Below are 52,720 nucleotides of genomic sequence, written 5' to 3' on the forward strand. Positions count from 1 at the left end.
GGAAATCTCCTCCAGCGGCACCAGGATCGCAGCTCCGATCAACGGCCCGAACAGCAGGCCGGCGCCGCCCAATGCCGCCATGATCAGCATCTTCACCGAGATCAAAATGCCGAGCCCGGACTCCGGATCGACGAATCCGAACATCATCGCATAGAGCGCGCCGGCGACGCTGGTAAGGCCGGCGCTCAGCATGAAGGCGTAGAGCTTGGTGCGGCTCGCCGGCGCGCCGAGCGAACGCGCCGCGCGCTCGGAGTCCTTGATGGCGCGGAGATAAAAACCCATCCGGCTGTTGGCCATCCGCCAGGTGATCGCCAGCGTGATCATCAGCACGACGAGGAACAGATAATAATATGGCAGCGCCGAGGTGAAGGAGAGATCGAGCGCGCTGCGCGGCACCGTCGGGCCGCTGAGGCCAACGGCGGCGCCGAGATAATTGGTGTTGGTGACGATCAGGCGCACGAGTTCGGCGACGGCGATGGTCGCCATGCTGAAATAGTGGCCGGACAGACGCAGCGTCGGCACGCCGATCACAGCGGCGATCAGCACGCTGGCGACGATGCCGGCGGGAACACCAACCAGCGGCGGCAGCGCGAAATGCGAATACGCCGCCATCGATGCATAGGCGCCGCATCCGAAGAACACCACGTGCCCTACCGATACCTGGCCGGCATAGCCGCCGACGATATTCCACGCCGACGCCGCGATCGCATACAGCAGAATCAGCGCGCCGAGCCGCTGCTGAAACGGCGTCGAGAACAGCAGCGGATACGCGATCACCAGCGCAAGCGCCACCGAGGGCCACAGAAAACGCCGCATCACGTCATGTCCATCAGGTCTTGCCCATCAGGTCTTGCCCATCAGGTCTTGCCCATCAGGTCTTGCCCATCAAACCTTGCGGCCGGAACCAGAGAAAACACAGGAACAGCGCGTACACCACGATGTCCTTGTAGACGGCGCCGATCCAATAGGCCGACACCGACTCGATGACGCCGATCAGCAAGCCTGCGACCAGCGCGCCGGGCACGCTGCCGAATCCGCCCAGCGATACCGTGACGAAGGCGACGATGCCGAGCGTCTCCCCGACCGTCGGCGCGACGTAGAAGAAGGTCGCGATCAGCGCCCCTGCGATTCCGGTCGCAGCGGCGGCGATGGCCCAGGCGATCGCCTGCATGGTGTCGGGACGAATGCCCATCAGTTGCGCCGCGGTGGAATCCTCCGCCACCGCCAGCATCTTCGATCCCAGCGAGGTGCGGGTCAGCAGCACATGCAGCCCGAGCGTCACCAGCAACGCCACCACGCCGGCCAGCAGCCGCGACGCCTGGATGCGGATGCCCATCACGTCGAAGGTGCCGCCGACGATATTTTCCGGCAGCGACATGAAGTTGGCGCCGAACCCCCAGAACACCGAGTAGCGCAGCAACAGCGCGAGCCCGAAGGTGCCGAGGATCTGCGCCAGCATCGGACCTTTCATCACGCTGCGGATCAGTCCGAAATAGACGACGATGCCCAGCGTCGCCAGCACCAGCGCTGCGGCCGGCGCGCCGATGATGGGACCCGCGCCGAACAGCGTCCATACCACGAACGCCACATACATGCCGAGCATGACGAAATCGCCATGGGCGAAGTTGACGATGTTCATCATGCCCCAGATCAGGGTGAGGCCTGAGGAAAACAGCGCATAGACCGCGCCGAGCAACAGGCCGCCGACGATCACCTGAACGAGGATGGAAGACATGCCGGCCGCAGGTGAGAGTTAGGTCCGCTTGTTGAATTTTTCGGGCATGACGAGATCACGGGATGGACCTGACGTCCGCCCCCGGTCTGTCACCAGCCCTTGTAGGGCAGCGCGGGGGCGGTCTTGGCCTGGTTCCTCGGCCACACCGCGACGTAATTCTCGCCGTCCTGCAACTGGATCACCAGGCCGGCGGCAAGCACGTTCTGGCCCTTGTCGTCGAACTTGACGCCCTTGTAACCCATGATCAACTGGTCCGGCTTCAGATCGGTGGCCTTCAGCGCCGCCTGAATCCTGTCCGGCTCGGTCGACTTGGCGCGGTCGATCGCATCGCAGAGAACCAGGAATCCCTGCATCTGGCGCGCCGAGGTGTCGTCGAGATCGTCGCCGCTGCGTTTCTTGTACATCTCGTTGATCAGGAACGACGGCGATCCCGGAGGTCCGATCGCGAAAGACGACCGGTTGAACACGCCTTGCGCGATCTTGCCCACCGCCTTGATGAAGGACGGATCGGAAAAACCGGAATTGTCCGCGATCAACATCGGCGGCTTGTAGTCGAGCGCCTGCATGGTCTTGGCATACAGGATCGCGTCGGACGTATAGCTGACCATGATGACGACGTCCGGCTTCTTGTCCTTGAGCTGAAGCACCTGGCTTTGCACGTCGGTGGTGTTGGCGGAATACGGAATATCCAGCGTGATGCCGAGGCCGTTGTCCTTGAAGACGCTGGTGATGACGCTCGCCACCGAGGTGCCGTATTCGGTGTTTTCGTGGACGATCGCGACGCTATCGGTCTTGACGCCGCTGGCCTTCATGTCCTTGAGAAAGTCGAGGTAGATCCTGGCGAAATCGGCCGCGACGGGCGTGACCCGGAAAAACCATTTGAAGCCGCGCTCGGTCAGGTTGGCGGCGACCGACTCGCCGTTGACATAGGGGATGCCGTATTTTTCGGAGATGGCGCTGGTCGTCAGCGTGATGCCGGACTGGTAGGCGCCGCTGAGCGCGACCACCTTTTCCTCGGTGATCAGCCGAAGCGCCTGGTTCTGGCCGACCGCGGGACTGCCCTGGTTATCGGCGAACACCACCTCGACCTTGGCGCCGCCGAGGCCGGTCAGGCCGGCATTCTTCGCCAGCGGCAGATCGCCGAGTTCGGGATGGGCATTGTTGATGATGTCCACCGCGGTTTCGATTGCGGCCTTGCCGTGCACGCCGGCGCTGGCGGCGTTGCCGCTCAGCGGATAGATGCCGCCGATCTTGACGGTGTTCTGCGCCGCCGCCGGCCCCGCGAGCACGGCGGAAATCGAGGCGGCACAAAGCAGCCCGGCGACGTAGGTGAATTTCATTTTGATTTCTCCGAAACGTTCCTACCCGATGCCGGGCTCTTGGGCCCGGATGCGCCGGGCTTAAAACGCCCGCTGCTCACTTTTGTTTGGCATGATCAGCATTGCATGCCCGGTTCACAGGGGCAAGCTGGCCTTGACCGCGACGTAGACGGTGTTGCTCGCGTCGCGATCCTGCAGCGGATTGTAGAACGTCACGACCTGCGCGTCCGATGTCGCAAACACGCTTGCCAGCCTCGCCTTGAACGCGGCATCCGGAGGGTCATTCGACCACAGCGCGAACACGCCGCCGGGATGCAGATGTCGCGCCAGCTGCCGCAGCCCTTCGGGTTCATACAGCGCGGCGTGCCGAGGATGCAGCAGATGGCGCGGCGAATGGTCGATATCGACCAGCACCGCATCGAAACGGCGGCCGGGGTTTTGCGGATCGAGACCGCCGGCTGAGCGCGCGAGTGCGAAGAAGTCGCCGTGAACCAACCGGCAGCGCTGGTCGCCCGTCAGTTGCTCGCCGAGCGGAAGCAGACCGCGTTCCTGCCATTCGATCACCTCGGCCAATGCATCGACCACGACGAGCGAACATACGCGGGTATCTTCCAGGACGGCATGCGCGGTGCATCCAAGCCCGAGCCCGCCGACGGCGACGTCGAGATCCGTTCGCTGCAGCGCCGCCAATCCCATCCGCGCCAGCGCAATCTCGGCGACCGTGAACAGGCTCGACATCAAAAATTCGTCGCCGAGCTTGATTTCATAGACATCGATTCCGGTGGAGAGCCGCCGCCGCCGCAGGCTCAGCACGCCCATCGCCGTCGGACGAAAATCCAGCTCTTCGAAATACACGCTCATGCGCGGGACCGCTCCAAACGACCGGTAGAACACGCCACAAATCGGCCGTGAGTCCGCCGCAACGAAATCACAAGACGTCCAAACCCGGTCGCGATGCCGGCGATCTCGGCAAGACCAGGGTAAATAAAAAATGGCTGGGGAACTAGGATTCGAACCTAGACAAACAGAGTCAGAGTCTGTTGTGCTACCGTTACACCATTCCCCAAAAATTGCTGAACGATCTCAAAACCTTAAGACGCCGCCGGCAGTTCGCGCGCGGGAATTCGTGATCTCCCGCCGGCTGACGGTCCTTCTAGCCGCCCGGGACGGGCTTTGGCAAGCAAGACGCGAGGTTACAGAAGGTCCGATTCCGACCGATCCAGGCAACGCTGACATCATCGCCGAGAAAGGAGCAACGGCCAATCAAGGGAATGGAACGACCGGGCGACGTCCGGCAGAACGGGTCGATGGCCAGTCTCAACACTCGACCATTTCAGACGCTTTGTGCGTCCATGCAGTCTGCTTTTCAAATTCTTCGACGCCTGAACCTCGAGCGTTAATGGTTACGCTAAGTCAAGCCTGTCATCGCCCTAAGATTGTCAATACCGCGTCGAGCGTTTCCTTGGCGCTTCTGAGCAGACATCGTCGACCGGTCGTTATCGGAAGAAACCGTTGCGCGGCGTCAAAACCTAGATGCGGTAGATGAGGTTTTCCTCAGATTTGAGGAAAGATCCCCGCCGATGGTTGGCGTAAGTCCCTTCATTTTGTTTCTGGTCGCGCCAAGCGAAAGAGAAACTTTCATGATAGCCACGCACTGAACCAGAATCGCAACAACCCCAATCAATGAAAGCTCCAATCCTCCGCCCCATTCAAAACCCAGTGCGACGGCCGTGACCAGAGGCATAAGCACTGAGGTCGGAATGCTGCCGATCTCTGTGATCGATTGCTGCAACGTATAGGCCGGTATCACTACGGCGACCAATGATAAGAACGATGCCTTGAGAAGAAACTCCATGGACAGAACCTGCATGAGTTCCTGGATACTGATGACAAATGTTGCCGCGACAAGAAGCGGCAACCTCAAGCAGATCAGATCGACGGACGTCAGAGCATTCCGCTTCTGCACTTCGGCCGACAGAATTATATAGACGGCTGCAAACGCCCCGGCCACAAGACCGACCATCAGGCCGAGCATCTGACGTTCCGTCCCGTACTCGCGCATCTGCGGGTGAACGAAGACGACGACCATCGCCATGAACGCAATTCCGACGACGGACCAACGATTCAAGCTGCCGATGTAAGGCCATTCCCGCCCCGCAAACACCGTGAACAGAGGAACAACCGACATAAACACCACGAGTTCGACGGAGCCGGAAAGAAGTTTGATGCAGGCGAAAATACTCACCCAACACAGAAAGGTATACACATTCAGTTTCGCGAAGTTCAGCCTTTCGTCGATCATAACCTCGACAAGCCGGCTAAGGCGCATTCGATTGATTATAAGAAAGAATGCCCAACATAGAACAAAGGTCACGAAGGTCACGAGGAATGGCGAGATATTTTCGAAACTAACCTTCGCATAAACCGCCGCGCCGGCCGTGGATGGAATGTACAGCGCAATCGGCCAGTACTTCTTCATCGGACCGGTCCTCGGCTGCTAATGGGCTAGGATGTGCTATCGATCGAACCGGGCTTGCTGCCACTCACAAAAGGATACCCCTCGTCAGCCCAGCCGGTCATCCCGCCGATCATGAGCTTGACCGAGCGTCGCAACCTCAAAAGCGCGAGCGCCCCCTTATCGGCACCGTTGCAGTGCGGTCCGGCGCAATAGACGACGAATAGAGTATCTTCCGGCCATTGCTTTACTCGGTCTGCGGTTATCTCCGCGTGCGGAAGGTTCAGAGCCAACGGCACGTGCGCTTCCTGGTAGGAGGAATTGCCCCTGACATCCAAAAGAACGAAGTCGGCCACGTGCTTCGAAAGAGAATCATAAACATCCGCGCAATCCGTCTCAAATGCGAGACGCCCTGCGAAGTGGGCAGCCGCCAGTTCGGGCTGGGCGGCAGGGAATTGGGTAACGCGACTGGTAGCCTTCTCGACGGGCATTGTATGTTTCATGTGCAAACCTCCAACTGCGTAACAAAGTCGTAGCACTGCGCCGAAATCACTGGAAAGTGGACACGCCTACGATTAACATCAAGATCATGCCAAACGTAACAACACTCAGACCGCAACTTACGGGACCCCTCGTGGTCGCGCTTGCATATGAGGATCTCTGCATCTTCGAATTCAGCATTGCCGTCGAGGTCTTCGGTCTCGATCGTCCGGAACTGGGATCGGATTGGTATCGTTTTGCCGTATGCGCTGCTGAGCGCGGTCCATTATCAGCGATCGGAGGTGTTCGGATTTTGGTGGACGGCGGGCTGGAATTGCTCGAGACAGCCGACATCGTCGTGGTGCCTGGCTGGCGCTCCCCCGCCACCTCGGTGCCGGAGGAGACCAGCGCCGCCATCCGCAGGACGCATTCACGAGGCGCTCGTATCGTATCCATATGCTCCGGCGTATTCGTGTTAGCGGCCGCCGGTCTGCTGAAACGACGCCGCGCTACCACCCATTGGCGGCACATTCCTGCTCTGATGGAGGCGCATCCCGACATCGAAGTCGATCCAAACGTCATCTATATCGACGAAGGAGACGTTCTGACCTCCGCCGGCGCTGCCGCCGGAATCGATGTCTGTCTTCACATCGTACGCCGGGACTACGGCAGCGAGATAGCAAACAAGGTTGCTAGAAGGCTTGTGGTTCCGCCGCATCGTGAAGGAGGCCAGGCCCAATTCATCGAGCGTCCGATTCCTTCCATCCGCGAAGGCGCGCGACTGGGACCTTTGATCGAGCGGATGCGATCCAGGCTGAATAAGTCGCACACGATCGAATCGCTTGCCGACGAAGCTGGCATGAGCGTGCGCACTTTTGTACGGCGCTTCAAAGCAACCACCGGATTATCTCCGGGCGCATGGTTGCTTGCTGAACGTCTGGCCTACGCCCAGACCCTGCTTGAAAATGCGGAGCTGCCGATCGACGACATAGCCGCCGCGTGCGGCTTTGGATCGACGGCGACGCTGCGTCATCACTTCAGGGAACGACTGGGTACGACTCCCTCGGCATATCGCGCGACATTCACGCGGTTAGGTACGGGGTATCTGACTAAATTCGGCGCTCCCGGACCCCTGTGATCTCGATAATACCGACTTCCGGCTTGTACAGATGACAGGCGGCAATATCCGGATTGAACGTCTCGAATGGCTTTGTCAAAACAAGCCATCCCTGCTTTCTCATATCGCGATAGCCTTCATCGAAGTCGTCGACAGCAAGACAGATATGATAGGGGATGCTCGCCTTATTCTCGCGCGTGAGCCATTCTAGAAGACGGGCATTGGTGGGAAATGGCTCTACAAGTTCGATGGTCGACGTTTTGTTCGGCAACGCCAGGTAACTAATGTAGACACCTTGTGTTGAATGCGCCCGGCGCATTTCTATGATGGTGGGAAACAGCGGCAGGAGGGCGTTAGCGGTCTTCTCCGTGTTGCGCACGAGAAAACCGACGTGATCGAGCCTCATCGTTTCCAGCCTCATGACGCTAATCCCAACGGCGCCCTGCCGACAACGACGACATGGCAGCGACGAGCTTTTGGCCGTCGCGCAGCATTGAATAGTGATCCGCAGCAATGGCGGCCGACCGGGCGCCGGGACACCAACTGCGCAGATCCAGGGATATTGCTTCCGGCGAATGCGCCCCGATCAGGCTCGACTGCGCATAAATGAGCAACGTCTCTGCCTTGCGCAACGGTCCCGACGGGCGATAGCTGCGGAGAATGCGGAACTGCGCGCGCGCGATCGAGACAAAACGCCGTACCTGGCTCTCCGCGATGAGCCCTGTCTCCACAAGCGCGTTCAAAGGCTCCAACGAACGTCTCGATGGTGCTGTTTCGATCATTCCCAGCAGCCATTCGGCTACTGCTTCGTCCGTGTCCCTCATCGTCGTAAAACTGATGTCCACGAGATCATTGCCCGGCAAATTGTCGAGCAGAAGAAGCGTTACGCGCCTACCCATTCGTTCAAGATGGCGTGCCGTCTCGAATGCGATTCGGCCCCCATAGGAATGCCCCATGAGCAGCGCCGGACCATCGCCCGCAAGCTTGACCGCGGCCTCAGCCGCCGCGCGAGCGATTTTACCGATGTCGGTTTCAGGATCTTCGCCCGAAGCCAGTCCCTTGGGCTCGAAGACCACCACACCTTCCGCTCTCGCCTCCGCCATTGCGTTCGCGACGGAGAGAAACGCTGCCGATGTCGCGCCAATACCCGGAAAGGCAAGCCAGCTGCGAATGCCATGGGAGAGCCGGGTCAGTCGACCACTTGACGGATCGGAGCTGGTGGTCAAAGACCTGTCGACGAGTTCACCGAGCTCTCCAAGTCTCGGCTTTTCGAAGACAGCCCGGACTGTCAGCGCCGTATCGAACTCCTGGTTCATTCGCGCGGCGAGCCGTACTGCAAGAAGTGAATTGCCGCCAAGTTCGAAAAATGATTCGTTAAGACCGATCTGATTGCTAATCCCAAGCAAGTCGCTCCAAATCGCATTCATGCGTTGCTGCGTTTGCGACTGCTTTTCCGTGGCGGCCTGGCGCTCGAACGAAAACAATTTTGCCAGCGCGGCCCGATCGATCTTTCCGTTCACCGTGACGGGGACCTCGGGCATCTCTCGAAGAAACGCAGGCCTGCACTGCTCGGGCAATTCGGTATGAAGCCTGCGCTCGACCTCTTTAAGATCGAGGACCGCTCCATCCTTTCGCTTTACCCAGCCGACGAGAAATTTCGTGGATGCCGCATCCCCATGAACGGTCACCGCACCAAGGGCGACGGCGGGATGCCGCTGGAGAGCATTTTCTATTTCCGCCGGCTCAATGCGATATCCGCGGATCTTGAGCTGATTATCGAGCCGCCCATAAAACTCGATAACCCCCCCCTCTCTCCAGCACACGAGATCGCCGGTTCGATATCGCAGCAGCCCAGGGCGATCGGGATCCGGAGGAAAGCGTTCCGCATTCAGTTCCGGGCGCAGATGGTAACCTAGACCGACCGGAGGGCCGGCACATACGAGTTCTCCGGGAATGTTGATCCCGGCAGGACGTCCGGCGATGTCCCAAACCTCGACAACAGAATTCACGATAGGTCGTCCGATGGGGACGGATCTCGTGACGTCGAAATCGCGTGGAATGTCATAGCAGGTTGTGAGCACACTCGCTTCGGTCGGGCCATAGCCGTTGACAACGCGGAGGTTCGGGTTGTCGCGGTACATCGTCGCGACCGCCTTGGGAGGAACGACGTCGCCGCCGGCAACCAGCCACCGAAGGTCGGGGAACGCGCCGTCCAGGCTGCCGGCAAACACCTCGAGAGCGCCCGCACTCATCCATGCAGTATTAACGCGATGCTCACGCATCGTTTTGGACAAAACTGCGGTATCGAAAACCCCCGCGTGGATGATAAGGCGGCCGCCATTCAGAAGCGCTCCCCAGATTTCAAACGCAGAAAGGTCAAAGCCGATCGACGTGGCATGCAGCATGACCGTATGCTGGCCGAGTTCAACAAATCCCGGATCGAGTACCAACCGGAGAATGCCTTCCTGCGGAACGAACACGCCTTTCGGTTTACCGGTCGATCCTGACGTATACATGAGATAACACGGATCGCGTGGACCGGTCGGTACGGATACGACCGTAGCAGGCACCGTCCCTGCGCCGACCTTGATGCATTCGACGGACGAAGGAAATTCGTTCGCATCGGCGTTCAATCCTGTCATGACGAAGCGAAGCCCGGCATCGTCGATGATCAAAGCTACCCGCGACATCGGATAGACCGGGTCGATCGGAAGGTAGACGGCTCCGCCTCTCAAAATCGCCAGCATGGCCACAATAACGTCGGGACCGCGTGGCATAAAGATTCCGACGGGCTCGTTTCTGCGAACGCCGGCATCAACCAACCGTTGCCCGAGCGCGATGGATCTTTCTCGCAGCTGGGCATAGGTGATATCCTCGCCGTCGCAATGGATCGCGATAGCGCCACCGCGGCGGGCCGCCACCGCATCGAAGGCACCGACGATCGATGGGTATCGCAACGCCTTGGCCGTATCATTCCATTCGGCAATACTTGCGGCCTCTCGTTTACTCATCACGCAGATGTCGTCCAACGCGATCTCCATCGAGCGGCCGAATCCCTCCAAAACCTGCTCGAATTGGTCGGCGATGATCTCGACGGTGGACCGGTTATAAAGATTGGTGTCGAATTCCCATTCAAGTCTGAGCGAAGCGTCGCCAAGCACGGAGTTCAGGGTAAGATCAAATTTGGCGGCGGGATTTCCGACCGACAGCTCGGTGAGTTTGGCATCACCTAGGGTTTTGCCTCCGCGCGAACCGGGTTGCATTATGAACATCACATCGAAAAGCGGATTCTGTCCAAAACTACGATCCGGTCGCAGCGCCTCCACTAGAAGGTCAAAAGGCAATTGTTGACGTTCGAACGCGCCCTGAACACATTTTGCTGTTGCAGCGATGAAGTCCTTCACTTTGAGCGAGCCGTCGGCGTGATTGCGCAGAACCAAGCTGTTTACAAAGAACCCGATCATGTTGAGCAGTTCGGGCCGCCCTCGATTCACCATCGGCGTTCCGATTATCACGTCACGCTGTCGCGTATATCGGGAAAGCAGCAGCGACAGCGCAGCGTACAGCACTACGAAAAGCGTGGTATCGTGGGATCTTGCAAGCGTCTGAAGCCAGGCGAACCGCCCTCCTGCAAATGAGCGCACGACGGCCTCGGCAGGACCGCGTTGCTCCTGGCGCCTGGGACGGTCGGTCGGCACATCGTTTCGAGACGGGATATCGCGCAAAACCGCAAGCCAGTAATCGAGTAGTTTCTGCTTTGTCGCCCCTTGCATTTCCCTGTTTATCGCCACCGCGTAGTCCGCGTACTGCGCGACTGGACGAAGATCGCAGTGAACGGACGAGTCATACAACCGGGCAAGATCCTGGATTAAGACATTAGCGGACATTCCGTCGAAGGCGATGTGATGCGTACATAGAACCAGAATATTCCTGGTTGCCGAAATCCTGATCAATCTTGCTCGAAAGAGGGGCCCGTGCCGAAGGTCGAAAGGCGCCGACACATCGTCGGCCACTATCTGTGGCCAGATGCGATCCTGTTCCTCGATCGGATGACCGGAAAGGTCGGATGTTTGCAGGATGAATGGCGAATGCGGCTGCACGACCTGATAGGGTGCGCCATTTTCCGCCGCATACACGGTGCGGAGCACCTCGTGACGAAAAACCAGTCCGTCGATGGCAAGGCGAACGCGTTCATCATCTACGGCACCGTCGATTCGATATACAATAGGAATATTGTAGCTGGAATTAGCGCCGTAAAGCTGGTCAAGAAACCAGAGCTGCCGCTGCTGAAACGATAATGGGATCGTTTCGTTATTCGCGGGGCGGTCATCGGCTCCGATATCGATCGCCTCGCCATCCGAATCTTCGTCCTGATCGGCGTCATAAGCATCGAACGCGGTCGCGAAATCCGAAAGCCTCGGATTCTTGAAGAAGACTTTTACCGGTACTCTGCGTCCGGTTTCTTCTTCCAACGAAAGCATCACGAGGACTGCCGCGACAGAGTCGCCTCCAATCTCAAAAAAGTTCTCCAAATCATCGATTGCACGATCGAGTTCAAGAACCTGCTGCCAAACCTGAGAGACTGCGGGCTTGCTATTCCCGCCATGGAACTTATGCGATGCCCCGTTCTCCATCACGGCTTCCTGCAGAACTAACATCGTAGGGCTCCGATCCCGTCCAAGAATCCAGAAAGAGTATTTGCCACGATCGTGAGCCCCTCGGCAGCGTCGGGAACACGGCCGGAAAACAGGAGGAAATCGTGCGGCATTCCAGGCAAGCTTGTAAAACCGATCGTCTTTCCAGCGAGCCGTCCCCGGTCAACGAAGGCTACCGCTTCGTCCGCCAGGACATCGCACCGGGCCGAGACGATATGTATGGGCCCCAACTTTTCAAAATCCTCGGCGGCGAACGATAGCGGATCGACCTCCGTGCCGAACCCCCGTTGGGCGATAGCGCGAAATCCGCGCATGTAGTCCTCCGCCAGGAAGCAGCTCTCCCTATGGATTACTCGGCTGCGAAACGTTCGCCCCTGGGATAAATCCAGAACCGGATAGATCAGAAACAGCGGCGCCCCCGCAAGATCCGGCACGCATCGGGCCGCTGCCAACACCATCAGGCCGCCAATCGAATCCCCTACCAGCGCGGGGAAACCGGCGTTCTGGTTTGCTGCCGATCCAACAACAACACGAAGCGCTTCGTTCACCGTCTGGACCGCGGCGACAGGGTCGACTTCAGGCACTTTTGGATAGTCCAATGCCGTTACAATGCAGTTGCAAAGGCGCGCAATACGCATCAGGGCCGGGGTAAATATTTCCACGTCGTGAAAGACCAGCCCTCCGCCATGCACATATACCGCGCGTCGGGGGCATCCACGTGGCAGATCGGTCGGAATAACATCCACGATACGAACAGGACCTACAGCGGACCGCTCGACCACCTCGACGCCGTCTTCACATTGCGGACTGAATTTCTCGATAAACCGCTTTACCCTCGTGCGCGCCTGCGCGGCATTGAGATAAGCCTCCTCAAATGAATGATCGGGTGACAGCCGCCGAATTGCCGAAATCCCCCGGAAAGCCGGCGCAAGATCCTGATCGGTGCTGGTGACGGGCTTGATCACGCCGAAGCCCGATCTTCCGCCAGCGAGATCAGCATCTGATGCAATTCTCCGAGGGTCGCAGGCGGCGATGAATACTCCTCGATTCGATCGAGATTGAGCGCCGCGTCCTCGGCAGCGGTCATGATGATATCGAGCGTGGTAATGGAGTCGATCCCAAGATCGGCCAGGCCGTCGGAGCCCTGCAGCCGCATGTTCTCCGGCAAGCGTGTCACCGAGTTTCTCACTATCTCGACGAGTCTATCAAAAGACAATGCTTCCATTTCATACCCTCTCACTTTCCGTCTCGGTATCGGAAGTGTCCATAGGCCCGTCAACCAGGCCATTGGCTTCGATCGATCGCGACAGCATCGCTAAAAGCCGACGCTCGTCGGTCTTCCCGCTTGCATTGATCATCGACGCCGTTCTCGATCCGATAACGGCCGGCATCATGTACGTCGGTAAAAATCGTGAAAGTTTCGCTCTCAGTTGGGCGAGAGAGAGATCAAGGTTTTTCAGCACCACGACGAGGCCGATTGCCGGCCGATTGTTGACCTGAACCGTTCCTACGGCCGCCTGGTCGACTCCCGGAATGGACAACGTCAAATGACGGATCTCTCCAAGATGGATGCGCCGCCCGTTTATTTTCACCATGTCGTCTCGTCGCTCGATGAATTCCACGCGCCCTTTCTCGTCGAACCGGCAGATATCTCCCGTTCTGTAATAGCGCGTTCCGTCAATGGTCGGACAAGCCCGCTCGGTTTCCGCTTCGGCGCCGAGATAGCCGATCATGACCTGCGATCCCCCAATCAGAAGTTCACCGGGATGGTTACCTTGAACCTGGTTCCCGGTCTGGCCGTCCACGATCAGCATGGATACGCCCGGCAGCGCGGCGCCGATCGGATATGGCGTCATCCTGGCAGGTTCAGGCGTTTCAATCGTGTAGGTATGGGTGACGATGGTCGTTTCAGTCGGTCCGTACGCGTTAATTATCCGTACACCCGGCATTTTCTCGACCCATAAGTCTATCAGCCTTGGGTCGCACACCTCCGCGCCGGTCATCACCATCGTCAGGTCCGGGTATGCCTCCGGGTGAATCTGCACACCTGTCTCGGTCAGCAATGCGAGAATACTGGAAACGGCGATTACGTGCGTGATGCGCTCGCGCTGCAGAACACGCCGCATGAGTGCGCCGATCGTCAGCCCTTTAAACTGAAATACAAAGGCTCCGAGGGAAAGCGGCAGAATGGTATCTTCGATAGAAACGTCAAAGTGAAATGGTGAAAAGGAGAGCACCCTCGACCGCGCCGAAAACTGCAGGACAGTATTATGATTATGAAAATAATCGAGAAGACTGCGGTGCGAGATCATTACTCCCTTCGGCTTTCCGGTCGATCCCGAGGTGAAAATGACGTAAGCTGGACGGTTCTCATCTGCATCCGGCTGGGGCAGCCTTCGATCGATGATCGGTGCGCGATCGAATGCATCATCGATCGCATCTTCAAAGCTCAAGCAAACAGCAACCGTTTCCTCGCCTTTTCCGAACAACCGATCGAGGGTTTTTTGGCTTCCGACGATGGCCGCGGGTTTCAACTGGTCCAGAATTGCCGCCAGACGCATTGAGGGCGCTTCAGAGTCTACTGGAACGTAAGTTGCGTTTACCTTCCAGATCGCCGCCGCTATCAAAGGCATCACGGCACGCTTTTCCGACAGGACGACGACATGGCCGCGGCCATCTACGCCCGAGCAAAGCAATCGATGAGCAAAGCGAATTGCTCCGTCCTCAAGTTCAGAAAACGTGAATGCGGTTTCGCCGTCACAAACAGCCGTCCTTCCGGGATAGGCGGCCGCGGCATGCGAAAAGATCTGTGAGAGAGGATAGCGCACTCCGTTGCGCCCGAGCGATCCGACGCTCCACCGCCATTCGGGCGGATCGAGGAAGTCCGCCGATCCAAATCGCGCCGCACGCGGAACCGCGAAAGAGGCCGGCTCCTGATAAAAGCGGCTCAGCAGCAGACGCAAGTACCGGTATTGGAGGTCAGGCACGTAATGGCCGCAACCGCGGATGGCCGCCGTCTTTACCTGGGATGCGGGGCGCGTTGCAGCAATGGTGTGCGGGTTCGCTACGATCGCATCACGATCTCCGACGACGACCAAAATCGGACATGAGACCGACTTAACCGCGCTGCGAAGGTCGAACCTTTCATCGGCCGCGGTCCGCGCCGCATAGTTGGCCAGGAACTCGCCGGTTGCCATTGGCCGGCCGAGGTCGGCAGACAGTGATGCACGGGCGCGCGAAAGAAAGGTGCTCGCCCGCGCTTCCGGCTCGTTGATGGCAGTCCAATCCACAGTTTCAAACAGTTGATTCAGCATCTTCGACATCAGACCGGCGGATGCGGGTTTCTCCCGGATTCGCCTGAACGCTTTTTCAAGATTGTCTTCGTATGGACAACTTCTTGCTTCGACGCCCTGCCCTCCCCGCATTGTCGTCGCGAGAAGGGTAACTGTTCTGATCCGCTCGGGGATGCGGCGCGCAATTTCGATAGCGATCCGTCCGCCGTTGCACCATCCCAGAAGGTCAAACGATGGGATATCGAGCAGATCAACTCCGGCAATGACATCTTCGGCATGGGTTTCCAACGGCACATCGGACCGCATTCCGCCCGAATAGAAATCACCGCATCGCGTTTCGATGAAAATAGGACGGAACGGCCCGTCTCGATCCGAGATCAACGATCGCCAGGTCGAGAGCGGTACGCCGAGCGCGCTGACAACCACGAGGGGCCGTCCTGGCCGGCGAGCGGCTATCGCCCGCTGGCCCGAGGGAAGCGAAACCATATCGTAGTCGGCGGATATGATCACTTCGAGTAAGCGTTCATCTCGAGGTTCAGGTACCAGCTCGAGCAGGCCTGCCGAAGATAGCGCTATATCGATGAGGCCCTCTGCAAGAGTCCACCCCACCGGATCTCCAGCTCCCACGGTCAACGCCAGACGTTCCTGAAGATAATCTCTCCCGTCAAGAATGATCGGCATCAGCCGGCTGGGGTCGTGTCCCGCGCTCCGGATATGCCCGGCAATATCTTTCTCGGCAGGCAAGGAGATCGAAAACGCGGAGAGATAACCTCGATCACGCTCGGTAATCTCGTGCGCCAGATCATCGAGGAGGCTGCACGTGGTAGCGGTGAACGAAGTCTTTGAGGGTCGAACTTCGGCCATCAGTTGGGCTCCCGAGCATCAACCGAATCCAGACGAAATCGGCGCTTGCTGGTGTCAACGGCGCCAAGCCGGCGATAAAATCCGATCCCCAACTCATTGGAAGGCGGTGTCTGCCATTCCAAACGCGAAATACATCGCTTCGACGCAAAACTGATCAAGGCATCGATAAAGGCCCGCCCGAGACCTCTTCCGCGCGCATCAGGCCGCAGATATAGACAGTCCATATAAATAAAACGCTTCGCAGGCCAGGTCGCGAATTCCACAACAGCCGTCATGTATCCATCAAGCAAGCCTGAGGAACCTTCTGCAACCCAGCCAAACAATTCTGGCTCATTTCCGAACAGAGCAGTCTTCAGGCGTTCTGCCTGATGATTCTCGGCATATTCGGCCGCTTCGTACGCCGCGTGCAAACGGCATAGTTCGACCAACTGCTCAATATCAGCCGGTTGCACGCGACGGATCATACGAATCCCTCCGTCCGGCACGATAGGTACGCCGCAGCGCCATTTAGTTTCTGACCGGACAGCATCATAGTGGCGACCCACGCATCGCGCTCGAATCCATATACCGCCATCTCCCAGATGCATGCGTGCAGCGACAGTCTGGCGAACTTGTGCGTCTCTGCGCCCGGATCTCCCTCGGTCACGATCTCATAAGTATCGCTTGCCAAATTGTGTCCGGCGTACCATCTGCCGATCAGCAGATATACTCCGTCGCGGCCCGCATGCAGAACGGCAAAACCGAGACCGTGAAAATTGGTATCCACTGAAGGCCGCAGCGCTTGACCCAAAAGTAATGGAAACTCGCAGGCGTCGGCTTGGCGCCGTGCGGCCCCCACCGGCGCTGAAATGCGATAGGGTTTTATCGTCCAGCCGTTCACGGCAACGACGGGATCCGCGATCAGGCGCCGCGGCTCATACCGGAATACGTCGCGATCGGGCTGACTTCGAGCGGCTCCGCCGAACACGTTGGGCACAGCCGGTTCAGGGTAAAGGATTTCCGACATGACATGCTGCCTTCAGGCCGATCTACGATTCTGCGCAAGGCCGATTGAGAGATATGCTTTCTGAAACTCCTCGGGCTGAATGATGCGGCCGGTAAGCGCAATAAACAAACGTTGAAGATACGTATTTCTCGTAATTCGTCTGTAGACCGAATCGGTAGTAGCCGCTGATTTCACGATGATCGAATCTGCGGCGATTCCAGACGCGTGCGCGGGAAAAAACTTGTTGAAGCGTGCGACGTATTCCAGTAATGCCGCGTCCAGACGATCGGGCTGGGTCGCTATCGTCGGGGCCACGGATTCAACCAGCATATCGGCCATCAGCATTGCAAACGCACAGCCGACGCCGCTCATCGGATCCAGCGATAAGGCCGCATCGCCGATGTACGCGACGCCGTTATGGACGGGCTTTCGCGCCAGATTTGGATAGTCGCTGTACCCATACAATCTCGATGCAAGCCGGGCGCTTGAGAGGTCGGGCAAATCCGGGAATTGGGCGAAGATCGATTTTAACGCGTTCGTCTTGGACTCTTCGTCGCCGACAATCCGCGAAGTTTTGGGAACATAGGCCGCCAGCAGCGCACGGTCCCGTCCTAACGGATAAAGGAAGGCCATCTCCTGCGCTCCCAACAGGAAAAGCGATCTGTTTTCCACGGGGGCCTTCACATTTTCAAAATAGCCGAACAGGCAAGTGCGTTGGTTTTCCTTCTTCATGATGAGTTCGTTCCCGAGGGCCGCCGCCACCGGAGATGTTCGCCCATCGGCGGCCACCAAGAAACGGCCGCCGATCTCACGAATGCCGCCTGTCGCATTTTCCAGGACGAGCATCCAGGAACCGTCCTGCAGCCGGTTCGGCGAACGCACCGTTTGCGCTAGTTCAACTGTAACGCCGGCTGCCCTCTCCAGGCGCCGCGTCAGCAGCGGGTCAAGAATGCGCCTTTCAATGTTGTAGGCAAGCAACGAACCATCGCTTCCCGCAATCGCATAGTCGCCGTCGGGCCAGATCCAGCCGCTTGATGTCCAGAACGCCGCCTTGGTTGGCACGCCGCCGGCTCGCTCGATATCGCGTTCAATGGCCAGCTTCCTGAGTACCGGCCGAGCGGCCGGCTGAACGAAATGCGTGCACAGCGCTTTATGATGCGAACCGTTTTGTTTCTTGTCCACGACGAGCGTCGAAAGTCCGCGCTGGGCAAATAAAAGACCAGCGGTTGCACCGGCAACGCCCGCTCCCACAATAACGACGTCGTACGTCCTTCGCATACGCCTATTCCGTTACGTCTCGCGCCAGACATGCATCATGTTTTATGCAGTCGATCATCGAGGCAGGTGTGCCATATCCTCGTCTAGCCTCGTGCGGGATAGTGCATTTGGCGGCTTCTTAACCGATGAAGCTAACGACAAGCATCGAAGAAAACGTACATCGCACTTTGTATATATACAATTTTATAAACGAGCTTATTTGCCGCCGCATGCAAAAAGGACAGGTCCTGATTTCGCGCTGTCAATGCAATGGCCAAATCTCGCTTCAAGCGCTCTCGGCAACAACATTTGTCGTGACACCAATGACTGCTCGCCATCGCGCCGACAGTGAAAACGCGGGCATCTTGTCGCAGGAAAACGATGGGTGCCGCAATTCTGCCAATCGCAGTTAAAGGACGGACAATTTGATATTTCGCTTTATTTTGGTGCTGGACAATCGTTGATACAAAAGAAACGTTAGTTGTGCTGCATTTGGATTGCGATCTCCTCGCGAAACGGAGCAACACATGCAAAAGACTACGCCACCCGACACAAAAAAGGTCGACGTCGCATACGAAAAGCTAAAAGCCATGATTACGACTGGGCAACTAAGCCCAGGCCGGCATCTTTACGTTCACGGGCTTGCAACACAAATGCGTATCGGCCTCACGCCTGTAAGGGAAGCACTGATGCGCCTGGAAGTCGAAGAACTGATCGGATCGACGCGCAACCGCGGATTCTACGTTCGGCGCATAGATCCGAATGAGAGTATCGAGCTGTACGATTTTACATCGCTCGTTCTCAAAACAAGCATTCAAGCTAACCTTCGCGCGTTTTCTTCTGTAACGACGAGACAACCGGTCCAGGACCAGGAGACCCGCATGCCCGTTGATCAGCGGCAGGCTGCGCGATCCCAAGGGCAGGCTCTTGAGATGCTTTATCGTAGCATAGCGTGTCTAGGCAACAATCGACAATACGTCGAAGCCATCCAGCATTTCAACGACCGGACGCGTCTTATTCGAGTCGTGAGCGTCGAACTAGCTGGGCCATCGCGCATAGCAGACGACACGGCACGACTAATTGCTGCACTGGAAAGCGGGCATGTCGGAAAAGCAATCGTTTCCGTTCAGAAGCATTTCGCGAAATTTCAACGCCTGGTGCCGGATGCGGTCAAGGAGATCTTGATGGTCAGCAATCTTTCAAGATTTTAGTGGCACATCGCGACCCATAGCAGGGCCTTTTCCGGGTCGCTATGGCGATCTCAAAATCAATAAGCGCCTGTTATCGGATTCCGGTTCGATTCACTCGCTGGTCCTGTAATCGAACCGGATTCACCTCGTACGCGAACGGCCGTTTAGATGCGCGAAGGCTCGCATACGGACCTTGATCATCAGGTTTGAAAGCCCTTCAAGATCCCGCGAGCATGCCAAGAGGCGATCCCAGGAAGCCGGCAATTCTCGGTAGGATCCGTCGACCGAATGTCGATACGTCCGTCAAGCTTCCGTGCGCAACCATCTGTTAAAGCCATCGTGGTTATCGTTCTCAACGCACTGGGCCAGACGTAGACCAGCGACGGCACCAAATTTGTATCCGTGACCGGAGCAGGCTGAAATAACGGTTACCTTTCCAAAGCGCCCGGCGTAAAAGTGGCCGTCTTTGGTAAAAACGTAAGAGCAGGTCCTGGTTCCGATAATTCTATACTCGGCAGCACCGTGCAGCGCCGGCGAAATCATCGACATCAGTCGCTCTCCTTCCTCCCAAGAGGTCGAGAAGCAGTCGTCAGGACCGGCACTTGGCGCACGATACGATCCGATCCCAACCTTCAGCTTGGTTCCACGCACAGGCGGGAGAATGTATCCCTCGAGCCATCCGCCGGTTTCAGCTATCACGGGAGCCGAAGCCCACGCCGCGTTCAGACGGCGCGGGGGCTCAAGATAGAGAACCACGTTCCGATAGTTCAAAAGGATCGAAGAGAGGTGCGGCAGCAGACGCGAGGTCCAGGCTCCGGCCGCGACCACGACCCGATCATACGCGTACGTCCCCAAACCTAAGATATCCAGTTCCCCTTTGTCCGTTGCAATGCCCCGCACCCGAGTGTTCGTTACGACCCGTGCACCGTTGCGAACCAGCCAACTCACCATATCTCGTGCGATCTCTCGGCACATGAGTACGCCGCCGCCGAACATGAGGGCATATCGAAACAGGCCCTTCGATAAGAACGGATAAAGACCGGAGGCGACCTCGGGCTCGAGCGTGCGGTATTTTTGACCCATGCGGTCAAGCCCTAGGCGGAGAATGTCGCCGCCATCCCCTGTCCGCTGAGAAAGTATAAGGATTCCGGTCGGAACAAAATGTTCGGCTCCAATATCTTTCCAAAGTTCTGCCCAAGCGGCATCCGCTTCCGGCATCATGCGCGCATAGCCATCGCGTTCCCCATATGCATGCCGAAGTATCCTGTGCTGGTCTCCCGACGCCGACAGTTCATTGGGAATGGAAGATGCCTGTTCAAATAGCGTAACGCTGTGCCCAAGTTTGGTAAAAGCCCAAGCTGTACACAGACCGGCAATTCCCCCGCCTACGATTGCCACGGTCAACGTCCTGCTCATGCCACCTGCCCCTGTGGCGCCACGATAAGACTACTGACCGGAATCATGTTCCACCGATGTCCAACCAATCGACATGAAGCCGACAAGCTCAACATTCCGAAGGGTGACGGCCATGTTTGACGCATGATCCTCTCTTGCACACGCCGGACATCTGCCGGGCCGACCTCGGACCAAGCCTGGCTCAGTGCTCTTACGGCGATGTAGGCCGTTTCGAAATACGGTCCGGGCGGTCTGCCGTAAAGTTTGCTGGCTCGACCGCGCACGTGGCTCGCGGGGCGATCTATAAGTATCTCTCCGTTGCGCTCCATGAAAGCCACGCGGGATCGCGCCAACGGGATGCCACTGGCGAGAAGGGACGGAGTGAAACTATCGTCCGATAAAAGCAAATCCGCCTCGCTCTCCTTGACAAAGTTGAGCATGACGATTCTTTGCGCGAACTCCCTCGATCCTAGAATTATCACTCTGCCGGGCCTGGTCATACCCTGTCGCATGGCGGCGCCGTGCCGATAGCCATAAATTACCTGGAGCTGTGTCAGCCTCGGCGCCAGGCGTTCCACAAGCGTTCTCGCAAGTATCGCTCCATAGTTGTTGCGTTCAGCGAACACGACGGTAGGGACATCCAACGCTCCTGCGACGGACGCCAGACAATCCGCTTGCTCCAGGTCGGTGCCGAAGAATTGCAAAGTGGTTGAAGCGTGGGGTCCGCACAAGTCCGGGGAGGAGGAGCCGGGCGCCAAGTATAGTATCCCATGCTGCGCGTAAACCACGCTTGCCGTCCGGGCTACAACCGACCCAAAGTGGCCAATCACGTATTGAACTCCCTCCCCTGCGAGCGTTTCAGCAAGGATTCGCGCGGTCGTAGGATCGCGCCGGTCGTCTCCGAATCTAGCCCGGACCCTTCGGCCTTCATCTTCGAGCCCAAGCCGTACGGCCGCCATCAGATCGACGGCATTTTCTCCCTCACTTTCACATATTGCCAGGCACGGGTCGTCTGTGGTGCCCCGCAGGTGCGGACATTCGGTAACCCAGGAATACTTCGAGACCGCGTCCATGCCGTTATTGATTCTTGATCGAGCTGAACCGCAAAGCTTCCATCCCCACAGCGGTTCCGTCCGGCGCAAAAATCCTTCGTAGAGTAAACGAATACGGCGTAGCGCCGTGGTCATGCAGGTGCTCCAGGCGCGTGCAAGCCTCCCCCCATGTCGGCTGGTGATGGTCCGCAATCCACCACGCGCAATAGATGGGCCAGTTCTGTTGTTTAAACCACTGCGATCGATCCTGCAGGGCCGATCGATGTAGCTGACCGCGGTAAGCGAAATGCCATACGCTGGCCAGATCGGCCCAGATCGACAGGGTTTGGGCCTGGGTCGAATGCCCCTGGGCTATCCCGCCGAGATAGAATCGCGGCACCGCGAACGGCCCCCAGATGCCCCAGTCGCGTTGGTGATTGGTTTTCCATTCATCGCCATCGACGGCCTTAGCGCGCGCGATGAATCCCGGCGCATGTTCGGCTTCGCGAAATACGTCCGGAGTTCGATCATCGAACTCCTGAACCAGAGCGTCGCCGTATGGTGCCCTTAAAATGGAAAACGTCATGAATCCGAGTTGCGCCATCTGCCCTCACGCAGCGTCTGCGGCAATCAAGCTACGTCGTTCGAAAATTGAACGAGGAAGCGGCCGGATGATCACGGTCGGATTTAGGTCGAACAATTCGAGTTTCCGCCCGGAAACGAGCTGGTAGAGCTCCCTGCTGGCAAATGGGATGATCGGATAGGCCGCTTGCGAGAAGCATTTGACGAGAAAGAGAGCATCCGCAGGCGGCAATCGCCGTTTAGATAGCCTTTCCCGCAGAAACGAAAGCAGGTGAAGAATATCTTCTGCCGCCTGCCTCAAGTGAAAATGTTCCAGCGTGTAACTCAAACCGATCTTAGACAGGATGGCGGCGCCGATCGAGACCGTATCGGGAGTCGCAGAACCGGCGGTTACCTGCGCATCGCCAATTTCTTTCGCTATTCCGTCGACAATCGCGTGCCACGGCTCGATCAACTCCGTTCGCAGCACCGACACCATATCGTTTTCGGAGAAATTCGCTTTCTCGAAGCCGGGGTTGTTGAACGCGGCATAAAAACGGACAGCGTCCGTGGAGTGGCGGAGGGCAAGATCTTTCGCCCAAATGACGTAATTGTTGCTCGTCGAGAACTTCTTGTTTTCAAGATTATAGAATTCGTTGTTGATCGTCGCGTGCGGCAACCACTCCTGCTGACCGCTCGCTATCAGCAGCGCCGCGTGGACGATCCCGTAGAAATACGAATTGTCAAATCCAAAGAAGTTGACGATCCGGCCGCGAACTCCGCCGTTGCTGGCTCTGCGATAGCACCAGACAAGATGAGCCATCACTTCCGCCCAAGCGTTAATGACCTGGCCGGGAAGTTCCGGATGATTAAGCGGAATTCCCCATGATCCGGGCACGCTTATTGGAAAGTCCGGTAGCGGCCGGGAGAGCGCCGATCTCACCAGCTCGATATATCGCGGACGAAACGATGCATTAGCTGCGTAGAAATCCATCAGCGCTGGACGAAACATCTCCATTTCAAAGACGAGAACTTCAACTCTTCGAAGCTCGAGCGCGTCGGATCCAGTGATGGTGTCCCGAGGAGACACAAGGGTGGTTGCGTCATTGATATAGGCACAAGCTTCGCAAATGCCCCATTTGCAAGCTGCCAGGCAAAGCGGGCAATATCCCGATACTCCCGCCTCGTCCAGATATTCACCCCGTTCCAGGGAGTAGAAGACAGGTATTTCCTTTTTTCTGATCTTCCCATCGCGGCACAGATCCAAAAAGGTCTTGCGAACGAACGATTCGCTGGCCTCGTCCGGGTAATAAAAATCATCGACGTCCGAGCCATAAGCTTCCAGCGTGTCGCGAATGTCCTGAGTCCAGTGGCGGGCGAGTTCGCGTGGGTCCCGTTTCTGGCGCTCGGCGGTCACTCGCACGTAAGACTGGTTTATATCACTGTAGCTTGTTACGTCGCAGCGATGCCCCGCCAGCCGATAATGCTTGCAAAACGCATCTGCAGCCAGAAAGGGGCCGCTCAAATGTCCCACATGCAAACCGCCGTTCGCAGTTGGCGGCGGAAGTGTTATGATATACGCCTCTTGTGACATGCCTCAGCCCTTCCTGTTGGTATTTAGGCGCTCCGCAGATCCCAGTAGATGTTCACGAATACAAATGGCTCTGTCGCCGAACGGTTTTGCAGCTCGTGCCGCGCGAACCGCGGAATGTAGGCGACGTCTCCCGGTTGCAAGGTCGTCGTCTGACCGTCCAACTTCAAGGTGGCGCAGCCGCCGATCACGATGAATGTCTCTTCCTCGTCGTGACTATGAGAATCCACCGTCTTTCCCGGCTCGACAATGGCCCAGATTGCCCCGAACTCGGTCATGGGACGTTTTGTTTCGACCACCCCGGGCCACGGGTAAAGTCTTCTAAGTTTGCAATTGTATTCGTCGGTGAAACTGGCCATATCACCCCGCCGTACGAGGTTTTGCTCATCCAGATTCAGATTGACCGCTTCTCGCGTGACCATCGATTTTCCTTTGCTCAAATTCAGGCGGCGACCAGCGCGTCCCGTGTGGCTACCTTGACCGCATTCTTTGCGCTTGCCGCGATCATTTCCGAGCGAAGCGCAAGCAGGCTGAATGAGCCGGCGTCGCCGAACCCGTGGGAGGATTCGCATAGTCCATTTACAAAGATCGCCGGCAGTTCGCGGTCGGAGTTTGCGGCTTGCAGCCTGTAGTCGCGCGTGATGAACAGCGATCCATCGGCTCGCTTTTTTGCATGCGGGGCAATGTCGTCGAGCAACGGATGCCACGGTTCCTGATCGACTTCGGCGCCGAAATTCTTGAAGCCCGTCGCAAGAACGACGGCGTCGACGGTCAACCGCTGCAAAGCGTTCCCATCTCGCTCTTCCATCAGCAGCTCGACGTTTGCGGAATGGGAGGATACGTCTAAGACGCTTCGATTGAGGTGAAGTTGAATTCGCTCTCGTCCATCAATTCGCTGTTCGTATATCCTGTTGTAAAGCTGATGAATGACGTCGGCATCCGCCGCGCCATAATTGCTTCGCCACAGATCGGTCGTGAGGTGCTTCTGGCGTTCCGGGCTGGCATTGTAGAATGTTTCGATGAAGTCTGGGAAATATATCTCCTCGGTGAATGGACTTGTGTCCTTGAGCTTGTATCCGAAATTGCGCTGGATATTATGAATGATGAGATCCGGCATTCGGCTATGAAGATCGAGAACGATTTCGATCGCGCTTTGACTGGCACCCACCACCGCCACTGACCTGAGGTTTCCTTCGGCCTTCCAGCGCGAGAGCGCCGTAGTATACCGCGTGAAATGTTCGACGCGATCTCCCAGATATTGCCTGAAGACGTTAGGAACCAGCGCCGATCGTCCCGGTGCCAACGAGACGGCTTTCGCAAGGATGGTATTGCCGCAAGACGTCTTCAGCACCACTCGCGGTATATGGTTCTCTTCAGCGTCGACTATTTCCTCAAGCCGCGCAGATACGAGGTTGCGACCGTAGGCCGTCCAACGATCGAAATGCCTGGCGGTCCAGCGGATATACTGCGCGTAATCCTTGCGTAGCGCATAGGAATTGTCGAGATTGAGATATTCGAACAGCCGGCCGTTTTCCTTCAGGAAGTTAAGAAACGTGTAGTAGCTGCGCGGATTTCTCGGCGTAACGAAATCTCTCAAGGGATTATGCTGCACATCCGTGCCATCTAAAATCATCTCCGCTTGCCAGTCAGGCGCAGTTTGACGTTCTAGAAACAGTGCCGAGCCAGACCAGCCCATCTCCTCGAGCGCGACTGCGAGGCCGATGTTGGCCGGACCGAAGCCAATTCCAACCAGGTCATACTCATCCGCCAGAACTTGCGCCATCGACCGCTCCACAATGAACATGCTGGCGCGATTCATAAATCAAAAGAGCAAATGTCCGATTTTATAAAAGTAGATATATTTTGGGCTATTTTCCATTCGTTGCTACAGAGTGATCCGCACTATTGGCGGGCGGATCACCATGATTGAACCCTTCGAATCCCTTGAATCGAATGTGAGAGTATACTGCCGCAGCTTTCCAACTGTCTTTAGAAAGGCCCGCGGATCCGAGCTCTGGGATGTAAGCGGAAAGAGATTTATTGATCTTTTCGCCGGCGCCGGAACGATGAATTATGGCCACAACCCGGAAGCAATCAAATGCGACCTGCTGGCCTACATCAACAAGGATGGGATAACCCATTCGCTTGATATGTACAGCGAAGCGAAAGCTGAATTCATCCAGGCATTCCAGACCCACATCCTTTCGCCGCGAGGTCTCGGCTATCGTTTCATGTTTCCGGGCCCGACGGGCACCAATGCCGTTGAAGCGGCGCTGAAGTTGGCAAGGAAAGTTACAGGGCGGAGTACCGTTGCAGCATTTACCGACGGCTTCCATGGCATGTCGCTTGGAGCGCTGGCCGCGACCGGATCGGCATTCAAACGCGGCGGTGCCGGCATTGCCCTGACCGGTGTTCAACGCTTTCCCTACGAAGCTTATCACGGACCGTCTATCGACACGATCGACCTGATTTCTCGTTTGCTCGACGATCCAAGCAGTGGGTACGATGCTCCGGCCGCATTTCTGGTCGAGACAATCCAGGGCGAAGGCGGCATTCATACGGCGTCGCCGAACTGGCTACGCCGCCTTGCCGGCCTGGCAAAGCGACACGATAGCCTTTTGATCGTTGATGACATTCAAGCCGGTTGCGGGCGAGCCGGAACGTTCTTTTCCTTTGAGGAGAGCGGCGTCAAGCCTGACATCGTTTGCCTTTCCAAGGCCCTAAGCGGATATGGCCTTCCCTTCTCTCTCGTACTCCTGAAGCCTGACATCGACGTTTGGCGACCGGGCGAGCACAACGGCACCTTTCGCGGCAACAACCTTGCATTCGTGACTGGCCGGAGCGCGATACTGAATCATTGGCGAGACGATTCGCTCGGTACGGCAATGTTGGCTAGCTCAAAGCTGCTCGATGCGTGGCTCAAGGATACTGCCTTGAGGCTATCGTTGGGCCCAGCGGCAGTGCGGGGAAAAAATTTATTGAAGGGTCTGGTGTTGCCGAGCGGCGACATCGCCGACAAGGTAGTTTTCGAGGCGTTTTGTCGTGGCGTCATTATTGAAACGAGCGGTGGGGAGGGAGAGGTCCTAAAATTCTTGCCGCCCCTAATAATTTCACCGTCGTTATTGGGCGAAGCCTTAAATCGCTTGGATGATGCGCTATCCGCGGGATTGGAAACAAAACGTTTCGCCGTGCGCGCCACAGCTTGATTTATCGACATCGAAAGCATGAAATATCGGGCGCCTTACTTCAATGGGGCGACGGCCTTCACCGGCGGCGTGCCGTGGGTATGAAACGACTCGATTGTTTTCAGCCCCCACGCCTGCCCCTTCCTGCGCTCCTCTTCGGTCCAGACGATCGGCTTCCAGTCCGGCGCCAGGATAAGCCGCGCCCCGGCGTTGGCGACTTCGACGCGATTGCCGCCGGGTTCATACACATAGAGGAAGAAGGTCTGCTGGATCGCGTGCTTGTGCGGACCGGTTTCAATATAGACGCCGTTTTCCAGGAAGATGTCGGCGGCGCGCAGGATGTCTTCGCGGCTATCGAGGGCGTAGGTGACGTGATGAAAACGGCCCGGCGTCTTGAAGTGATCGCGTGAATAGGCGAAGTCGTAGCTCTTGTTCGACATCGTCATCCACATCGCGGCTTCGGTGCCGTCGTCAAGCACGATTTGCTCGGTGAGGCGGCAGCCGAGATAGGTCTCGAAGAAGATGCGGTTGGCCTTGATGTCCACCGCCAGGCAGTTGAGATGATCGAGGCGGCGAACATTGATGCCGCGCGCGGGAAAGCGCTGCGCCTGATTTTTCAGGGCGGGCTTGAGCTCGGGCGGCGCCTCGTACCATTCGGTCTCGTAGTACAGCTCGATGATGTGGCCGTCCGGATCGCGGCAGCGGAACGCGGGACCGTGGCCGATGTCGCCGTCGGTCCAGCCGATCTCAAACTCCGACCCCTTCAGCGCCGCGACGCGGCGTTCCAGCGCCTGCGGGCTGCGCGCCCGCAGCGCCATGTGCTTCATGCCCGACGTGTTCGACGCGGTCAGTTTGAGCGAATAGCGCTCGTAGTCATCCCAGCCGCGTAAGTAGACCGATTCGCCTGCGCGGCCGCTGACCGTCATGCCCATGACGTCGACGAAGAATTTCAGGCTTTCATCCGGCTTCGGCGTCAGCATTTCCATATGGCCGAGATGGGCGAGATCGAAGATCGGCTCCGGTTTCATCGACGTTCTCCTTCCGCGTCAGCAGAATGTCCGCGTCAGATCGTCGAACAACTCGTCCACCGCGAATTCGCGGGGAATGAGCCCCTGCTGCGCCGTATAACGAACAATCATTGCCAGCGAACGCCGCATTTCCGCGGCACTGAATTGCGGAGCCGCGGTCTGCGCGGCAACCGCGCTCTGCCGCAACAGACTGAAAACCTCCCGCACCACGTCGGGATGCGCGGCGGACAAGGTTTCGCTCACCACCACCATATGGTTGATCGGCATTACGCCATGTTTCGCAAACCACGATTTCTCGTCCGCGGCGGCATCGGCGAACAATGGCTGCAGGCCTGGTCGTTCCGATTTCTCGCCGAGCACCGCATCGAGTTCGCCGTCAAGCAGCATCTGGATGATCTGCTTGTGCTGTGGCGCACGCGCGGTGGCGTCATGAAATTCGGCGACATGCGCATCCTCGAACGTGACCCAATCGATCGAATTCAGGTCGACGCCATAATCGTCGGCGAGAATGCCGCGCAGCCACGCTCCGGTCGTGGTCGTGAAGGACCGGATGCCGACGCGCTTGTTGTTAAGTTCGGCGGGGGTCAGCGCTGGAGATTTCGCATGGGTGAGCGCATAAGCGTGCTGAAACCGCGCCATCACCGCGATCGGCAACAGCACCATCGGCTTGCCGAAACTCCTTGCCATCAGATAGGTGACGATGGCCATCTCCGACACATCGAAGGCCTGTTCGCGGACCATCGGCTTGAAGCCCTTGTGAGTCGGCGAAACCTCCGCAAAATCGAACGTCACCCGATTCGACTTGATTGATCCATCCTTCAGCGCAGCGGTGCACGGATGGTCGCCTAGCAATGTGCGGAGCCGCATCGCCACCTCAATCGGAGTCCGGCTTATCGACATAGACGAGGCCGGCCTTCGCCAGCGCCGCGCGCATATTGTACATGTCAAGCCCGAGCACCCCGGCCGCAAGCTGCCCGCGCTTGCCTTCTTCGTCAGCCCGGCGCTTTTCGCCTTTCGCGGCGACCTCGGCGGCGTCTTTTCTTCCGACCACCACTACGCCATCGTCATCGGCGATCACGGCATCGCCGGGCACGACGTTGACCCCGGCGCACACCACCGGGACGTTGACAGCGCCGAGCGCCGCCTTGACCGTTCCCTTGGCTGAAATCGCTTTCGACCATACCGGAAAACCCATCTCGCGCAGCGACTTCACATCGCGGCAGCCGGCGTCGATGACAAGGCCCATGACCCCGCGCGCCTTCAGCGAGGTTGCGAGCAAGTCGCCGAACATGCCGTCGGTATTGTCGGACGTGCATCCGACCACCAGGATATCGCCCGGCCGGCACTGTTCGACCGCGACATGAATCATCCAGTTGTCGCCGGGCTGCGCCAGCACGGTGACTGCGGTCCCCGCGGCTTCGCCGCCGGCCCACGCTGGCCGCAAATACGGTCTCATCAATCCGCTACGCCCATAGGCTTCGTGCACCGTTGATGCACCGAGCGCGCCGAGCCGCTTGACGACATCGGCATCGGCCCGGGGGATATTGCGGACAACGACGGTCTTCATGCCAGTTCCTCCACGACAAGCGGAAACAGCCGCTGATACGCCTCGCCGTAGGTCATGGCCCTGCCGGAATTGCGCCCGCCCTGCATGCCGCGCTGAAGCGCCACCCGCTCGTAATAAGCCCACAGGTGCTTTTGCGCAGCAAGAATTTCGAAGGTCTTGCGCTTCAAATCCCAGACGTCGTCGATGTTGAGGATGACTTGCGGCTTGAAATTGCACATCTCCGGCTGGTGCGGCTCGAACAGAAACACGGGCGGCGCGCTGTAATTGTAATCCGCCTGGGGCTTATGGCCCATCGCTTGCGCAACGATACGCGCCTCCTGAGCATAGGCGGCAGCCGCCGGATGATCGACATTGTACGGATCTTCGAGCGAATGGGTGAGAACAAAGCCCGGATTGAGGTCGCGGTAAATATCGATCAGCCGATCCATGTGCGAATCAGCGAGCCGCAGCGGATAGTCGCCCGCATCGAAGAACTCGATTTCGGCCCCGAGCGCCGCGGCGGCACGCTCCGCCTCGTCCCGGCGGCCGGCCTTAACCTTCTCCAGGGTCATGCCCGACTGCTTCCAGGCAAACTGGGATTCCCCGCGTTCGCCAAAGGCCAGGCATACGATCTTGACCCGATAACCTTTTTTGGCGTGCAGCGCGATTGCGCCGCCGGCGCGCCAGACGAAGTCCCCAGGGTGTGCCGAAACCACCAAAGCTGTCCTTGACATGGCCGTCCTCTCCTAAAGATGTTACCTCACATTCGCCGGGGCGTGCAGGTGCCATAAATCCGCTCGCCAGTGCAGCACGATCACCAGCAAGAGCAATAAAATAAACCGGCCGCATCGGCGCGGTGCCGTTTCGATGGCGCGATGACACCAAGCGTGAGCAATGTGCTGGCGAGGTAGAGACCGACGATCGCGGCATAGGCCGGCCCCATTCCGAGCGCCGCAAACAGTCCTGCGCCGCTAAGCGCACCCACGATGCGGGCAGTATCCATCGTGGTCCGGGAGATGCTGATCGCGCCGATCAACTGATCCTGCGGCATGATGGTGGCGACGAGCGCGCCGTGGACGCCGAGGTCCGACGGCCGAACCAGGCCCATCGCCGCCACGACGAATACGTAAACCGGGCTCAAACCGCCGGTAAAGGCGAGGATCATCAGTGTTGCGGCAAGCGCCACGTAAATCGCGCGCATGGCGGCGAGCAGATTGCGGTGACCGATGCGGTCTCCCGCCACACCAAACATCGGCGCAACCAGCGTACCAACATAGGTCAGCGCCGCGAACAACGTAAGCAGCAGCACCGAGCCGGTCTCGACCAGCACGTACCAGCCCAAAATGAGGGTCTCCATCTCGAAGGCCCACGAGGTAAGAAGATCAGCGGGCCATTGAAAACGGTAATTTCGTATCCGAAAGGGCGCCAGCGCCGATGGGCGCGCGAATTCGCTCAAGTCTCACTGCCGCAATTCATCGCGTTCCGCCCCGTCTTGTTTCTTGTCGTTCAGAAACGGATTTCCCGAGCGATGGAATTCGTTTTCCTAAAGTGGATACAGCGTAGATATTGCTTGTGTCAACCGAGCCTCGGACTGAGTTGCTGCCGCGGTACGTACTTGTTGTTTAACGCGCCCGCAGCCGAACGTCCCAACTGCACATCGCGGAACGGCCGCAAAGTGCGGCTGTTCCAACCGAGATCGAAAGTCGAAATTGCTAGCGCAGCATCATTAACGCGAGCTGGTGCTCCACGTCTGGATCAATGCGCCCCGTTTTCGGATCGGTAATGGTTGAAAGATAAAGCCGCTGACGGCGTTCCCAGCAAGCCCGCGCCAAGCGTATAAATATGCCAAGCCGGTTGAACCTGAGCTTCGTTCGCGGCTTGCGAACGATAGGTGTGATGTTCACAGTCGATCCTCTCGTTGTCAGAGTGTTCGACCTTGAACGCTTCCTGCCATGTGGTGCGCTGCAACATATAATTGCTTGCGCGATTATTCCTAGAGTTGCCAACGGGATGCTGCCATCCAAAAACGTAAGCCATCGCCGACGGCGCCGTTGTCCAGTTCCATTACAGGGCGCCTCGACGAGGCGTCCCGGAGTCCCAGCGGCAGAAAACCTGATCTCAGATATTTCACCTCCGATGCTTCGGTTTCGGGCCATTGCCGCCGTCGAATATTTTGCGCTAACCTTTTCTGGTACAGCAGAAGTAGTTTTCAGGGAGGGATTGCCGCATGACAACCATTGCCGCACCGGCCATTGATCATGCCGATCGCAACCGCAGGATTTGGGCCATTTTCGGAAGTTCGTCCGGCAATCTCGTCGAGTGGTACGATTTTTATGCTTACGCCTTTACCGCGCTTTATTTCGCGCCGTCGTTTTTTCCGAACGGAAACCAGACCACACAGCTCCTGCAGACCGCGGCCGTGTTCGCAATCGGCTTCCTGATGCGGCCGATCGGCGGTTACATCTTCGGCTTTATTGCCGACAAGTACGGCCGCAAGAACTCGATGATGATTTCCGTGCTGATGATGTGCGCGGGTTCGCTCGCCATCGCCGTGCTGCCGACTTACGCGACCATAGGGACGGCTGCGCCGGTGCTGCTGCTGCTGGCGCGAATGCTGCAAGGCCTGTCGGTCGGCGGCGAGTACGGCACCAGCGCGACCTATATGAGCGAGGTCGCGTTGCCGGGCAAGCGGGGCTTCTACGCATCGTTCCAATACGTGACGCTGATCGGCGGCCAGCTGCTTGCATCGCTGGTGGTCCTTATTGTCCAGCAATCGCTTTCCGACGGCGAATTGCGCGCCTGGGGCTGGCGTATTCCGTTTTTTCTCGGCGCTGCTTTCGCGATCGTGGCGCTGTTCTTGAGAGCGTCGCTCACCGAAACCTCTTCAGCAGAAAGCCGCTCCCGCAAGGAAGCAGGTTCTCTCCGCGAGATTTTCAAGCATCACACCAGGGCATTCCTGATCGTTCTCGGTTATACCGCCGGCGGGTCGCTGATTTTCTATACCTTCACGACTTACATGCAGAAGTATCTGGTCAATACGGCGCATATGAATGATCGCACTGCAAACGTGGTGATGACAGCCGTGCTGTTTACCTACATGATCCTACAGCCGTTGTTCGGGATGTTCTCCGACCGCTTCGGTCGCAAAACGTCAATGCTGTTATTCGGGGGCCTTGCGACCTTGTGCACGGTGCCGCTGATGTATGCAATCGCAGACGTCAAGAGTCCGGTTGCAGCTTACGGCTTGATCGTCACGGCGCTCGCTATCGTTTCGTTTTACACTTCCATCAGCGGACTGGTGAAGGCGGAAATGTTTCCACCGGAAGTGCGGGCGATGAGCGTCGGTCTCGCCTATGCGATTGCGAACGCAATCTTCGGCGGCTCGGCCGAGTATGTTGCGCTCTGGTTCAAGAACGGCGGCGCGGAGACGAACTTTTACTGGTACGTCACTGTCATGTGCGCCATCGCCTTCGTCGCTTCGATCCTGATGCCGGATCCGAAGGTCAAAGGTTATCTGCAGGGCGAAGGGACCGAACTTTAATCGGCCAAATGGAGCAACAAAGCCGGCCGTCGCTGCGAAAAGAAACCGGCGCAAGGCGTTATTGCAGGCCGGAACTGTCGTCACTCAGAAAACGCGCGACAACGTCGATCTGATCCTGCGCGATCAGGGCTGGCGCGTGGCCGCAATCCTGCACCGTATACGCCGTCGCATTGCGGTTCCTGCGCAGCATGTCGGCAAGCACAGACTCGCGAAGCAGATCGGATTGCTGCCCGCGGATGACCAAAACGGGTACATCGATAGCGTCCCAATATTTCCAGAGGTCGACGCTGTAGTGCCAGGGATTGCGGAACGCATGGGCGACCCCTGGATCGCACAACGACTCGAAGCGCTGCCGCTCCGGCTTCCATTCCACACCATGGACGGTCAGATGACGCCAATGCTCATCCTGCAATTTCCCGAACGGAGCCAGTACCCGCCGGTAGTAGAGTTCCGCCGCCTCGATCGTATCGAAACTCTTCGGGGCTTCACTGAGGTTGGCGCCCAGACGAAGTAAACCGGCCCAGGGCAGATATGGCCCGATGTCGTTGATGACGATCCGCCGGCCCGGATTTCCGGGAGCGCCGCAAGGACCATCCCGACCAAGCCGCCCAGCGAGGTCCCAACCCAGTCGAATTCTTCTTTGCCCAACGCCGCCATTAAAACAGTCATGTCGCTGCAATACTGGGGAAGCACGTAATCGCTGCTGTCCTGCAGGCGTTCGCTTTGCCCGCGTCCGGGAAGATCGGGGCAAACGACACGACGGCCCTCGTCTGCCAGTGCAGCCGCGAGGTGATCGAAGTCGCGTCCATTGCGGGTCAGGCCGTGAACGCACAGCACGGGCCGGCCGGAAGACGGGCAGCCCCAATCGGTAAACGCAATGCGGTGAAAACTTCGCCGGGTCAGTCCTCGAACGGATCCGGTTCGATCTGGAACCAGATGTCGTCTGGCATGACCATCCGCGGAAATTTTCGAATCCATCGACGGCCGCCGCAGTTCGAGAGGAAGTGACTCCATCCGCCTATTTGACCACAAACTGGTGGGCGTCGGCGGATGTCTCAAAAATATGCGGCGCGACATTGCGGCGCGCCAGCGCATCTCCCAGCTTGAGGCGCATGAATGCGCTGGTGGTGTAGCGCGAGACATGATCGTAACATGCGTTCTCGACCTCCGCTGCCATGGAAAACCAGTCGTTGGCCATGTCGGGAGCGATATCAGATGAATCATAGTTGATGATCGCGGAGAAGCGATGTCCGACACGGGCAAAAATTTCAAGGACACCGTGCCGTATCGCTTCGACGTCGTCCGACGTGTGCACCCGGTAGCCGTCGAGGCCCAGAAACAGCGTGTTGCGTTTCTCGTCAAACACCAGCCGCTCGGACAAAGGCCGGTTGAGAAGCCGGTCGTCGAGTTGCATCAGGGCCTCGCGGAACAGCGCAGCATCCATGGCTTTCGGTGAACGGATGACGGGCCGGAATCCCATCAACGCGAGAATGTCGCGCTCGACATCGATGCCGGGCGCCACTTCAATCAGTTCGAGGCCCGCCGGCGTCAACTGGAATACGCATCGTTCGGTCACGTAGAGCACCGGCTGTCCATTGCTCGCAGCGAGCCGTCCCGAGAAGGTGATCTGATCGACTTTCTCGATGAATTTCGGCGATTTTCCTTCGCTGAGTATTCTCAGTTCGCCGTCAACGACGGCGGTCTTGAGGCCTCCGGTGGTGAACGTTCCTGCGAAGATCAACTCCCGTGCATTCTGCGAGATGTTGATAAATCCGCCGGCGCCGGCCAGGCGGCCGTTGAACAGGCTCACATTGACATCGCCGCTGGCGTTGACCTGCGCCATGCCGAGGCATGCAAGGTCCAGGCCGCCACCGTCATAAAAATCGAACATCTGATTCTGATCGATGATCGACTCCGCATTGATCGCGGCACCGAAATCCAGACCTCCTTGCGGAATTCCGCCAATGATACCCGGCTCGGCAGTCAGTGTGACAAAGTCGAACAGCTTTTCTTCTGCGGCAACCGAAGCGACACCTTCGGGCATGCCGATGCCGAGATTGACGACGCCGCCCATCGGCAGTTCCAGAGCGCATCGGCGCGCGATGATTTTCCGGTTGTCCAGCGGCAGCGGAACATTGCGATCTACGGGCACCCGCAATTCGCCGGAAAATGCTCCGTTGTAGCCCGTGGCATAGGTCTGGACGTGATTTTCCGGCCGCGCCACCACGACGCAGTCGATCAACACACTCGGAATCCTCACGTGCCGCGGATTGAGCGAACCGGACGCCGCAATGCGCTCGACCTGGGCGATGACAAACCCTTTACAGTTCTTGGCTGCGGTGGCCAGCGCCAAATTGTCGAGCGTTAATGCTTCCTTTTCCATCGAAATATTGCCGTTGTGATCGGCGGTCGTACCGCGAATAATCGCGACGTTGATTGGAAAGGCCTTGTAGAACAGCCATGGTTCGCCATCTATTTCCATCAGGCGCACCAGTTCCTCGGTGGTGCGCTGGTTCAGTTTTCCGCCACCGTTGGCCGGATCGACGAACGTCCCCAACCCCACTTTCGACAGCAAGCCGGCCTTGCGTCCGGCGATTTCACGAAACAGATGGGAGACGCAGCCGAGCGGCAAGTTGTACGCTTCGACGTCGTTGTCGACAGCCATCCGGGCCAACTTCGGCACCAGGCCGAAATGTCCGCCGATCAACCGCCTGATCAGACCGGGATGCGCCAGCCGATTGAGGCCGCGATCACCGCCGTCGCCAGGCGCCGCCGCGAACAGCAGCGCGAGATCTCGGGGTTCTCCGGTCTGGATGAAGCGACGTTCCAGCGCCTTGATGATCTCGTCCGGTGTTCCAACACCCACGAAGCCGGACGAGGCAACGGTGTCGCCGGACCGGATGATGGCGACCGCCTCGGCGGCGTCGACGATCTTGTTGCGCATCAGGCCTCACCCGCAGATGCCGCATCGCGGGCGATCAACCAGTCGGCGATGCTTTTGCTGAGTTCGCCCTGCGACTTGCTCGACACGAACAGCCCGACATGCCCGCCCGGAAACGGGATTTCAGTGTAGTCATTGCTACCGATCTTCGCGCCGAGCGCACGCGAGGAATCATCGATCGTTAGCCAGCGTTCGGTTAGGCCCGGGTGGCCCCGGTCGATCAGCCACAGATCGAGCCCTTTCGACCGCAAGCTGCGCACCAGCGAACGATCCGGCAGAAGGTCGGCCATGGTGTAGCATCCGATCAGGCCACAGGCGAGCAACGCCGGCGTGGTAGCCATTGCCTCGGCCGGCGGCTCGTAACGGAACAGTTCTACCTTGTCGCGACGCATGACGAGGTGCTTCGGCGTCGTGCCGATGGCGACGTCCTTATCCCTGGTCTGCCCGAGCAGTTGGGCCGCCTTGACCATCTTCTCGGCAGCGGCGGCCATGTCGTTGAAAAAACGCGTTGCTTGAGTCTCCTCTGTCATGGCCGGTCTTTCACCGCGCGCCCGGTTGGGCGCCAAGCTTCACCACCGCCTCGTCCGGCGAAGGAGCCGCCTCTGGTTCGGACGTGTCGCTCATCTCGTTCCTCGCCGCGAACGCCTGGGTGGTTTCATCAGGCTGCCGCCCTGTTTCCAAATGCTTCCGTGTAAATCGCCAGCGCGTCGTCGAAGGTGACTTCTCGTGGATTGTTGACGAGTAACCGGGTCTGTTTCATTGCGTCCTCGGCAAGTTTTTTCAGGTCACCGGAGCCTATGCCGACATCCGCAAGCGACGCCGGCACCTTGCAATCCCTGCAGATCGCCGCGATGGCATCGACGAAAAGCCGCGCCTTTTGGCCGACCGACATGCCTTCCGTCTTGGGATCGAGGATCGGCGCCAGTTCAGCATAAAGCGATTCGGCTTCCGGCAGATTGAAGCGCAGTACCTGGGTCAGGACCAGCGCGTTCGACAGGCCGTGGGGCACATGGAAGATCGCGCCGATCGGATACGCCAGCGCATGAACCGCAGCTACCGGCGAATTGGCAAAGGCCATGCCTGCCAGCATGGAGCCCAGCAACATCTGCGAACGCGCTTCCAGGTTTGACCCGTCCGTGCAGACCGTTCTCACATTTGCCGATAACAAAGCGAGCGCCTGCCGCGCCAGTTGATCCGACATCGGATTTTTCTTGTGCCGGCTCGTATAGGCTTCGATCGCATGCACCATGGCATCGATGCCGGTGGCCGCCGTGACGTGGGCTGGCAAGCCCAAGGTCAATTCCGGATCGAGAATCGCCCAATCCGGCAACAGCCGCGGCGAAACAACCCCCTTCTTTTCGGTTGTCGGCGTCGTGACGATGGCGATCGGAGTTACCTCCGAACCGGTGCCCGCCGTGGTCGGCACCAGAAGCAGCGGCAGCCGTTCTCCCTTGGCGAGGCCCACACCATAGATATCGTCGAGCCGATCAGGGGATCTGGCGAGATAAGCCACGAGCTTCGCGGTGTCCAGCGCGCTGCCGCCGCCGATCGAGGCAACAAGCCCGATATTCTTGTCGCGACAAAGCGCAACGGCCCGCTCGATCACATGAGACGGCGGATCGGCTTCGACATCCTCAAACACCGTCAACTCACAGCCACCGTCGACGAAGTCCTTCTCGGCATTCCCGGTCAATCCCGCGTTGCGTACGCCCTTATCGGTAACCAGCAAAACCCGCGTGACTCCATAACCCGCCACCAGTTCCGCCAATTTCCGCGACGCCCCGGCCTCGAACAGAATGTTCGGCGGCGCCTGGAATGTAAAAGCTTTCATCTTTGTCTCCTGATCTGATGCCGTAACAAACACAAACGCGGCTGCAAAATCGTCGGTCACCACGTCGACCGGCTTCAACCGCCGTCCTGGTGCAGTCGACGCGGATGGCACGGACTATCGCGTGCGGTATTACTTGTTCAGATCGACCGGCGGCGGCTTGCTGATCAGACTCCCGAGTTCCCGAAACTGCTCCGCCATCTTTTCCATCTGTTCTTTCAGGTGGTTTTGATAGACGGCGCCTATTTCCTGCGGATCTTTCGCATGCAACAGCCGTTGTGCAAGTTCGAAACCCGCGGCTATGTTTGCTTCCGCGTACGCCGCCGCTTTTTCGTTCATTTCCTTGACGCTGGAATACGTCGCCCGAACGCCGGAGTCGGCTTTATCGCGGATCTTTTGCGATTCAGTCATGTATTTCGAAACCGCGTCTTTCGCCTTATCAAGCGTGGTCTGCGCCATTTCGCGCATCTTTTCGGTTTGCTCGCTGATTTTATCAGTCATCGCACTCTCCTGTGATCGGGTAGGAATCGCCGTCCGGCACGGCGGTTATTCACACCACCGGGTCATCGACCTGTTTCAGTTTTTCGCGAAGCTCGTCGATCAGAACACGCATGTTTTCGCTGTAATCGATGGGAACGACGACGAGGTGAACCCCGCCGCCCTTGAACGCGCGCTTGAGCGTCGGGAGCAGGTCATCGGTACGTTCGACCCGTGAGCCTTTCGCACCATAACTCTCGGCATATTTAACGAAGTCCGGATTTCCAAATGTCAGGCCGAAATCCGGGAAATGATCCACTGCCTGCTTCCACCGGATCATCCCGTAAGCGGAGTCTTCAAGGATCAGCACGACGAGATTCAATTTCAGGCGAACCGCGGTTTCCATTTCCTGCGAATTCATCATGAAGCCGCCGTCGCCGCAGACGGCGAGCACCCGGCGTTCGGGGTTGAGCATCGCGGCCATCATCGCGGACGGCAGCCCGGCACCCATGGTCGCCAATGCGTTATCAAGCAGCAGCGTGTTCGCCACGTAGGTTCGATAGTTTCGTGCGAACCAGATCTTGTACATACCGTTGTCCAGAGCGACGATGCCGTCCTCCGGGATGACCTTTCTTACATCGTGCACGATGCGTTGGGGGGTGGGTGGCCAGCGTTCTTCGGTGGCGCGGTCGGCGATGCGGCTCAAAATGTTTTCGCGGAGACTCAACAAAGCGCCGGCATTGTGCAGCCGGCCCTCGACGCGGTCGGCAAGCAGTTCAAGGCTGGGCCCGACATCGCCCACGACTTCACACTGCGGAAAGTAAACTCTCTCCACATTGGCAGGCGTGTAGCTGACATGGATCACTTGCGGGCCTTTCGGGCCCATGATGAACGGCGGTTTCTCGATCGTGTCGTGGCCGATGGCAATGATCAGATCGGCACGATCGACCGCTTCGTGAACGTAGTCGCGCTCGCTCAGCGCGGCAGTTCCCATATAGAGCTTGCTTCCGCCGGGCACCGTTCCTTTCCCCATCTGGGTCGTGAAAAACGGAATCTGGGTACGCCTGACAAACCCTCCGATTCCCGCCGTGCTTCGCGGACGGGAAGCCGCAGCGCCCAGCATGATCAACGGCCTCTTTGCCTTAAGGATCATTTCGGCGGCACGATCCAGTGAGGCTCGATGAGCCACCGGGATCTCAATCGGATGTTGCGGCACCATCGCTATCGATTCGGCCTCCTCCCCGGCGACATCCTCAGGCAATTCAAGCAGAACGGGACCCGGCCGCTCTTCCATGGCGATCCGGAATGCGTCGCGCACCAGGGTTGGAATGCTGCTGGTACTGACGATCTGAAGGGAGAGCTTGGTGAGCGGTTTGAATGCACTCACAACATCGACGATCTGGAATTTTGCCTGGCGGCTGCTCATGATGCCCTTTTGCCCGGTGAGCATGATTACGGGCATGGCACCTAGCAACGCATAGGCCGCTCCGGTCGTCAGGTTGAGCGCCCCCGGGCCCAGCGTTGTAATGCACACGCCGGGCTTGCCGGTCAGGCGGCCGTAGGTCGCCGCCATGAAGGCCGCGCCCTGCTCGTGACGGGTCAGGATCAATTTGATCGACGAGCTTCGCAAACTCTCGACCACATCCAGATTCTCCTCGCCGGGCACTCCGAAAATGCGGTCGACGCCTTCATTTTCGAGAGCGGCTACCAGCAAATCTGACCCTTTGGGCATCTTTCCTCTCCCCGGTCTCTCTTTACCAAATGACAAGTCGTCGCACTAAGAGGTCGCTTCTGTCCAGCCGATTGACTGCGCAGGCAGCGGCCGCGTTAAACTGGCGTGGTATTCCTGATGCCAGCGCTAACGCGACCGACGGGCGCGACACAGCACGCATCCGATATGAAATATGCGGCATGTCATCTTGCACCGCCGCCGCATTTGTACGCCGATCAATCGCTCACGTGCTGACCCGCGTCACTCCTGACATTACATCGGCTGCCGCCGTTTTGCGCGACGGTGCGGTCATAAACGCAAGGATGCCCGAGATAACTGCGCATGCTGCCAGAAAATAAAGTGCATTGGCAAAGCCGCCGGTCGAGTCCTTGATCCACCCGACCACGAACGGGCCGACGAATCCGCCGAGATTCCCGACCGAGTTGATCATGGCGATGCCGCCCGCCGCGGCGGTGCCAGTCAAGAATTCGCTCGGCATGGTCCAGAACGGCGCCTTGCAGCCATAGAGGCCGATGGTAGCGATAGCCACGGCGACAAGAGCAGTCAGCGTACTCCCGTAGTAACCGGCAGTGGCAAGGCCCGCAGCTCCGAGCAGGCAAGCGATGATATAGTGCCACTTGCGCTCCTTGGTCTTGTCGGACGACCAGCTCCAGACCAGCAATCCGACTGTACCGACAAGGTAAGGGGCGGCCGTCAGAAGTCCGGTTCGAACGTCGCTTCCTCCCAACCCCTTGACGATCTGCGGCAGAAAAAATGTGATTCCATATGTCGCGGACACGATAGTGAAATACATCATGGCCAACGACAACACGCGCAAATCGGTAAAGGTGCGCCACAGCGTCATGTGCCTGCTTTGCCTGCTCAGGAGCGTTTGCCGTTCAGCTTCGATCGTGGAGCTTAGCCAGGTCTTTTCATCGGGCTTCAACCAGTTGGCAATTTCGGGACGGTCGGTCAGATAGCGAAGTACGACAAACCCGAGCAGAACCGCCGGCGCCGCCTCGACGAGATAGAGCCACTGCCAACCGGCGATGCCCAACGCGCCGTCAAGGCCAAGAAGCGCGCCTGAGATCGCGGCGGTCACGGCATTCGCGACTGGAACGGCAAGATACAAGGTCGAAAGAACGCGACTCCGGTACGTCTTCGGAAACCAATAGGTGAAGTAGAGAATGACGCCGGGGAAGAATCCCGCCTCCGCCACCCCAAGAAAAAAGCGCATGATGACGAAGCTTGTCGGTCCCTGGGCGAAAGCCATTGCTCCCGCCATCAATCCCCACGTGATCATGATGCGGGCGATCCATCGCCGCGCGCCTATTTCCTCGAGAAAGAGGTTGCTCGGAACCTCGAACAGGAAGTAGCCGAGAAAGAAGATGCCGGCGCCAAAGCCGTAGTCCTTGGCATCCAGTCCCAGGGCATTCGACATCCCTCCCGTCGCGGCAAAACTTACGTTCGTTCGGTCGATATACGCTACGAGGTAGATAATGACGATGAGCGGCAACAGCCGCCACGCGACCCGGCGGATCGTTCGGCGCTCAACCTCGCTTATGTTCTTCGTCATACGATCCTCCCGTTCCATTCGCCCCTATGGGCGTTACCGCGCAGTCGCTGGCAGGACCATTCGACCGGTGAACTTGCCGCGTTGGAAGCTCATCACCGGTCTTGTTTTTTTCGCCAGGCCGCAAAGTCGGTCAACGTCTGATCATCGGTCGCCGGATATAAACCCAGGATCGAGCGGCCGCCCCGGACTTGCTCGGTGACAAAATCCTCGAATGCCGTCATCTCGATGGTCTCGTCGGCGAGCTCGTCGGCGAGCCCCGCTGGAAGAATGATGACACCATCGGCGTCCCCTACCACCACATCGCCAGGAAACACCGGCGCGTCGCCGCACCCGATCGGGCCGTTGATCTCGATCGCCTGATGCAGCGTAAGATTTGTCGGTGCGCTGGGCCGGCTGTGAAACGCCGGGAAACCGAGAGCGGCAATTTCCGCCGAGTCGCGGAAACCGCCGTCGGTCACGACGCCGGCCACGCCACGCACCATCAAGCGCGTGATCAGGATGCCGCCCGCCGATGCCGCACGTGCATCCTTCCGGCTGTCAATCACGAAGACTGCACCGGGCGGACATTCCTCGACTGCCTTGCGTTGCGGATGGCCGCGATCGCGGAAAGCAGCCAACGGATTGAGATCTTCGCGCGCCGGCATGTAGCGAAGCGTGAAGGCTTCCCCGACCATGCTTTCCTGCAACGGACTTAAGGGATGAACGTTCTGGATGAATTGCTGGCGCAGACCCCGCTTGTACAACGCGGTTGCCAGCGTCGGCGTGCTAACGCGCTTCAACTTGTCCCGGGTTTCCGAGTTCAGGGCCATGGAATTCTTCCTTCTTGATCAATAGATCGCAGGTTCTTTGACCGGTGCGCCGAAGCTAGTTTTCAGAAAATCAAAATCGCAGCCTTCATTTGCCTGCTGAATATGGCGCGTGAACATCCAGCCGTAGCCGCGCTCGAACCGGGTTTCGGGCTGCTTCCATTCGGCGCGGCGTCGGGCAAGCTCCGCTTCCGGCACATCGAGATTGATGGTGCGCGCCGCGACGTCCAGCGTAATCTGGTCTCCGTTCTGCACCAGCGCCAGCGGTCCGCCGATATAGGATTCGGGGGAGACGTGCAGGATGCAGGCGCCGTAACTGGTGCCGCTCATGCGCGCGTCGCTCAATCGTACCATGTCGCGGACGCCCTGCTTCACCAGTTTTGTCGGGATCGGCAGCATGCCCCATTCCGGCATGCCCGGGCCTCCTTGAGGTCCGGCGTTGCGCAAAATCAGCACGTGGTCGGCGGTGACATCGATGTCGGGATCGTCGATCGCCTTTTTCATCGACGGATAATCGTCGAACACGAGCGCGGGACCACTGTGTTTGAGAAAACGTTGCTCGCATGCGCTGGGTTTTATGACACAGCCGTCCGGCGCAAGATTTCCCTTCAGCACCGCCAGCGCGCCTTCGGCGTAGATCGGGTCCTTCATCGTTCGGATTACATCGTCATTGTAGACCTCCGCGCCGGTGATGTTCTCGCCGAGAGTCTTGCCGGTCACGGTGACGCAATCGAGATGCAGGTGATCCTTGATCCGCGTCATCAGGCCCGGCAGTCCGCCGGCGTAGAAAAAATCTTCCATCAGGTATTTGTCGCCCGATGGCCGCACATTGGCGATCACAGGTACCTTGCGGCTGGCGATTTCGAAGTCGTCAAGACCGATGTCCTGACCGGCGCGGCGCGCCTGCGCAATCAGATGGATAATCGCATTGGTTGAACAGCCCATCGCCATTGCCACGGTAATGGCGTTCTCGAATGCCTTTCGGGTCTGGATTTTCTGCGGCGTCAGGTCTTCCCATACCATCGCGACGATGCGGCGTCCGGATTCCGAGGCCATGCGGATATGGCCCGCGTCTGCCGCGGGGATCGACGATGCGCCCGGCAAAGTCATGCCGATGGATTCGGCAATCGCAGTCATGGTGCTCGCCGTACCCATGGTCATGCAGGTGCCGTAGCTGCGGGCGATGCCGGCTTCGACGTCGACCCAGTCTTTGTCGGAGATTTTGCCCGCCCGGCGCTCGTCCCAGTATTTCCAGGCATCGGAACCTGAACCCAGCGTTTTGCCTTTCCAGTTGCCGCGCAGCATCGGCCCGGCGGGAAGATAGATCGCCGGAATATTCATGCTGGTGGCGCCCAAGAGCAGTGCCGGCGTGGTCTTGTCGCAACCGCCCATCAACACAACGCCGTCCACCGGATGCCCGCGCAAAAGCTCTTCGGCATCCATCGCCAGCAGGTTGCGGTAGAGCATTGTGGTCGGCTTCAAAAACGATTCCGACAGCGACAGTGCCGGCAATTCCATCGGAAATCCGCCGGCCAAGAGGATGCCGCGCTTGACGTCGTCAACCCGGGTCTTGAAATGCATGTGGCAAGGCTGCGCGTCGGACCAGGTGTTTAATATCGCTATGACGGGACGCCCTGCCCACTCCTCCGGGGCGTAGCCCATCTGCATCGCGCGGGAGCGATGCCCGAACGCCCTTAAATCATCCGGCGCAAACCAGCGCGCACTGCGCAGTTCGGCCGCTGTCTTGCGATGTTCCGGGTTCTGGGGCATAGGCGTCGTCCTCCGGTTTTCCCGGGCGATCGCGCCGCCGCCCTGGGACTTGAGATACGCGTTGGATCGTTAACGGTCCAAATCGAATTCAGTATCGATCAATGCGAATGCAGCATTGATCATGTAGACCCGGGCACCCCGTCGATGCGGCGCCACAGGTCAAGCGGATTATCATCGCGCAAAGCCTCCGGCAGCAAGGCGGCGGGCAAGTCCTGGTAGCAAACAGGACGCAGAAATCGCCGGATGGCAAGACTGCCGACCGAAGTAGTGCGACTGTCGCTGGTGGACGGATACGGTCCGCCGTGCACCATTGCATGGCCAACTTCGACGCCCGTCGGCCAGCCGTTGACCAGCACACGTCCAACCCGGCGCTCCAATACAGGCCTTAGGGTGCGCGCAGCCTCTATGTCGGCGGGATCGTCGAGGTGCAGCGTCGCGGTGAGCTGTCCTTCCATATCTTCGATCAGGCTGCGCATCGTTGCAACATCGGGACAGCGAACGATGACGGAGGAAGAGCCGAAAACCTCCTCTTGCACTGCAGGGTCGGACTTGAATCCCCGAGCGTCGGTCGCGAATAGAACCGCCTGACCCTCGAACGAGCCATTACGCGGTTCAACGCCACGGGCGATCTCCGTCAAGCATGGGCTGGCGGCAAGCTTTGTCACACCCTCCCGGTAGGCGTTATGTATGCCGGCCGTGAGCATCGTCGCGGCCGGCGTAACGCCCAGCGCCGCCGCTGCAGCGTTCAGGAAGTCGTTTAGTCCTGGACCTTCCACGGCGCACACCAATCCCGGGTTGGTACAGAATTGCCCTGCTCCCATCGAGAGCGATCCGGCAAAACCCTTGCCTATCGCGGCGCCGCGCGATGCAAGTGCCGCGGGCAACAAGAACACAGGATTGATGCTGCTCATCTCCGCATAGACCGGAATTGGCTCCGGCCGGTTTGCCGCGATATGGACAAGCGCAAGACCGGCGCGACGGGAGCCGGTAAAGCCCACCGCCTTGATGCGCGGATCTGCAACGAGCGCGCCGCCGACTTCATATCCCGCATCGACAAGCAGAGAGAACACCCCGGCCGGTAATCCGCAGGCCGCAACAGCGGCCTGAATAGCCCGTCCAGCCAACTCGGACGTGCCGAGGTGTGCGGGATGCGCTTTTGCCACCACGGGACAACCTGCCGCGAGCGCCGAAACCGTATCGCCGCCGGCCACGGAAAAAGCGAGCGGAAAGTTGCTGGCGCCGAACACGGCGACGGGACCCGATACCGATATGCCGCTGGCGCAAATCCGAGCGAGGCATCGGCGTACGCGAAGGTTGGGCAGGGTCAATTCTTGCCTCTATCCACCCGCCGTCACGTACCACCTCCGCAAAAAGGCGAAGCTGGCCCACCGTCCGTCCGCGCTCGCCTTCGATACGGCCTCTCGGCAGTCCGGTCTCGGCGCAGGCGCGCTCGATCAACGAGTCGCCCAATGCCAGAAGCTGTTCGGCGATACTCTCAAGAAACCCCGCGCGCACCTCCAGGCCGGTCTCACGGAATGCATCGAACGCTGCCCAGGCCAATTCGCAGGCGTGATCGACGTCGAATAACGTGCCGCCCGCAAATGATGGGTCAAGATTACTGCCGTTTGACGGATTGACCGCGCGCATCTGGCCACCCTTTCCCCGCACTGCAGCACCGCCGATAAGCATGTCACCAGTTAATTGCATCGCGGCGTTTCCTCTCTCGGCTCCTTGCCGGCGCTGTCGCCGTTGCGCCTGGACTTTACGGGAGGCATCATTGCAGGTCTAAGATAGAGTCGGCATCAACCAATGCAGAAGTAGCATCAATGTTCGAGTTCAGTCAGTTGCGATGTTTCCTTGCCGTCGCGGAGGATCTGCATTTCGGGCGGGCGGCTCAACGCATGAATATGACGCAACCGCCGCTCAGTCGTCAGATTCAGCTCCTGGAGCATGAGCTAGGCGTCAGCTTGTTCGAGCGCACCAGCCGCGCGGTCAAAATGACTCCGACTAACCGACGCTCGTTGTGACGGATTTAACCGGTCGCTTTGGATTTAGCCCGCGGCGAGATCAAGGACCAGGACGTCAGCAGACGCTTGAGTTCCGTCATCTGCTTTTCCGTCAACGGCCAGGCGGACGGCGGACGGGTCGGTCCGCAATCGTCTCCCATAAGCTGCAGCGCGGCCTTGACCGCGGTCACGTTCGTGCCGTTCTGTTCCTCGGCGCGAATTTCTTCGAAGCCGGACATCACGTCGATCAACTGCCTGGCACGCACGTAATCGCCCGCCTCAAGCGCGGCATGGATGGCGACCGAATGCTCCGGCCAGACGTTGATCAGTCCCGATGTGAAGCCGCGTGCACCGACAGCACACAGCGGCGGCGCCCAAGTTTCTGCCAATCCGCCGACCCAGACAATGTCGGGATCGCCGCGGCGGATCGCTTCGGCAAGGCGCAACGGCGTAGGCGAAGCCCATTTGACGCCCGCAACGCCCGGGACCTTGCATAATTGTTCGATCGCATCGAGGCCGATCCCGTCGTTGCGCAGATAAAGCATGAGCGGAAGGCCATCCCCGGCTTCGGCGATCCGCTGCACATAGGCTATGACGCCGCGCGGCGAAACGAACGGATCGGGCGGTTGATGCACCATCAATGCGGTCGCCCCGGCAGTTTTCGACGCACGCGCAAGCTTGCAGGCGTCATTGATGCCGCGGCCAACGCCGGCCAGCAGAGGAACACGGCCGGCAATCTGCTCCGCGACCGAATGCACCATTTTCTCGGCTTCCACCGTGGTCAAGCCATAGAATTCCCCGGTGTTGCCGTTGGCGACCAGAATATGAACGCCGGCGCTAATCGCGCGGTCGACGATCGGCGTGAGCCTAGCGGGAGCAATTTTATCTTGCGCGTCAAAGGGCGTGACCAGAATCCCGGAAATACCTGTAAGCGCCTTACGCAATTTTGGTTCAATCGACGTCATTTACGTCTCCCTAGATCAAATTAGTCCAGCAAGCGCACTCGCCGTTTAGCCTAACCTATTGGAGCGATTGTTACAGGTCCAAGCCAGAATCGGCATTGGTCGATACAGAAAGTGGATTGACGTATGACCGCATGTTCCGACGAACACCAGCACACCGTCGCACGAACCAAATGGCGAGAAATGAAACCCACCTGCGTTTCGCTACGCCGATACGGCGCAGGATACTATGCGGATGCGGTCAAGGCGCGGTCGAGCCGGCGAAGAAGGAGGTCGATCTCAGCCAGGTGTTGACCGCTTAAAGATGGTCCGGGCCGCCGCATGGTCGCGTGCCGGATCGCACCACGCCTGCGCATGACTTCCTTGCGGGCGGCAACGCCCCAAAAACCCTGCGCTTCATAATCGAGCAACGGCAGGTAATGGCCGAAAAGGTCATGAGCGGCCTCGATCTGCCCCTCGGTATGGAGCCGATAAACGCTAGAAAGCATTTCAGGGTGGGAAAAACCCGCCATCGGACCGTCAATTCCACGCGCCATCTCATACGGCAGATAGAGGCCGTTGTTGCCGGTCATAATCGTCACGCGGCGCCCCTGGCCGGCTCGGAGCTTGCTGATTTTTTCGAGACTCGGAATGTCCTCTTCCTTAACGACCTTGATCTGGCGGAAAGTCTCAATCAGCCGCAACATGGATGGCACCGACATCCAGACCCCGGTCGATCCTGGAAAATCCTGCAGCACGACCGGTATATCGCCGATCATCTCGAACACTGCGGAAAAATAGCCGAACAGTTCCTCTTCGGTACGAATGCCCGAGGGCGGAGCGATCATGACGCCGGAAGCGCCACGATCCATTGCTTCGCCCGCGAGCATCTTTAACTGAGCTGAGCTCGAATTGCTGACGCCCACGATAACGGGCTTGCCGGTTGCGCGCGCAATGAAACGGGACGAAACGTCGAGCGCTTCCTGCGGCGTGAGTTTGCCGCCCTCGCCGCTGACGCCAAGCACGACAAAACCGTTTGCGCCATGCTTAAGATAGAAATCGGTCAGCGTATCGATGCTGGCCAAATCAACGGAGCCCCGATCATCGAACGGTGTTTGCGCGATGATGACACTACCCGAGAGACCGTCCAGCATGGCCAGGGTTCCCAACGTTATTGATCTTATACGGCGCCGTGCGCTTCGACATAAAGCGCATAGAGCGAGTGGCAGCTTGCCATGAACAGACGATTTTTCTTAGGGCCGCCGAAGGTTAAGTTGGCGCAGCGTTCCGGCAGGTGGATGAAACCGATCGTCTTGCCCTGAGGATTGAAGACCATCACGCCATCGAGTTCGTCGGATTTGGCGGACGGCGAGCCATTGCTGCCCCAGCCACACCAAAAGTTGCCGTCGGTGTCGATCCTGAAGCCGTCGAGCGAACCGGGCCCGTTGGCATCGACGACTTTTGTCTTGTTCGACAAGGCCGCGCCGTCGGTACCGACATCGTAGCCCCAGATGACTCGGTTCGGCTGCGCGCGCGACTCGACGACGAAGAGTCTCTTTTCATCCGGCGAGAATGCCAGGCCATTCGGCCCATTGAGTTCGGCGGTCACCAGGCCGAGCTTGCCGTCCGGCGCGATGCGGTAGACGGCATGAGGTAATTCAGGTGTGGCCTTGTCGCCTTCCCAGTTGCCGGCGATTCCGAACGGCGGGTCGGTAAACCATATCGAACCGTCCGACTTGCAGATAATATCGTTGGGTGAATTGAGACGCTTGCCGTCAAAGCTGTCGGCCAGCACGGTGATTTTGCCGTCATATTCCGTGCGGGTCACGCGACGGGTCAAGTGTTCGCAGCTTATTAACCGCCCCTGGCGGTCGCGGGCATTGCCGTTGGCGAAATTGGATGGATGCCGAAAGACGCCCCAGGCGCCGCTGGCTTCGTCGTAGCGCATGATGCGGTTGTTCGGGATGTCGCTGACCAGAACGTAGCGGCCGTCGCCGAACCATACCGGCCCCTCCGCCCACCGCATGCCAGTCCCAAGCTGCTCGACCGTGCTGCTGTAGAGCCGGTACTTTGCAAAGCTCGGATCGAGGATTTCGACCGACGGATCGGGGTAGCGCTGGTTCGGCTTGAAATCGAAGGACTGCGCGGCTGCGTTTTGTGGAAGAACGCCGGCCGCGACCGCGGCTCCAGCAGCGCCAAGTATGTTTCGCCTGCTTAAATCCATAATCCACCTCCGGACTACGGCGTGTTTGTCGGAGAAGGACCTCGCGCGCTCCGCCCCGCCGTTCCAGCAAGCATAACGGCGTCTTCGTTCCCGGTCCAAACCAGAATTAATATCCTCCGATACAGAATTTGCATCGTTGCCGGCGCTGTCAGTGCTCGCGGAGTGTTTTATTTTGGTGCAACCCTAGTCCTAGGCGCGGTCAACGCGCTTCGGGCTGCTCGACAACAGCATGTATGGCACCATCCGCATGCATCAGGAACGTCACCACCCGCGGCGGGTTTCTGCGACGCGCTTGAAGAATCCGGACTTCGCCGCGCTGGCACGAGATTTTGGTGGATTCGCCGAGCGCGTTGAACGCACGAAGGACTTCGCGTCGGCGTTCGAGCGCGCGCTTGGTTCAGGCAAGCCGTCCATCCTGCACTGCATTGTGGGATCCGCAGGCGCTGATGCCAAGCTTGACGCTGGATGCCATCCGAAAGCAGAGCGAGGGAGCTAGCCGGAAAACCGATTAATTTGCGCGCGCCGACTCGGCGGTTCGGCTCGCAAGATCTTCGAGATTGATCCGCAGCTGTTCCAGAACGAAGATGACACCGAATACATGCGCGACCGGTCGCACCGGCGGCTCGCATTTCCCCATCGCTCCCCTGAAGTTGGCAATCGCTTCGGTCACCTAATCGAAACTTGCAGCCCTCGCCGGCCAATCAGAGCGACCCGCCGGCGCCTGTTTGGGTCACAATGAGCGCCGTGAGAGCGCTCGAGCACCCCTGCTGAAGCCCAAGTGCCGTAGCGACCGTGAATGCCACGACGCTTGCGACGGTCATTCGAAGGCGAGCCTAAGCTCCAGCCGGTGATCAGGGAGCATTTAACTGCTGTGCCAAACATCGAGTTGCAATACCACCGTCGTCAGGACGGCTGCAACGCGGTCCGCCCGGGACCGCGGCGCGAGCGGAGCGGCAACTCCGGCTTGTCGGTACGCAGCCTCTTCCAGCAGGTTTCGGAAGAGAAATACGTGTTGAAAACAAAAACTAATACCGATCGGCCAATCCGAACTGGTCGATTACAGGTGCCGCGGCCGCCGTGCAGCTCGGAAAGTACCGGCGGGCCCATCCTCTCCCGTTGGTAAACGAGGGATGAAGCGAACCTGCTGCGTAGCCGCAAAACACATTAAATGCCGAATTGCAGGTCAGGTCCGAGTGATGCCCTGATTGTCCCGCCAACCGATGGCAGGCGAAATATGTCGCTGTATTAACCCCCTCCCGGTGCCGCAGGTTAACAGTTTCTCCAATTTCCGCCTGCATAGTCGGCAAAACATAGGGCGCGGCGACGCGAAATTCCAGACATGTCAATTCCAGCAACTGCGGCATCTTTCGGGCGCGTAATTTCGGTCCGCGGATCGCTGGCGCGCGTCGGTCTGCTGGCATCTAACCAAATGGCACCATCCGAAGTGCGGGCCACCGTCGGCCGCTTCGTCAGCATCCGCTGCTCGAATTCCACCATCGTCGCGATGATCACGGAAGTGTCCTGCGAAAATTTGCCTAGCTCGGATATTTACATCGCCAGCGCTTCCGTCGATCTGCTCGGGGAAATTCTTGGCGGCCCGATCCGGCCCAAATTTCAGCGCGGCGTCACAAACTACCCGACCATTGGCGACGCCGTCGAGCTTATCACCAATCAGGAACTGCGAACCGTCTACGCGCCGACGGGGGCGGACCAGATTAATGTCGGCACCCTGCAGCAGGACCAGTCCGTCATCGCCTATGTCGATGTCGAGGAAATGCTCAGCAAGCATTTCGCGGTACTCGGCTCCACCGGCGTCGGTAAATCGAGCGGCGTCTCGCTGCTGCTGAATGAAATTCTGCGGGTGCGGCCGAACCTGCGCATCTTCCTGCTGGACGTCCACAATGAATACGGCCGTTGCTTCGGCGACCGGGCCCTTGTCCTCAACCCCCGCAACCTGAAACTGCCATTTTGGCTGTTCAATTTCGAAGAAATCGTCGATGTGCTGTTCGCCGGCCGCCCCGGCGTGCCGGAGGAACTGGACATCCTGGCGGAAGTCATCCCGATGGCAAAGGGAATCTACACCCAATATCAGAACGCCGACCGCGTGGGCTTGAAGCGGATCGATCCCAAAAGCATCGGGTATACCGCCGATACGCCCGTTCCCTATCGTCTGGTCGACCTGATTTCGCTGATCGATGAACGCATGGGCAAGCTCGAAAATCGCTCGTCGCGGATCATCTATCACAAACTGATTTCGCGCATCGAGACGGTGCGCAACGATCCACGCTATGCGTTCATGTTCGACAACGCCAATGTAGGCGGCGACACCATGGCGGAAGTGATCAGCCATCTGTTCCGACTGCCGGCCAACGGTCGGCCGATGACCATCATGCAGCTCGCCGGCTTCCCCGCCGAAGTTGTCGATTCGGTGGTCTCGGTACTGTGCCGGATGGCATTCGATTTCGGCCTGTGGAGCGACGGCGTTTCGCCGTTGCTGTTCGTCTGCGAAGAGGCGCATCGCTACGCTTCCGCCGACCGCAACATCGGTTTCGGTCCGACCCGCAAGGCGGTGTCGCGCATTGCCAAGGAAGGCCGCAAATACGGCGTCTATCTTGGGCTCGTGACGCAGCGGCCTGCGGAACTCGACGCCACCATCATTTCCCAGTGCAATACGCTGTTTGCGATGCGTCTTGCCAACGACCGCGACCAGGCGCTGTTGCGCTCGGCCGTGTCGGACGCTGCGGCGAACCTGCTGTCGTTTATCCCCTCGCTCGGCACCCGCGAAGTTCTTGCGTTCGGCGAAGGCGTGGCGCTGCCGACCAGGCTACGCTTCAAGGAAGTCCCTCCGCATCAATTGCCCCGAAGCGAGGCGGCGATTTCGACCGTGCCATCGGCTAGCGCCGGCCACGACATGCATTTCGTCGGCGCCGTGTTGGAGCGCTGGCGCGGAGCCACCTCGCATCGCGACGTGCCAAACGAACCCGGCATTAACGAGCGACCGGCTGCGCGCATGGTCGAAGCGCCGCTGCTGCAGCCATCGATGGGCCTTGATCCCGACCGCTTCTCGCTTCTGAAAAAGCCGCTGCGCTGATCTTCCAGATCGAGCCGGCGCGGCGATCAGGACGCGCTTTCCGACGCGGCGGTCATCGACTATGATCGCCAGGGGGGCATCCGCCGCCCGGACGGACGATCTTCATGTCGCAGCCCCCAGC

General features: G+C 58.7%; 44 protein-coding genes, 1 tRNA gene and 3 pseudogenes (1 of these 48 only partly in view). 7 read left to right on the plus strand and 41 right to left on the minus strand.

What is annotated here, in order from left to right:
* The 7 genes from ACFE72_RS00520 to ACFE72_RS00550 form a co-directional block, all read right to left on the minus strand.
* On the minus strand, positions 1-816 hold the 5' portion of the coding sequence (locus tag ACFE72_RS00520) for a branched-chain amino acid ABC transporter permease (protein ID WP_375411088.1). Its footprint begins 174 nt before the window's first position; the window shows 816 of its 990 coding nt (coding positions 1-816); the start codon lies at positions 814-816; its stop codon lies off the left edge, out of view.
* Positions 817-871: 55 nt separating this feature from the next.
* The gene (locus ACFE72_RS00525) at positions 872-1,735 is read right to left on the minus strand and encodes a branched-chain amino acid ABC transporter permease (RefSeq protein WP_375411089.1); all 864 of its coding nucleotides are present in this window, start codon (positions 1,733-1,735) and stop codon (positions 872-874) included.
* Positions 1,736-1,824: 89 nt separating this feature from the next.
* Positions 1,825-3,075 (minus strand): ABC transporter substrate-binding protein, encoded by a 1,251-nt coding sequence (locus tag ACFE72_RS00530; protein ID WP_375411090.1) that lies wholly within the window; start codon positions 3,073-3,075, stop codon positions 1,825-1,827.
* Positions 3,076-3,189: 114 nt separating this feature from the next.
* Entirely contained in the window at positions 3,190-3,915 is a 726-nt protein-coding gene (locus tag ACFE72_RS00535) for a spermidine synthase (protein WP_375411091.1), read from the minus strand.
* A 131-nt stretch (positions 3,916-4,046) separates the two neighbouring features.
* Positions 4,047-4,120, minus strand: a tRNA-Gln gene (locus ACFE72_RS00540).
* Positions 4,121-4,576: 456 nt separating this feature from the next.
* Positions 4,577-5,533 carry a hypothetical protein gene (locus ACFE72_RS00545; protein WP_375411092.1) on the minus strand — a complete coding sequence of 319 codons (957 nt, stop codon included), beginning with the start codon at positions 5,531-5,533 and terminating at the stop codon, positions 4,577-4,579.
* A gap of 26 nt (positions 5,534-5,559) precedes the next feature.
* On the minus strand, positions 5,560-6,000 hold the full coding sequence (locus tag ACFE72_RS00550; RefSeq protein WP_375411093.1) for a rhodanese-like domain-containing protein: 441 nt from the start codon (positions 5,998-6,000) through the stop codon (positions 5,560-5,562).
* 98 nt (positions 6,001-6,098) lie between these two features.
* Here ACFE72_RS00550 and ftrA point away from each other — a divergent pair, with 98 nt between their 5' ends.
* Positions 6,099-7,127, plus strand: coding sequence for a transcriptional regulator FtrA (gene ftrA / locus ACFE72_RS00555; RefSeq protein WP_375411234.1), 1,029 nt, complete (start codon positions 6,099-6,101; stop codon positions 7,125-7,127).
* Here ftrA and ACFE72_RS00560 read toward each other — a convergent pair.
* From ACFE72_RS00560 to ACFE72_RS00595, 8 genes are read right to left on the minus strand one after another with little or no spacing between them, the layout of a single operon-like run.
* A complete protein-coding gene (locus ACFE72_RS00560) occupies positions 7,099-7,527 on the minus strand; it encodes a VOC family protein (protein WP_375411094.1) in 429 nt (142 codons plus the stop codon). The two genes, ftrA and ACFE72_RS00560, sit on opposite strands and share 29 nt — an antisense overlap.
* 4 nt (positions 7,528-7,531) lie before the next feature.
* Positions 7,532-11,764: an amino acid adenylation domain-containing protein gene (locus ACFE72_RS00565; protein ID WP_375411095.1), complete on the minus strand. Its 4,233-nt coding sequence runs from the start codon at positions 11,762-11,764 to the stop codon at positions 7,532-7,534.
* Positions 11,758-12,726 (minus strand): alpha/beta hydrolase fold domain-containing protein, encoded by a 969-nt coding sequence (locus ACFE72_RS00570; protein WP_375411096.1) that lies wholly within the window; start codon positions 12,724-12,726, stop codon positions 11,758-11,760. Before ACFE72_RS00570 ends, ACFE72_RS00565 begins: the two co-directional genes overlap by 7 nt.
* Positions 12,723-12,938 (minus strand): hypothetical protein, encoded by a 216-nt coding sequence (locus tag ACFE72_RS00575; RefSeq protein WP_375411097.1) that lies wholly within the window; start codon positions 12,936-12,938, stop codon positions 12,723-12,725. The genes ACFE72_RS00570 and ACFE72_RS00575 overlap by 4 nt, the downstream gene beginning before the upstream one ends.
* A 49-nt stretch (positions 12,939-12,987) precedes the next feature.
* Positions 12,988-15,918 carry an amino acid adenylation domain-containing protein gene (locus ACFE72_RS00580; RefSeq protein WP_375411098.1) on the minus strand — a complete coding sequence of 977 codons (2,931 nt, stop codon included), beginning with the start codon at positions 15,916-15,918 and terminating at the stop codon, positions 12,988-12,990.
* A complete protein-coding gene (locus ACFE72_RS00585; RefSeq protein WP_375411099.1) occupies positions 15,918-16,382 on the minus strand; it encodes a GNAT family N-acetyltransferase in 465 nt (154 codons plus the stop codon). The genes ACFE72_RS00580 and ACFE72_RS00585 overlap by 1 nt, the downstream gene beginning before the upstream one ends.
* Positions 16,379-16,924 carry a hypothetical protein gene (locus ACFE72_RS00590; RefSeq protein ID WP_375411100.1) on the minus strand — a complete coding sequence of 182 codons (546 nt, stop codon included), beginning with the start codon at positions 16,922-16,924 and terminating at the stop codon, positions 16,379-16,381. The genes ACFE72_RS00585 and ACFE72_RS00590 overlap by 4 nt, the downstream gene beginning before the upstream one ends.
* Positions 16,925-16,936: 12 nt before the next feature.
* Entirely contained in the window at positions 16,937-18,181 is a 1,245-nt protein-coding gene (locus ACFE72_RS00595; RefSeq protein WP_375411101.1) for an NAD(P)/FAD-dependent oxidoreductase, read from the minus strand.
* Between the two features lie 506 nt (positions 18,182-18,687).
* On the opposite strand from ACFE72_RS00595, the gene ACFE72_RS00600 reads away from it, so the two are divergent.
* The gene (locus ACFE72_RS00600; protein WP_375411102.1) at positions 18,688-19,371 is read left to right on the plus strand and encodes a GntR family transcriptional regulator; all 684 of its coding nucleotides are present in this window, start codon (positions 18,688-18,690) and stop codon (positions 19,369-19,371) included.
* A 282-nt stretch (positions 19,372-19,653) separates the two neighbouring features.
* Here the strand turns inward: ACFE72_RS00600 and ACFE72_RS00605 are convergent, their stop codons facing one another.
* From ACFE72_RS00605 to ACFE72_RS00630, 6 genes are read right to left on the minus strand one after another with little or no spacing between them, the layout of a single operon-like run.
* Positions 19,654-20,766, minus strand: a complete 1,113-nt coding sequence (locus tag ACFE72_RS00605; RefSeq protein ID WP_375411103.1) for an NAD(P)/FAD-dependent oxidoreductase — start codon at positions 20,764-20,766, stop codon at positions 19,654-19,656.
* Positions 20,763-21,932 carry an ABC transporter substrate-binding protein gene (locus ACFE72_RS00610; protein WP_375411104.1) on the minus strand — a complete coding sequence of 390 codons (1,170 nt, stop codon included), beginning with the start codon at positions 21,930-21,932 and terminating at the stop codon, positions 20,763-20,765. Before ACFE72_RS00610 ends, ACFE72_RS00605 begins: the two co-directional genes overlap by 4 nt.
* Positions 21,823-22,380: a DUF3291 domain-containing protein gene (locus ACFE72_RS00615; protein WP_375411105.1), complete on the minus strand. Its 558-nt coding sequence runs from the start codon at positions 22,378-22,380 to the stop codon at positions 21,823-21,825. Before ACFE72_RS00615 ends, ACFE72_RS00610 begins: the two co-directional genes overlap by 110 nt.
* Positions 22,381-22,386: 6 nt before the next feature.
* Complete coding sequence (locus tag ACFE72_RS00620; protein WP_375411106.1) at positions 22,387-23,931, minus strand: class I tRNA ligase family protein; 1,545 nt, start codon at positions 23,929-23,931, stop codon at positions 22,387-22,389.
* A gap of 23 nt (positions 23,932-23,954) precedes the next feature.
* Positions 23,955-24,350: a cupin domain-containing protein gene (locus ACFE72_RS00625; RefSeq protein WP_375411107.1), complete on the minus strand. Its 396-nt coding sequence runs from the start codon at positions 24,348-24,350 to the stop codon at positions 23,955-23,957.
* Between the two features lie 20 nt (positions 24,351-24,370).
* The gene (locus tag ACFE72_RS00630; protein ID WP_375411108.1) at positions 24,371-25,711 is read right to left on the minus strand and encodes a SidA/IucD/PvdA family monooxygenase; all 1,341 of its coding nucleotides are present in this window, start codon (positions 25,709-25,711) and stop codon (positions 24,371-24,373) included.
* Positions 25,712-25,850: 139 nt separating this feature from the next.
* Between ACFE72_RS00630 and ectB the strand changes: the two genes are divergently transcribed.
* On the plus strand, positions 25,851-27,134 hold the full coding sequence (ectB, locus tag ACFE72_RS00635; protein WP_375411109.1) for a diaminobutyrate--2-oxoglutarate transaminase: 1,284 nt from the start codon (positions 25,851-25,853) through the stop codon (positions 27,132-27,134).
* A 35-nt stretch (positions 27,135-27,169) separates the two neighbouring features.
* On the opposite strand, the gene ACFE72_RS00640 is transcribed toward ectB, so the two are convergent.
* The 6 genes from ACFE72_RS00640 to ACFE72_RS00665 all read right to left on the minus strand — a co-directional run bounded on the left by ACFE72_RS00640 (position 27,170) and on the right by ACFE72_RS00665 (position 31,724).
* A complete protein-coding gene (locus tag ACFE72_RS00640; RefSeq protein ID WP_375411110.1) occupies positions 27,170-28,141 on the minus strand; it encodes a catechol 2,3-dioxygenase in 972 nt (323 codons plus the stop codon).
* Positions 28,142-28,159: 18 nt separating this feature from the next.
* The gene (locus ACFE72_RS00645) at positions 28,160-29,008 is read right to left on the minus strand and encodes a hypothetical protein (RefSeq protein ID WP_375411111.1); all 849 of its coding nucleotides are present in this window, start codon (positions 29,006-29,008) and stop codon (positions 28,160-28,162) included.
* 7 nt (positions 29,009-29,015) lie between these two features.
* Complete coding sequence (locus ACFE72_RS00650) at positions 29,016-29,708, minus strand: 4-carboxy-4-hydroxy-2-oxoadipate aldolase/oxaloacetate decarboxylase (protein ID WP_375411112.1); 693 nt, start codon at positions 29,706-29,708, stop codon at positions 29,016-29,018.
* On the minus strand, positions 29,705-30,421 hold the full coding sequence (locus tag ACFE72_RS00655; RefSeq protein WP_375411113.1) for a PIG-L deacetylase family protein: 717 nt from the start codon (positions 30,419-30,421) through the stop codon (positions 29,705-29,707). Before ACFE72_RS00655 ends, ACFE72_RS00650 begins: the two co-directional genes overlap by 4 nt.
* An 80-nt stretch (positions 30,422-30,501) precedes the next feature.
* Positions 30,502-31,143 (minus strand): MFS transporter, encoded by a 642-nt coding sequence (locus ACFE72_RS00660; protein WP_375411114.1) that lies wholly within the window; start codon positions 31,141-31,143, stop codon positions 30,502-30,504.
* 299 nt (positions 31,144-31,442) lie between these two features.
* On the minus strand, positions 31,443-31,724 hold the full coding sequence (locus ACFE72_RS00665; protein WP_375411115.1) for a hypothetical protein: 282 nt from the start codon (positions 31,722-31,724) through the stop codon (positions 31,443-31,445).
* Between the two features lie 190 nt (positions 31,725-31,914).
* Here ACFE72_RS00665 and ACFE72_RS00670 point away from each other — a divergent pair, with 190 nt between their 5' ends.
* Positions 31,915-33,228, plus strand: coding sequence for an MFS family transporter (locus ACFE72_RS00670; protein WP_375411116.1), 1,314 nt, complete (start codon positions 31,915-31,917; stop codon positions 33,226-33,228).
* Between the two features lie 58 nt (positions 33,229-33,286).
* On the opposite strand, the gene ACFE72_RS00675 is transcribed toward ACFE72_RS00670, so the two are convergent.
* The 11 genes and pseudogenes from ACFE72_RS00675 to ACFE72_RS00725 all read right to left on the minus strand — a co-directional run bounded on the left by ACFE72_RS00675 (position 33,287) and on the right by ACFE72_RS00725 (position 46,044).
* Positions 33,287-33,601: an alpha/beta fold hydrolase gene (locus ACFE72_RS00675; RefSeq protein ID WP_375411117.1), complete on the minus strand. Its 315-nt coding sequence runs from the start codon at positions 33,599-33,601 to the stop codon at positions 33,287-33,289.
* An 11-nt stretch (positions 33,602-33,612) separates the two neighbouring features.
* Positions 33,613-34,323, minus strand: a complete 711-nt coding sequence (locus ACFE72_RS00680; RefSeq protein WP_375411118.1) for an alpha/beta fold hydrolase — start codon at positions 34,321-34,323, stop codon at positions 33,613-33,615.
* On the minus strand, positions 34,247-36,172 hold the full coding sequence (locus tag ACFE72_RS00685; RefSeq protein WP_375411119.1) for an acyl CoA:acetate/3-ketoacid CoA transferase: 1,926 nt from the start codon (positions 36,170-36,172) through the stop codon (positions 34,247-34,249). Before ACFE72_RS00685 ends, ACFE72_RS00680 begins: the two co-directional genes overlap by 77 nt.
* Entirely contained in the window at positions 36,172-36,735 is a 564-nt protein-coding gene (locus tag ACFE72_RS00690) for a hypothetical protein (protein ID WP_375411120.1), read from the minus strand. The genes ACFE72_RS00685 and ACFE72_RS00690 overlap by 1 nt, the downstream gene beginning before the upstream one ends.
* Before the next feature lie 92 nt (positions 36,736-36,827).
* Positions 36,828-38,000, minus strand: a complete 1,173-nt coding sequence (locus tag ACFE72_RS00695) for an iron-containing alcohol dehydrogenase (RefSeq protein ID WP_375411121.1) — start codon at positions 37,998-38,000, stop codon at positions 36,828-36,830.
* Between the two features lie 129 nt (positions 38,001-38,129).
* Positions 38,130-38,456, minus strand: coding sequence for a phasin family protein (locus ACFE72_RS00700; RefSeq protein WP_375411122.1), 327 nt, complete (start codon positions 38,454-38,456; stop codon positions 38,130-38,132).
* Positions 38,457-38,547: 91 nt separating this feature from the next.
* On the minus strand, positions 38,548-40,206 hold the full coding sequence (locus ACFE72_RS00705; protein ID WP_375411235.1) for an acetolactate synthase large subunit: 1,659 nt from the start codon (positions 40,204-40,206) through the stop codon (positions 38,548-38,550).
* A 223-nt stretch (positions 40,207-40,429) separates the two neighbouring features.
* The gene (locus tag ACFE72_RS00710) at positions 40,430-41,761 is read right to left on the minus strand and encodes an MFS transporter (RefSeq protein ID WP_375411123.1); all 1,332 of its coding nucleotides are present in this window, start codon (positions 41,759-41,761) and stop codon (positions 40,430-40,432) included.
* A 92-nt stretch (positions 41,762-41,853) separates the two neighbouring features.
* Entirely contained in the window at positions 41,854-42,570 is a 717-nt protein-coding gene (locus ACFE72_RS00715) for a ribonuclease activity regulator RraA (RefSeq protein ID WP_375411124.1), read from the minus strand.
* A gap of 18 nt (positions 42,571-42,588) precedes the next feature.
* Positions 42,589-44,337 (minus strand): L-arabinonate dehydratase, encoded by a 1,749-nt coding sequence (gene araD, locus ACFE72_RS00720; RefSeq protein WP_375411125.1) that lies wholly within the window; start codon positions 44,335-44,337, stop codon positions 42,589-42,591.
* 119 nt (positions 44,338-44,456) lie between these two features.
* Positions 44,457-46,044 (minus strand): annotated as a pseudogene (locus tag ACFE72_RS00725) (aldehyde dehydrogenase (NADP(+))).
* Positions 46,045-46,163: 119 nt separating this feature from the next.
* Here ACFE72_RS00725 and ACFE72_RS00730 point away from each other — a divergent pair.
* A pseudogene (locus ACFE72_RS00730) lies at positions 46,164-46,361 on the plus strand (LysR family transcriptional regulator); the annotation flags it as partial.
* An 8-nt stretch (positions 46,362-46,369) separates the two neighbouring features.
* On the opposite strand, the gene ACFE72_RS00735 reads toward ACFE72_RS00730, so the two are convergent.
* From ACFE72_RS00735 to ACFE72_RS00745, 3 genes are all read right to left on the minus strand, one after another.
* Positions 46,370-47,308, minus strand: a complete 939-nt coding sequence (locus tag ACFE72_RS00735; RefSeq protein ID WP_375411126.1) for a dihydrodipicolinate synthase family protein — start codon at positions 47,306-47,308, stop codon at positions 46,370-46,372.
* Between the two features lie 224 nt (positions 47,309-47,532).
* Positions 47,533-48,438 carry a dihydrodipicolinate synthase family protein gene (locus tag ACFE72_RS00740; RefSeq protein WP_375411127.1) on the minus strand — a complete coding sequence of 302 codons (906 nt, stop codon included), beginning with the start codon at positions 48,436-48,438 and terminating at the stop codon, positions 47,533-47,535.
* 26 nt (positions 48,439-48,464) lie between these two features.
* Positions 48,465-49,508: an SMP-30/gluconolactonase/LRE family protein gene (locus ACFE72_RS00745; RefSeq protein WP_375411236.1), complete on the minus strand. Its 1,044-nt coding sequence runs from the start codon at positions 49,506-49,508 to the stop codon at positions 48,465-48,467.
* 214 nt (positions 49,509-49,722) lie between these two features.
* On the opposite strand from ACFE72_RS00745, the pseudogene ACFE72_RS00750 reads away from it, so the two are divergent.
* Together ACFE72_RS00750 and ACFE72_RS00755 are read left to right on the plus strand one after the other, a co-directional pair.
* Positions 49,723-50,020: pseudogene (locus ACFE72_RS00750) on the plus strand (thiamine pyrophosphate-dependent enzyme); the annotation flags it as partial.
* 827 nt (positions 50,021-50,847) lie between these two features.
* Positions 50,848-52,599 carry an ATP-binding protein gene (locus ACFE72_RS00755; RefSeq protein WP_375411128.1) on the plus strand — a complete coding sequence of 584 codons (1,752 nt, stop codon included), beginning with the start codon at positions 50,848-50,850 and terminating at the stop codon, positions 52,597-52,599.
* Positions 52,600-52,720 lie beyond the last annotated feature (121 nt).

This window comes from uncultured Bradyrhizobium sp. (assembly GCF_964252615.1).
Classification (GTDB): Bacteria; Pseudomonadota; Alphaproteobacteria; order Rhizobiales; family Xanthobacteraceae; genus Bradyrhizobium.

Excerpts from the sequence above, each read along its gene's own strand:
- ACFE72_RS00700 (WP_375411122.1), bottom strand. The coding sequence starts at position 38,456 with ATGGCGCAGACCACGCTTGATAAGGCGAAAGACGCGGTTTCGAAATAC.
- ACFE72_RS00655 (WP_375411113.1), bottom strand. The coding sequence starts at position 30,421 with ATGTCAAGGACAGCTTTGGTGGTTTCGGCACACCCTGGGGACTTCGTC.
- ACFE72_RS00640 (WP_375411110.1), bottom strand. The coding sequence starts at position 28,141 with ATGAAACCGGAGCCGATCTTCGATCTCGCCCATCTCGGCCATATGGAA.
- ACFE72_RS00610 (WP_375411104.1), bottom strand. The coding sequence starts at position 21,932 with ATGACCACGGCGCTACGCCGTATTCGTTTACTCTACGAAGGATTTTTG.
- ACFE72_RS00650 (WP_375411112.1), bottom strand. The coding sequence starts at position 29,708 with ATGAAGACCGTCGTTGTCCGCAATATCCCCCGGGCCGATGCCGATGTC.
- ACFE72_RS00595 (WP_375411101.1), bottom strand. The coding sequence starts at position 18,181 with ATGCGAAGGACGTACGACGTCGTTATTGTGGGAGCGGGCGTTGCCGGT.
- ACFE72_RS00530 (WP_375411090.1), bottom strand. The coding sequence starts at position 3,075 with ATGAAATTCACCTACGTCGCCGGGCTGCTTTGTGCCGCCTCGATTTCC.
- ACFE72_RS00735 (WP_375411126.1), bottom strand. The coding sequence starts at position 47,308 with ATGACGTCGATTGAACCAAAATTGCGTAAGGCGCTTACAGGTATTTCC.
- ACFE72_RS00615 (WP_375411105.1), bottom strand. The coding sequence starts at position 22,380 with ATGGCGCAACTCGGATTCATGACGTTTTCCATTTTAAGGGCACCATAC.
- ACFE72_RS00625 (WP_375411107.1), bottom strand. The coding sequence starts at position 24,350 with ATGGTCACGCGAGAAGCGGTCAATCTGAATCTGGATGAGCAAAACCTC.
- ACFE72_RS00560 (WP_375411094.1), bottom strand. The coding sequence starts at position 7,527 with ATGAGGCTGGAAACGATGAGGCTCGATCACGTCGGTTTTCTCGTGCGC.
- ACFE72_RS00550 (WP_375411093.1), bottom strand. The coding sequence starts at position 6,000 with ATGCCCGTCGAGAAGGCTACCAGTCGCGTTACCCAATTCCCTGCCGCC.
- ACFE72_RS00585 (WP_375411099.1), bottom strand. The coding sequence starts at position 16,382 with ATGATCCGTCGCGTGCAACCGGCTGATATTGAGCAGTTGGTCGAACTA.
- ACFE72_RS00620 (WP_375411106.1), bottom strand. The coding sequence starts at position 23,931 with ATGTCACAAGAGGCGTATATCATAACACTTCCGCCGCCAACTGCGAAC.
- ACFE72_RS00665 (WP_375411115.1), bottom strand. The coding sequence starts at position 31,724 with ATGGCTTACGTTTTTGGATGGCAGCATCCCGTTGGCAACTCTAGGAAT.
- ACFE72_RS00525 (WP_375411089.1), bottom strand. The coding sequence starts at position 1,735 with ATGTCTTCCATCCTCGTTCAGGTGATCGTCGGCGGCCTGTTGCTCGGC.
- ACFE72_RS00705 (WP_375411235.1), bottom strand. The coding sequence starts at position 40,206 with ATGCCCAAAGGGTCAGATTTGCTGGTAGCCGCTCTCGAAAATGAAGGC.
- ACFE72_RS00715 (WP_375411124.1), bottom strand. The coding sequence starts at position 42,570 with ATGGCCCTGAACTCGGAAACCCGGGACAAGTTGAAGCGCGTTAGCACG.
- ACFE72_RS00565 (WP_375411095.1), bottom strand. The coding sequence starts at position 11,764 with ATGTTAGTTCTGCAGGAAGCCGTGATGGAGAACGGGGCATCGCATAAG.
- ACFE72_RS00710 (WP_375411123.1), bottom strand. The coding sequence starts at position 41,761 with ATGACGAAGAACATAAGCGAGGTTGAGCGCCGAACGATCCGCCGGGTC.
- ACFE72_RS00695 (WP_375411121.1), bottom strand. The coding sequence starts at position 38,000 with ATGAAAGCTTTTACATTCCAGGCGCCGCCGAACATTCTGTTCGAGGCC.
- araD (WP_375411125.1), bottom strand. The coding sequence starts at position 44,337 with ATGCCCCAGAACCCGGAACATCGCAAGACAGCGGCCGAACTGCGCAGT.
- ACFE72_RS00630 (WP_375411108.1), bottom strand. The coding sequence starts at position 25,711 with ATGGCGCAAGTTCTGGCGGATGAGTATGACCTGGTTGGAATTGGCTTC.
- ACFE72_RS00605 (WP_375411103.1), bottom strand. The coding sequence starts at position 20,766 with ATGAGCAGGACGTTGACCGTGGCAATCGTAGGCGGGGGAATTGCCGGT.
- ACFE72_RS00680 (WP_375411118.1), bottom strand. The coding sequence starts at position 34,323 with ATGCGCTGGCGCGCCGCAATGTCGCGCCGCATATTTTTGAGACATCCG.
- ACFE72_RS00580 (WP_375411098.1), bottom strand. The coding sequence starts at position 15,918 with ATGGCCGAAGTTCGACCCTCAAAGACTTCGTTCACCGCTACCACGTGC.
- ACFE72_RS00685 (WP_375411119.1), bottom strand. The coding sequence starts at position 36,172 with ATGCGCAACAAGATCGTCGACGCCGCCGAGGCGGTCGCCATCATCCGG.
- ACFE72_RS00600 (WP_375411102.1), top strand. The coding sequence starts at position 18,688 with ATGCAAAAGACTACGCCACCCGACACAAAAAAGGTCGACGTCGCATAC.
- ACFE72_RS00535 (WP_375411091.1), bottom strand. The coding sequence starts at position 3,915 with ATGAGCGTGTATTTCGAAGAGCTGGATTTTCGTCCGACGGCGATGGGC.
- ACFE72_RS00590 (WP_375411100.1), bottom strand. The coding sequence starts at position 16,924 with ATGTCGGAAATCCTTTACCCTGAACCGGCTGTGCCCAACGTGTTCGGC.
- ACFE72_RS00755 (WP_375411128.1), top strand. The coding sequence starts at position 50,848 with ATGTCAATTCCAGCAACTGCGGCATCTTTCGGGCGCGTAATTTCGGTC.
- ACFE72_RS00545 (WP_375411092.1), bottom strand. The coding sequence starts at position 5,533 with ATGAAGAAGTACTGGCCGATTGCGCTGTACATTCCATCCACGGCCGGC.
- ftrA (WP_375411234.1), top strand. The coding sequence starts at position 6,099 with ATGCCAAACGTAACAACACTCAGACCGCAACTTACGGGACCCCTCGTG.
- ACFE72_RS00740 (WP_375411127.1), bottom strand. The coding sequence starts at position 48,438 with ATGCTGGACGGTCTCTCGGGTAGTGTCATCATCGCGCAAACACCGTTC.
- ACFE72_RS00645 (WP_375411111.1), bottom strand. The coding sequence starts at position 29,008 with ATGCGGCTCCGCACATTGCTAGGCGACCATCCGTGCACCGCTGCGCTG.
- ACFE72_RS00670 (WP_375411116.1), top strand. The coding sequence starts at position 31,915 with ATGACAACCATTGCCGCACCGGCCATTGATCATGCCGATCGCAACCGC.
- ACFE72_RS00745 (WP_375411236.1), bottom strand. The coding sequence starts at position 49,508 with ATGGATTTAAGCAGGCGAAACATACTTGGCGCTGCTGGAGCCGCGGTC.
- ectB (WP_375411109.1), top strand. The coding sequence starts at position 25,851 with ATGATTGAACCCTTCGAATCCCTTGAATCGAATGTGAGAGTATACTGC.